This is a genomic window from Segatella copri (assembly GCF_019249765.2).
Classification (GTDB): domain Bacteria; phylum Bacteroidota; class Bacteroidia; order Bacteroidales; family Bacteroidaceae; genus Prevotella; species Prevotella copri_K.
Genome location: NZ_CP152484.1, coordinates 3,462,501 through 3,520,171, shown reverse-complemented (window position 1 = coordinate 3,520,171; position 57,671 = coordinate 3,462,501). Strand labels below are relative to the sequence as shown.

Below are 57,671 nucleotides of genomic sequence, written 5' to 3'. Positions count from 1 at the left end.
AGGTTATGGGCATTTGAAGAACCCTTAGACTTAGCGATGACATCCTTGATACCTACGCTCTCAAGTACTGCACGCATAGCACCACCGGCCTTCAAACCAGTACCGGCAGCAGCTGGCTTAATAAGAACCTTAGCACCACCAAATGAAGTTTCAACCTCATGAGGAACAGTACCCTTGAGTACAGGAACCTTTACCAAGTTCTTCTTAGCAGCTTCAGTACCCTTTGCGATAGCAGCAGTAACCTCACCTGCCTTACCAAGGCCGTAGCCGATTACGCCATTACCGTCACCTACAACGACGATAGCAGCGAATGTGAAAGTACGACCACCCTTTGTAACCTTAGTTACACGGTTGATAGCAACCAAGCGATCCTTAAGTACTTCTTCGTTATTTACTTTTACTTTATCCATTGCCATAATCGTTTAAAATTTAAGACCACCATTACGAGCACCTTCAGCCAACTGCTTTACACGACCATGGTAAAGGTAACCATTACGGTCGAAAACTACTGCCTCAACGCCAGCAGCCTTAGCCTTCTCAGCAATGAGCTCGCCAACCTTAGTTGCCTGCTCCTGCTTAGGCATCTTCTCCAAACCGAGTGAAGAAGCTGATGCAAGTGTAGTGCCTGTCAAATCGTTAATAACCTGAGCGTAAATCTGCTTGTTAGAGCGGAATACACTAAGACGTGGACGCTCAGCTGTACCGTTCACACTCTTACGAATGCGGAACTTTATCTTAATTCGTCTTTCTACTTTCTTTGTTGTCATAATCGTAAATAATTAAAATTACTTAGCTGAAGCACTCTTACCAGACTTTCTGCGAATAACTTCACCCTTAAAGAGAATACCCTTACCTTTATAAGGCTCAGGCTTGCGGAAAGAACGAATTTTTGCACAAACGAGTCCCAACAACTGCTTGTCGCAAGACTCCAATGTCAAGATTGGGTTCTGGTTTCTTTCAGACTTAGTCTCAACCTTAATCTCCTTAGGCAACTGGATGAAAATAGGGTGAGTGTAACCCAAAGCAAACTCAATGATATTACCCTGGTTAGAAACACGATAACCAACACCTACCAATTCCAAAACCTTTGTATAACCAGCGCTTACACCAACAACCATGTTGTTAACGAGAGAGCGATACAAACCGTGGAAAGCCTGCTTCTGCTTAATATTTACAGGACTATTTTCATCGATTTCAAAGCTAATATGACCATCTGCATTATTAAACTTGATAGATGGATCAATCCACTGAGAAAGTTCACCCTTAGGGCCCTTTACTGTGCAAACATGAGAAGCCTCATCATAATTTACAGTAACACCTGCAGGGATACTAATTGGCAATTTTCCTATTCTAGACATATAAAAGCCTCCAATTAATAAATATAGCAAAGAACCTCGCCACCGATCTTAAGATCAGAAGCTTCTTTGTCTGTCATTACACCTTTGGATGTAGATAAGATTGCAATACCTAATCCGTTAATAACTCTTGGCATGTCCTTGTAACCGGTATACTTACGCAAACCTGGAGTTGACACGCGCTTCAAACACTTGATAGCGTTTTGCTTTGTAGTTGGGTTGTACTTCAAGGCAACCTTAATTGAGCCCTGAGGACCATCCTCTACAAACTTGTAATTGAGGATGTAACCTTTCTCGAAGAGGATCTTAGTGATCTCTTTCTTCAAGTTAGACGCAGGAACTTCTACAACCCGGTGATGAGCCATGATTGCATTTCTGAGTCTTGTCAGATAATCTGCTATTGGATCTGTCATAAAATATAAATGTTTAATTAATCGGGACTACCCCGACAATATTAAATAAAAAAATATTCTTACCTTTGAAAGGATTACCAGCTAGCCTTCTTTACACCTGGAATCAAACCAGCAGAAGCCATCTCACGGAACTGGATACGAGAAATACCGAACTGACGGATATAACCCTTTGGACGACCAGTAATCTTGCAACGATTGTGAAGACGGATTGGGTTTGCATTCTTAGGGATAGCCTGAAGCTTACGAGCTGCCTCGTATGCTTCGGCTGGATCATTAGAAGTTGCAATAATCTTTTTCAGTGCTTCGCGCTTTTCAGCGTAACGAGCTACAAGCTTTGCACGCTTAACCTCGCGAGCTTTCATTGATTCTTTTGCCATATCTCTTAATCTTTATTTGCGTTCTTGAATGGAAGACCAAAGGCCTTCAAAAGAGCAAAACCTTCTTCATCAGTCTTAGCTGTTGTTACGAAGGTAATATTCATACCCTGAATACGATCGATCTCATCGATATTAATCTCAGGGAAGATAATCTGCTCTGTGATACCTAATGTATAGTTACCACGACCATCAAACTTGCTCTCAATACCCTTGAAGTCGCGAATACGAGGAAGAGAAACACGAACGAGCTTCTCCAAGAACTCGTACATACGCTCACGACGCAATGTTACCATAACACCGATAGGCATCTTCTTACGAAGCTTGAAGTTTGCAATATCCTTTTTAGAATATGTAGCAACAGCCTTCTGACCGGTGATAGCAGTAATCTCATTGATTGCTACATCAACAATTTTCTTGTCCTGAGTAGCATCACCAAGACCCTGATTGATGACAATCTTCTTCAATACTGGAATCTCCATAGCTGAAGAGTAGTTGAACTGCTTCTGAAGAGCAGGAGCGATTGTCTCCTTATATACTTTCTTTAACTGTGCTGTATCCATTACTTGATTTCCTCCCCTGACTTTTTAGCGATGCGAACAACGTTTTTACCCTCATGCTTGATAGCAACACGAGTAGCCTTGCCACTCTTAGGATCAATCAAACTCAAATTTGAGATATGAATAGGAGCCTCCTGCTTAACAATACCTCCCTGAGGATTCTTAGCAGATGGCTTAGTGCTCTTAGAAACCATGTGCACACCTTCTACGATAGCACGGTTCTCCTCAACGAGGACCTTAAGCACCTTACCAGTCTTGCCCTTATCTGCACCGGCAATAACGATAACGGTATCGTCTTTCTTAATATGTAACTTACTCATTACTTCTTACTTTTTAAATATTAAAGAACCTCAGGTGCCAAAGAAACGACTTTCATATTTACTGCACGAAGCTCACGAGCAACAGGACCGAAGATACGGCTACCACGAAGCTCACCTGCATTGTTAAGCAATACACAAGCGTTGTCATCGAAACGGATGTAAGAACCATCTGCACGACGAATTTCCTTCTTTGTGCGAACAATCAAAGCCTTTGATACTGCACCCTTCTTCAAATCACTTGATGGGATAACGTTCTTGACTGCAACAACAATAACGTCACCAACGCTAGCGTAACGACGGCCTGTACCACCGAGAACTCGAATGCAAAGAGCCTCACGAGCACCGCTGTTATCACATACTGTAAGTCTTGATTCAGTCTGTATCATAATTACTTAGCTTTTTCTACAATTTGTACTAATCTCCATCTCTTTGTCTTAGACAGAGGACGAGTCTCCATGATCATAACTGTATCACCTACGTTAGCCTCATTATTCTCGTCATGTGCATGGTACTTCTTTGTCTTCTGGACAAATTTACCATAAATAGGGTGCATCTCCTTGAACTTAGCTGCAATAACAATGGTTTTATCCATCTTGTTGCTAATAACAACACCCTGTCTTACTTTTCTTAAATTTCTTGTTTCCATCTGGACCATTATTATTTGTTAAGTTCTCTCTGACGAAGTTCAGTTTTCATACGTGCAATATCACGACGAGCAACCTTAATCTCTGATGGATTCTCAAGTGGAGTTACATTATGATTGATCTTCTTCTTGTTCAAAGCATCAACAGCTGCCTCCAACTTCTCAACCAATTCTTTGGTCTCGATATTTTTAATTTCTGCAATCTTCATAATTAAGCGTTTTTATCGTAATCACGTCTAACAATAAACTTAGTCTTAACAGGAAGTTTCTGAGCGCAAAGGCGAAGACCTTCTTTTGCAATATCGAAACTAACTCCTTCAACTTCGAAGAGAATTCTACCTGGTGTAACAGGTGCAACCCATCCTGCAGGATCACCCTTACCTTTACCCATACGGACATCAGCAGGCTTGCGAGTGATTGGCTTATCAGGGAAAATTCTAATCCAGACCTGACCTTGACGGTTCATATAGCGGTTCAATGCTACACGAGCTGCCTCAATCTGACGACTATCGATCCACTTTGATTCAAGAGTTTTGATACCAAAAGAACCGAAAGCCAATTGTGTACCTCTGTGAGCGTTGCCTTTGTTGCCACGACCATCTTGAGGTCTTCTATATTTAACTCTTTTTGGCTGTAACATGATAGCTTTCTAAAATTTAACGGTTATTGTTTCTTTTACGATTACCACCACGGTTGTTAGAGCGACCGTTACCACGGTTGTTGCTCTTATTGTCCTGTGAGAAGTTTGGAGTAAGATCAGCCTTACCATAAACCTCACCACGGCAAATCCAAACCTTAATACCAAGCAAACCTACCTTTGTAAGTGCCTCGCACTGGCAGTAGTCGATGTCTGCGCGGAATGTATGAAGAGGAGTACGGCCCTCTTTGTACATTTCTTTACGTGCCATTTCAGCACCATTCAGACGACCTGTAATCTGTACCTTGATACCCTCAGCGCCAGCACGCATGGTGTTAGCAACTGCCATCTTGATAGCGCGACGATAAGCAATCATGTGCTCAATCTGAGTCGCAATATTCTTACCAACGATAGTAGCATCAAGCTCAGGCTTTTTAACCTCGAAGATGTTGATCTGAATATCTTTCTTATAAAGCTTCTTCAACTCTTCCTTCAACTTATCTACATCCTGACCACCTTTACCAATGACAATACCTGGACGGGCTGTACAAATAGTAATGGTAACAAGTTTCAATGTACGTTCGATAATAATACGAGAAATGCTTGCTTTAGCAAGACGCTCGTTAAGATACTTACGGATTTTCTGATCCTCAACGAGGTTATCACCGAAGTTCTTACCACCGAACCAATTTGAATCCCAACCACGGATAACACCAAGTCGGTTACTAATCGGATTAACTTTCTGTCCCATTCTACTTAATTATTTTTCGTCATTAGTTTTTGCATCAACAAAAAGAGTTACATGGTTAGAACGCTTACGAATTCTATAACCACGACCCTGTGGTGCAGGTCTCATACGTTTCATTGTAACGCCTTCGTCAACGAAGACCTTACTGATATAAAGCTCACCGTCTTCAGCCTTGCGATTATTCTTAGCTTCCCAGTTAGCGATAGCTGAACGAAGTAATTTCTCTACATCAGCTGATGCCTGCTTCTTAGAGAAGCGAAGTACTCCGAGTGCACGGTTAACCTCCATACCACGAATCATGTCTACTACATAGCGCATCTTACGTGGAGAAGAAGGAACGCCTACCAACTTTGCGAAGTACAAGTTTTTACGGGCTTCTTTCAATTTCTCAGCCGCAATATGTTTTCTTGCTCCCATTATTTACTTAAATTTTAAATGGTTTAACCCTTAGCTTACTTTCTGTTACCAGAGTGACCGCCAAAGCGACGTGTTGGAGCAAACTCTCCAAGCTTGTGGCCAACCATATTCTCTGTAACATAAACAGGGATAAATTTGTTACCGTTATGAACTGCAACAGTATGTCCTACGAAATCAGGAGATATCATTGAAGCTCTAGCCCATGTCTTAACAACATTCTTCTTGCCACTCTCGTTCATAGCGAGAATCTTCTTCTCGAGAGAAACGTTGATGTATGGACCTTTTTTAAGTGAACGACTCATAATTTACTCTTTATTTTTTGTTAGCTCTTTCGATAATATACTTGTTAGAAAGCTTCTTAGGTGCGCGAGTCTTAAGACCCTTAGCGTACAAGCCCTTACGTGAACGTGGGTGACCACCACTCTGGCGACCTTCACCACCACCCATTGGGTGATCAACAGGGTTCATAACAACACCACGGTTGTGTGGACGACGACCCAACCAGCGAGAACGTCCAGCCTTACCAGACTGTTCAAGAGCGTGGTCAGAATTACCAACACTACCAACTGTAGCTTTACAAGCACTCAAAATCTGGCGTGTTTCACCAGAAGGGAGCTTAATTACACAATAACTGCCCTCACGAGAAGTCAACTGAGCAAAATTACCAGCCGAACGAACCAACAAAGCACCCTGACCAGGACGCAACTCGATGTTGTGGATCACTGTACCTACAGGAATGTTTGCCAAAGGAAGACAGTTACCGATCTCAGGAGCAGCTTCTGCACCTGACATCAAAGTAGCGCCTACCTCAAGTCCGTTAGGAGCAATAATGTAACGTTTTTCACCATCAGCGTAGTAAAGCAATGCGATACGAGCCGAACGGTTTGGATCGTACTCGATTGTCTTAACAACTGCTGGAACACCATCTTTCTCACGTTTGAAGTCGATTAAACGATACTTCTGCTTGTGACCACCGCCAATGTAGCGAACGGTCATCTTACCGGTGTTGTTTCGACCGCCGGTAGAACGTTTACCGTAAACGAGAGACTTCTCTGGCACGGATGCAGTAATATCCTCGAACGTGCCAATAACCTTGTGTCTTTGACCCGGAGTAACCGGTTTTAATTTACGTACTGCCATTTTTTATTTTAAATATTGCTGTAAAAATCAATTGTATCGCCCTCTTTAAGAGTAACGATTGCCTTCTTGAACGCATTCTTCTGACCCTTAACAAGACCTGCCTTAGTGTAACGGGCAGAGCGCTTGCCAGCGTAACGAATAGTGTTCACGTCAACTACTGTAACATTATACAGACTCTCAACTTCCTTCTTAATCTCGAGCTTATTAGCCTCAGGACGAACAACGAAGCCATAGCGGTTAGGCTGCTTGTCTGTAATCTTGGTCATCTTCTCAGTAACCAATGGTTTGATAATAAATGCCATATTCTAATATCTCCTTTTTACTTTGTTAAGATCTGGTCGATAGTCTCCAGCGACTTTTCTGTAATCACTACTACATCAGCGTTCAAAACTTTGTACGAATTGACGTTAGATGCGAGGATAACCTCAGCGCGCTGTAAGTTACGTGCAGACAAATATACGTTTTTATTTGATTCTGGCAAAACGAAGAGCACTTTTTTGCCCTCAATTTTGAGATTCTTAATAATACTTAAGAATTCTTTAGTCTTTGGAGCCTCAAATGTAAAGTCTTCCAACATTACAATTGCGCTTTCCTGTGCCTTATAAGACAGAGCTGACTTACGAGCAAGAATCTTTACTTTTTTGTTGAGCTTGAAGCGGTAATCACGTGGTTTAGGACCAAAAACGCGAGCACCACCTACGAGTACAGGTGAGTTAATATCACCACGGCGAGCACCGCCGCCGCCCTTCTGACGACCAAGCTTACGAGTAGAACCGCTCATCTCGCTTCTCTCCTTAGACTTAGCTGTACCCTGACGCTGGTTAGCGAGATACTGCTTTACGTCAAGATAGAGAACGTGATCGTTAGGCTCAATGCCGAAGACTGCATCATTAAGAGCTACCTTGCGGCCGGTCTCCTGACCTTTGATATCTAATACGCTAACTTCCATTATTTCTCAATTAAAACAGTTGAACCTTTGCATCCAGCGAAAGAACCCTTAACAATAAGAAGATTCTGCTCTGGAATTACCTTTAACACCTGAAGGTTCTGAGTTGTAACTCTGTCACCTCCCATTTGGCCGCCCATGCGCATACCCTTGAATACCTTTGCAGGGTAAGAACAAGCACCAATAGATCCCGGCTTACGAGCGCGGTCATCCTGACCGTGAGTAGACTGACCTACACCACCGAATCCGTGACGCTTAACAACGCCCTGGAAGCCTTTACCCTTTGATGTACCAATTACATCAACGAACTTGCAATCGTTGAAGATTTCAACTGTAATTGTGTCACCGAGGTTGTACTCCTCATCAAACTTGAACTCGGCCAAGTGCTTCTTAGGTGTTGTGCCTGCCTTCTTGAAGATTCCCATCATAGGCTGAGAAGTACGCTTCTCCTTTGCCTCTTCGAAACCTAACTGATAAGCCTTGTAACCATCCTTTTCTACAGTTTTCACCTGGGTTACAACACAAGGACCTACTTCGATAACAGTGCACGGAATATTCTTACCGTCGGCACTGAAAACGGATGTCATTCCGATTTTCTTTCCAATTAATCCTGGCATTTCAATTTAATTTAAATAATTAGACTTTGATTTCTACTTCTACACCACTTGGCAATTCAAGCTTCATCAAGGCATCAACTGTCTTAGCTGTTGAGCTGTAGATGTCAATGAGACGCTTGAAATCTGAGAGCTGGAACTGCTCGCGAGACTTCTTGTTAACGAAAGTACTGCGGTTTACAGTAAAAATACGCTTGTGTGTTGGCAATGGAATAGGACCACTAACGATAGCGCCTGTTGCCTTTACAGCCTTCACAATCTTCTCAGCTGACTTGTCAACCAACTGGTGGTCGTAAGACTTCAGCTTAATTCTGATTTTCTGACTCATTTTTAAAATTAAGTTATTATTATATGAATTATTTAGTCTAATGGAAGAAGAGGTACGCTGCTTAAGAGTCATTCGCTAAGCAGCGCCTCATCTTACCGTTATTCTTTGTTATTAAAGAAGATCTGCGTGACCCTTAACCTCCTCCAACACAGCCTTAGCAATTGTTGAAGAAAGAGGTGCATGATGATCGTACTCCATAGAACTTGTTGCACGACCAGAAGTGATAGTACGCAAAGCTGTTACATAACCGAACATCTCTGCCAATGGAACCATTGCCTTTACGATGCGAGCACCGCTACGACCTTCTTCCATACCCTGAACGAGACCACGGCGCTTGTTCAAGTCACCGATTACGTCACCCATGTTCTCTTCTGGAGTAACAACCTCTACCTTCATGATAGGCTCCATCAAAACTGGACCAGCCTTAGGGCAAAGTACCTTGAATGCCTGATGTGCTACCAACTCGAATGACAACTGGTCAGAGTCAACTGGGTGGAAGCTACCATCGGTCAAAGTCACCTTCAAACCTGTCATTGGGAAGCCACCGAGTACACCATTTGACAAGCAATCAGCGAAGCCCTTCTGTACAGATGGGATGAATTCCTTAGGAACGTTACCACCCTTAACCTCGTTGATGAACTGCAAGTCGCCTTCCTTGTAATCCTCGTCCTTAGGGCCGATAGTTACATCGATACAAGCGAACTTACCACGACCACCAGACTGCTTCTTATAAGTTTCACGGCTCTGAGCTGTCTTAGTGATAGCCTCCTTGTAGTTAACCTGAGGCTTACCCTGATTACACTCAACCTTGAACTCACGCTTCAAACGGTCGATGATGATATCCAAGTGAAGCTCACCCATACCAGAGATAATTGTCTGACCACTCTGCTCGTCTGTACGAACTGTGAAGGTTGGATCCTCCTCAGCCAACTTAGCGAGACCATTATCCATCTTAGCGATGTCTGCCTGGCTCTTTGGCTCTACTGCGATAGAAATCACAGTATCAGGGAATGTCATAGACTCCAATACGATTGGGTGTTCCTCATCACAGAGTGTATCACCTGTACGGATGTCCTTGAAACCTACACCTGCACCGATATCACCAGCATCGATAGACTCCATTGGGATTTCCTGCTTAGAGTTCATCTGGAACAGACGGCTGATACGCTCGCGCTTGCCAGAACGTGGGTTGTAAACATAAGAACCAGCAACAACCTTACCTGAGTAAACGCGGAAGAATACCAAGCGGCCCATGAATGGGTCAGTAGCAATCTTAAATGCGAGAGCAGATGTTGGTTCATCCTCAGATGGTTTACGATCCTCTTCCTCCTCTGTATCAGGGTTAGTACCGATGATATTTGGAGTATCCATTGGTGAAGGCAAGAATGCACATACATAGTCGAGCAATGGCTGAACACCCTTGTTCTTGTATGAAGAACCGAGCAACATTGGGCAGCACTCCATAGCACAGCAACCCTTACGGATAGCAGCAAGAAGCTTTTCTTCTGGAATATCCTTACCATCGAGATAAAGTTCCATAACCTCATCATCGAAGTTCGCAGCACCCTCAAGGAGCTTATCACGCCACTCAGCAGCCTCGTCAGCCAAGTCTGCAGGGATATCCTCTACATCATACTCAGCACCCATAGTCTCATCGTGCCAAAGGATAGCCTTCATCTTAATGAGGTCAACAACACCCTTGAAGTTCTCCTCTGCACCAATAGGAATCTGAATAGCAATTGGATTAGCGCCCAAGATATCCTTCATCTGCTGAACTGTCTCGAAGAAGTTAGCACCAGAACGGTCCATCTTGTTTACATAACCGATACGAGGTACATTATACTTATCAGCCTGACGCCATACAGTCTCAGACTGTGGCTGAACACCATCAGCTGCAGAATATGTAGCAACAGCACCATCAAGTACACGGAGAGAACGCTCAACCTCAGCAGTGAAGTCAACGTGTCCCGGAGTATCGATCAAGTTGATCTTATAAGACTTACCGAGATAGTTCCAGTTACAAGTTGTAGCTGCAGAAGTGATAGTAATACCACGCTCCTGCTCCTGGGCCATCCAGTCCATTGTAGCAGCACCATCGTGTACCTCACCAATCTTATGAGTCTTACCTGTATAGAACAAAATACGCTCAGAAGTTGTTGTCTTACCAGCATCGATATGCGCCATGATACCGATGTTACGAGTCAAATGTAAATCGCGATTTGCCATTTTCTTTTAACTATATTATATATTAAATTAGAATCTAAAGTGAGCGAACGCACGGTTAGCCTCAGCCATACGATGCATATCCTCCTTACGCTTAAATGCACCGCCCTGATTATTAAAAGCATCCATAATCTCTGCAGCAAGCTTATCAGCCATAGTCTTACCACCGCGCTTACGTGCAAAAAGAATAAGATTCTTCATAGAAATACTCTCCTTACGATCAGGACGAATCTCTGTAGGAACCTGGAAGGTTGCACCACCGATACGACGGCTCTTAACCTCTACCTGAGGAGTAATATTATCAAGTGCCTGCTTCCAGATTTCGAGAGCAGACTTTTCCTCATTAGACATCTTAGCCTTTACAATGTCAAGTGCATTGTAGAAAATCTCATAAGATGTATTCTTCTTTCCATCATACATCAAATGATTTACGAACTTTGAGACCTTCTGGTCATTGAAGACAGGATCTGGAAGGATCACTCTCTTCTTTGGTTTTGCTTTTCTCATTTTAAAATAAATTTTTTTTCAATTCTGCATGGGGCTGTATAATGTTCTTCAACGCTCGCACCCGAGCATTTACTCAACCTGATTACTTCTCCAGCAAAACTTTTATTAAATATTTTAACCCCAACTCCCGACCTTCTCCGACCGTGAGTCTGCGGTTTTGTCTAAAATTTAAGAAGCTATATTACTTCTTTGCCTTAGGACGCTTAGCTCCGTACTTAGAACGACGCTGTGTACGATTTGCAACACCTGCAGTATCAAGTGTACCACGGACAATGTGATAACGTACACCAGGAAGATCCTTTACACGACCACCGCGAACCAAAACAATTGAGTGCTCCTGCAAGTTGTGACCCTCTCCTGGAATATAAGAGTTTACTTCCTTTGAGTTTGTCAAACGTACACGTGCAACTTTACGCATTGCTGAATTAGGCTTCTTAGGAGTTGTTGTATAAACACGAACACAAACACCACGACGCTGAGGACAAGAATCCAAAGCTGGTGACTTGCTCTTGTCTACAAGAACTCGTCTGCCTTTTCTTACTAACTGTGAAATAGTAGGCATAATTTTACTTTTTAATTTATATATTTATTTTTATTTATTGTCTTATTTCGATGTAAGCCACTACTTTATAGAGCCTTTTCGGGGTGCAAAGGTACGATTTTTTCGGCAAACTACCTAAATATTAAGGAGACTTTTAAAAAACGAAGGCTAGTTTTAACTTTATATAACTATTAAAAACGAATATTATAAAGAAAAAGCGGAATTTAGCAGAGAATTTAGTCTTAGTATGTATGCTGTAGTACATTATGCCTCACCTTTTGGTGTGCCGAATGGAGCGATTGTACGTTCTTGCTCATCAGACAACTTAATTTTACCGAAGGACTGCTCGTAGTTATAAATATTGCTCTGCAATGCCTGGAGCAATCGCTTAGCATGTTCAGGCGCCATGATAACACGACTCTTGATCTGAGGTGCAGGCATGCCAGGAAGTGCACATGCGAAATCCAAAATGAAGTCTGAACTAGAATGAGTAATCAGTGCCAAGTTTGAGTATGTACCCTCTGCAACTTCAGGGCTGATGCCCATCTGGAACTGATTCTGCTGCTGTTGATTATTCTTATTTTCTTCCATAATTTTACTAAGTTAATAGGATTAAACTTTAAATGATAGTGCAAATTTACACATAATATCTGAAAAAAACGAATAATCTGCCACTTATTTTTAAAAAAACATCATAAGACAACAGAAGATGGAATCCTGATTCTTTGCTTTTTTCATCAGTTGCAGATAACAAAAGGGTGCGCCATAGACTTATGACGCACCCTCATTATACCTATTTATATATAGTACTCTATTCTACGATTATTCTCCTATTGGAGAATCAGCATAGTCGAGCACATTTTTCTTATTAGCCTGCATACGCTCATATTCTTCTTTAGAGCCTACGATGAGCTTATCCCACTGACGAAGACCAGTACCTGCAGGAATCAAGTGACCACAGATAACATTCTCCTTCATACCCTCAAGGTAATCAACCTTACCACGGATAGCAGCCTCATTCAAAACCTTAGTAGTTTCCTGGAATGATGCAGCACTCATAAAGCTCTTAGTACCAAGAGCAGCACGAGTAATACCCTGGAGGATCTGTGTAGAAGTTGCAGATACGGCATCACGAACCTGTACAAGTTTCAAGTCGCGACGCTTCAATGCAGAATTCTCATCACGCAATCTACGAGCCGTTATGATCTGACCTGGTTTGAGACTTTCACTATCACCACCGTCAGTAACAACCTTCTTACCCCAGATTCGATCATTCTCTTCTGCAAAGTCAAGTTTATCAACCAACTCTTGCTCCAAGAAGGTAGTATCACCTGGATCGTCAATACGAACCTTACGCATCATCTGACGTACCACAACCTCAAAATGCTTATCATTAATAGCCACACCCTGAAGACGGTAAACGTCCTGGATCTGGTTAACAATATACTCCTGAACAGCGGTAGGACCCATGATGGCGAGAATATCGCCAGGAGTTACACTACCATCAGAAAGAGGAGTACCAGCACGTACAGCATCATGTTCCTGTACCAAAATCTGCTTAGAAAGAGATACAAGATACTTCTTCTGATCGCCAGTCTTAGATGTTACGATGATCTCACGGTTACCACGCTTTACCTTACCCATAGTTACCTCACCATCGATTTCAGATACAACAGCAGGGTTAGAAGGGTTGCGAGCCTCAAGAAGCTCAGTTACACGAGGGAGACCACCGGTGATATCACCAGCACCACCTACCGCACGAGGAATCTTAACCAAAACCTCACCAGTAGTAATTGTCTGTCCATCCTCAACTGCCAAGTGACCACCTACAGGGAAGTTGTATGTACCAAGGATTTCACCATTAGCATCGATAACATCACAAGATGGAACCATTGCCTTATTCTTGGAATCGGTGATAATCTTCTCCTCCAAACCTGTAGTCTCATCGACCTCAGCACGATAAGTCTGATCCTTCTGAACGTCATTGAACTTCAATGTACCCGCATACTGGCTGACGATAACGGCGTTAAATGGATCCCAACGAGCGATAACAGTATCCTTTTCTACGATTTCACCCTCCTTGTGATACAATGAAGAACCATAAGGAACATTCAAAGTTGCAAGAACGATGTTTGTATTAGGATCCACGAAACGGATTTCAGCCAAGTGGCTTACTACCTTTTCGCACTTGATATCGTTGCCTTCCTCGTCTTCCTCTACAAATGGTACTGTGCTCAACTCGTCAAACTCGATACGAGACTTATTCTTCGCAGCAATTTTAGCATTGGCAGCAGCGTTAGATGCAATACCACCGGCGTGGAATGTACGGAGAGTCAACTGTGTACCAGGCTCACCAATAGCTTGAGCAGCGATGACACCAACGGCTTCACCCAACTGTACCATACGGGCTGTTGCCAAGTTACGGCCATAGCACTTCATGCAGACACCCTTTTTGCTCTCACAGGTGAGAACCGAACGAATTTCAACACTCTCGATAGGAGATTCATCAATAGCCTTTGCCTTAGCCTCGGTGATTTCTTCACCAGATTTGACAATCAGTTCACCAGTTGTTGGATGAATAACATCATGCACAGAAACACGACCCAAAATACGCTCATAAAGAGATGAAATAATCTCATCACCATTCTTTAAAGCTGTACAAACCAAGCCACGCAATGTACCACAATCCTCTTCGGTGATAATAACATCGTGAGAAACGTCTACAAGACGACGAGTCAAATAACCAGCATCGGCAGTCTTCATAGCGGTATCAGCAAGACCCTTACGGGCACCGTGAGAAGCGATAAAGTACTCCAATACAGACATACCCTCCTTAAAGTTAGAAAGGATAGGGTTCTCAATGATCTGCGCGCCCTCTGCACCAGCCTTCTGAGGTTTAGCCATCAAACCACGCATACCAGACAACTGCTTAATCTGATCCTTAGAACCACGGGCTCCGGAATCAAGCATCATGTATACGGCGTTGAATCCCTGGTCAGCTTCGGTCATCTCCTTCATCAAGATATTACCCAAATCTGTATTTACGTGAGTCCACGCATCAATAACCTGGTTGTATCGTTCCTTGTTGGTGATGAAACCCATATTATAGTTATTGGTAATTTCCTCAACCTCCTTGCGACCGCGCTCAACAATAGCTTCCTTCTCTGGTGGAATAATAATATCACCAAGGTTGAATGACAATCCTGCGACATAAGCCATACGATAACCTAAGTTCTTGATTCCATCAAGGAATTCACAAGCCTTAGCCATACCAACAGCCTTGATAACATTAGAAATCAAACCACGGAGGGTTTTCTTGGAAATCACATCATTGAAGAAGCCAACTTCATCAGGAATGATACCATTAACGATGACACGTCCAACAGAAGTTTCTACCATTCGTTTCTGGATTGTACCATCAACCAAGTCGTCAACTACAACCTTAATCAAAGCATGAAGATCACATCGGCCCTCGTTACGAGCAATCAATGCCTCTTCAGGACCATAGAATGTCAAGCCCTCACCCTTTGCACCTGGACGAATCTTAGTAATATAGTAAAGACCAAGCACCATATCCTGAGAAGGAACGGTGATAGGCGCACCATTAGCTGGGTTGAGAATGTTATGACTCTGAAGCATCAGGATTTGAGCCTCCAGAACAGCCTCATTACTCAATGGAAGGTGAACAGCCATCTGGTCACCATCGAAGTCGGCGTTGAACGCTGTACATGCCAATGGATGCAACTGAATAGCCTTACCTTCAATCATCTTAGGCTGGAATGCCTGGATACCGAGTCGGTGAAGCGTAGGGGCACGGTTCAACATAACCGGATGACCCTTCATTACATTCTCAAGAATATCCCAAATAACTGGCTCGCGACGATCAACAATCTTCTTGGCACTCTTAACAGTCTTAACGATACCACGCTCAATCAACTTACGGATGATAAATGGTTTGTAAAGCTCTGCAGCCATCAGTTTTGGAAGACCACACTCACCCATCTTCAACTCTGGACCTACAACGATTACAGAACGGGCAGAATAGTCAACACGCTTACCCAGCAAGTTCTGACGGAAACGACCCTGCTTACCCTTTAAAGAGTCAGAGAGTGACTTCAAAGGACGATTGCTCTCACTCTTTACAGCAGAACTCTTGCGTGAGTTGTCGAACAAGCTGTCAACAGCCTCCTGCAACATACGCTTCTCGTTACGGAGAATAACCTCAGGAGCCTTGATTTCAACCAATCTCTTCAAACGGTTGTTACGGATAATCACACGACGATAGAGGTCATTCAAGTCTGATGTTGCAAAACGACCACCATCCAATGGTACCAACGGACGAAGCTCAGGTGGAGTAACAGGAATAATCTTCATGATCATCCATTCTGGCTTGTTAATACCTTTACTAGCACGGAAACCTTCTACAACTTGCAGACGCTTCAGAGCCTCAGTTTTACGCTGCTGACTTGAATCGTTATTTGCACGATCGCGGAGTTCGTATGACAAAGAGTCAAGGTCTACATTCTGGAGCAACTGATAAATTGCTTCAGCACCCATTTTTGCGATAAACTTATTTGGGTCCGTATCGTCCAAAAGTTCATTGTCACCATTAGGATCATACTGGTCAAGAAGAGCCATATATTCATCTTCTGACAAGAGATCAAGTTTGTGAGAACCGTTCAATTCAAGACCATCAGCATCAGTCTTTCCCTCAAGAATACCAGGCTGGATAACTACATACTTCTCGTAGTAAATGACAGCATCAAGTTTCTTGGTCGGCATACCCAAAAGGTAACCAATCTTATTTGGAAGAGAACGGAAATACCAAATATGAGCAACAGGTACGACAAGCTCAATGTGACCAGAGCGTTCACGACGAACTTTCTTCTCTGTAACCTCTACACCGCATCGGTCGCAGACGATTCCCTTATAACGGATACGCTTGTACTTGCCGCAGGCGCATTCATAGTCCTTAGTAGGACCAAAAATACGCTCGCAGAACAAGCCATCACGCTCCGGCTTATATGTACGATAATTAATGGTTTCCGGTTTAGTAACCTCACCATACGAATTTTCCAAGATCTCCTCAGGCGAAGCGAGACCGATGGTAATCTTCGTAAAATTATTCTTTACCTTTGTATCTTTTTTGAAAGCCATGTTTCTATATATAAATTAGGGGTTCTCAAAATTAATCAAGTTTGATGCTCAAACCAAGGCCACGAAGCTCATGGAGCAATACGTTAAGTGACTCAGGAATACCAGGAGTTGGCATTGGATCACCCTTTACGATTGCTTCGTATGCCTTGCTACGTCCTACAACATCATCTGACTTAACAGTCAGAATCTCCTGCAAAACGTGGCTTGCACCGAATGCCTCGATAGCCCAGACCTCCATCTCTCCGAATCGCTGACCACCAAACTGTGCTTTACCACCAAGTGGCTGTTGTGTAATCAAAGAGTATGGACCGATAGAACGAGCGTGCATCTTATCCTCAACCATATGACCTAACTTCAAGAAGTAAGTCATACCAACAGTAGCTGGCTGGTCAAACTGCTCTCCAGTCTCACCATCATAAAGGTAAGTTGAGCAGAAACGTGGCAAGCCTGCCTTATCTGTCCATTCAGAGAGATCATCCAATTTAGCACCATCAAAGATAGGAGTAGCAAACTTTACACCCAACTTTTTACCTGCAGCACCCAAGATACACTCGAAAATCTGACCAAGGTTCATACGTGAAGGCACACCCAATGGATTCAATACCATATCAACAGGACGACCGTCAGCCATAAATGGCATATCCTCCAAACGAACTACCTTAGACACAATACCCTTATTACCATGACGACCGGCAAGTTTATCACCAACCTGGATCTTACGCTTCTTAGCAATATATACCTTAGCCATCTGAAGAATACCTGATGGAAGTTCATCACCAATAGTGATAGCAAACTTACGACGCTTTAATTCAGCATCAAGTTGCTTATACTTGCGGATATAGTTCATAATAAGTCTCTGAATCAAGCCATTGGTATGCTCATCCTTAGTCCACTTATTAGACTGAACACCATCATACTCCAAATTCTTCAAGGCTGTAGCAGTAAAGGTACTGCCCTTAGTGATAATCTCAGCACCTGTATAATCCTTAACACCCTCAGAAGTCATACCTTCTGTAAGTGTAAGCAACTTGTCTACGAGGATATCCTTCAGGTCATCACCCTTTGCCTCATACTCCTCATCAATCTTAGCAAGAATAATCTTATCCTGCTTCTTTGACTCACGGGTCTTGATAGCACGAGAGAACAACTTCTTATCAATAACAACACCACTCAATGATGGATTTGCCTTCAATGAAGAATCCTTCACATCACCAGCCTTATCACCAAAGATAGCGCGAAGCAACTTCTCTTCTGGTGAAGGATCACTTTCACCCTTAGGCGAAATCTTACCAATCATGATATCACCTGGTTCAATTCTTGCACCAACACGCACGATACCATTATCATCAAGATCCTTTGTAGCTTCCTCGCTGACATTAGGGATATCAGATGTGAATTCCTCTACTCCACGCTTAGTTTCACGGACATCAAGAGAGTATTCGTCAACATGTACAGATGTCAATACGTCATCACGAACCATACGTTCAGAAATAACAACAGCATCCTCATAGTTGTAACCCTTCCAAGGAATATAAGCTACAAGCAAGTTACGGCCCAAAGCCAGCTCACCGTTTTCTGTCGCATAACCCTCTGTCAGGATATCACCCTTCTTTACACGCTGTCCCTTATTACAGATAGGACGCAAGTCGATGGTCATATTCTGGTTGGTACGACGGAACTTAGGAATACGATATTCCTTCAAAGCTGGTTCGAAGCTTACAAACTCATCGTCTTCTGTGCGATCGTAAAGGATACGGATAGTTGTAGCATCAACATATTCGATAACACCCTCACCTTCTGCAGTAACCATAGTACGTGAATCCTCACAAACTTGCTTCTCAAGACCAGTACCAACTATTGGTGCATCATTATGAAGCAATGGTACAGCCTGACGCATCATGTTACATCCCATCAACGCACGGTGACCATCATCATGCTCCAAGAATGGAATCAAACCTGCGGATACAGAAGCAATCTGCTGTGGAGAGACGTCAACATAATCAACTTGATCCGGACCTACAACAGGATAATCAGCATCCTGACGACACTTTACTACATCACGAATGAAAGAACCATCAACAGTCAAAGGCGCATTACCCTGACCGATAATCTTAGACTCTTCATCCTCAGCAGTCAAGTATACAACATCCTCATTAGCCATATCGACCTTGCTATCATTCACCTTACGGTAAGGAGTAACAATAAAACCAAGATCATTAATCTTTGCATACATACAGAGAGAAGAAATCAAACCGATGTTTGGACCTTCAGGACTCTCAATAGGGCAAAGACGACCATAGTGTGTATAATGTACGTCACGAACCTCGAAACCGGCACGCTCACGAGACAAACCACCAGGACCTAAGGCAGAAAGACGACGCTTATGAGTTACCTCAGCCAGAGGGTTAGTCTGGTCCATGAACTGTGACAATGGATTAGTTCCAAAGAAAGAATTGATAACACTAGAGATTGTCTTAGCATTAATCAAATCTGTTGGAGTAAACACCTCATTGTCGCGAACATTCATACGTTCACGGATAGTACGGGTCATACGTGCCAAACCAATAGAGAACTGGTTAGCCAACTGCTCACCTACAGTACGAACACGACGATTAGACAAGTGGTCGATATCATCAACTGTTGCACTAGAGTTGATCAGCTGAATAAGATATTTAATGATCTCAATAATATCTTCCTTAGTCAAGACACGAACATCAATATCAGTATCAAGATTCAATTTCTTATTGATACGATAACGACCTACCTCACCCAGATCATAACGCTTATCAGAGAAGAACAGGTTTTGGAAAACCTCACGTGCACTTGCGTCATCTGCAGGATCAGCATTACGCAACTGACGATAGATATAGTTAACAGCTTCCTTCTCAGAGTTACTTGGATCCTTTGCCAAAGTATTGAAGATAATAGTAAACTTGTTGGCAGCTTCCTCATCCTTATGAAGCAGAACAGTCTGCGCTCCACTCTCAACAATCTCCTCAATATTATCAGCAGTAAGTTCAGTCTCACGCTCCATGATTACTTCATTACGCTCGATAGATACTACTTCACCAGTATCCTCATCAACGAAGTCCTCATTCCAACTCTTCAAAACACGAGCTGCAAGCTTACGACCAATAGCAGCCTTCATATTCTTCTTGTTAACCTTCACCTCCTCGGCGAGATCAAAAATCTGAAGAATATCCTTATCCTGTTCGTAACCAATAGCACGCAGCAATGTGGTTACAGGCAACTTCTTCTTACGATCGATATATGCATACATTACATTGTTAATGTCAGTTGCAAATTCAATCCAGCTTCCCTTGAAAGGAATGATACGAGCAGAATAAAGCATGGTACCATTTGCATGAACGCCCTGGCTAAAGAACACACCAGGAGAGCGATGAAGCTGAGAAACAACAACACGCTCAGCACCATTAATCACGAAAGTACCATTATCGGTCATATATGGGATAGTACCAAGGAACACATCCTGAATAAATGTACCGAAATCCTCATGATCAGGATCAGTACAATACAGTTTCATCTTAGCCTTCAAAGGTACACTATATGTAAGACCACGCTCCAAACACTCATCAATAGAATAGCGAGGAGGGTCGATATAGTAATCCAAGAACTCAAGAACGAAATTGTTACGTGTATCGGTAATAGGGAAGTTCTCAGAGAACACCTTATACAAACCGTCATTCTTGCGTTCCTCAGGCGGAGTATCCAACTGTAAGAAGTCCTTGAAAGACTTTAACTGCACATCGAGGAAATCCGGATATGGATACGGATTATGCACGCTGGCAAAATTTACTCTGTTATCAACAATTTTTGTAGCCATTAGAAGTTATTAAATGGGTTTTATTAATAATATAATAAAAGACACAAAAAGGTTAGGACTCACCTACTTGGAGAATCCTAACCATTTATATAAAAAATGTATTACTCTAATTACTTGAGCTCTACCTTAGCACCGGCCTCTTCGATAGCCTTCTTAAGGTTCTCAGCCTCGTCCTTAGCTACACCTTCCTTGATTGTAGAAGGAGCACCGTCTACGAGATCCTTAGCCTCTTTCAAACCGAGACCACAAGCCTCCTTAACAGCCTTTACAACCTGGAGCTTAGCGCCACCAACCTCAGCGAGGACTACGTCGAATGTAGACTTCTCCTCAGCTGCAGCTGCACCACCAGCAGCAGGACCAGCAGCTACAGCTACAGCTGCAGCAGCAGGCTCAATACCATACTCGTCCTTGAGGACTGTTGCCAACTCATTAACTTCCTTAACAGTAAGATTTACTAACTCTTCTGCAATAGCTTTGATATCTGCCATTTTATTCTAAATTTTATTTTTGTTTATACTATAATTAATGATAACATTGTGATTGATTACTCAGGACGCTCGCCCAATGTCTTAAGCACACCATGAATAGTGTTGCTTCCTGATTGAAGAGCTGAAACAACGTTCTTTGCAGGTGACTGGAGCAAAGCAACAATCTCTGCGATAACTTCGTTCTTGCTCTTGAGAGCTGAAAGCTCTGCAAGTTTGTCTGCGCCAACGTAGAAGCTTTCCTCTGCATAAGCAGCCTTCAATGTTGGAACATCTTCCTTGTCATATTCCTTCAACAACTTAGCTGGCACATTAGCTGTATTAGCAAACAACACAGCAGTAGTACCCTTCAAGTAGCCATAGAGCTCAGAGAAATCGATATCTGAAGCCTCGAACGCCTTGTGAAGCAAGGAATTCTTAACAACAACCATCTTAATCTCGCTCTGGAAGCACTTACGACGGAGTGCGCTTGTCTTCTCAGCATTCAATCCTGTAACATCTACAAGATAGAAATGAGGAAACTCCTGCAACTTCTGTCCAAGTTCAGCGATAATAGTATCTTTAACTTCTTTCTTCATTTTACAAAACTTTTAGAGTTATTCAACTGATTTAGGATCAATCTTGATACCCTTACTCATAGTGCTAGAAATAAAGATACTCTTGATATATGTACCTTTAGCAGCAGCAGGCTTCAGCTTGATAACTGTGTTGATGAACTCCTTAGCATTTCCATAGATCTGCTCAGAAGTCATGCCAACCTTACCGATTGAAGTATGGATAATACCAGCCTTATCAACCTTAAAGTCGATCTTACCTTGCTTAACTTCCTTTACTGCCTTAGCAACATCCATAGTTACAGTGCCACTCTTAGGGTTAGGCATCAAACCACGAGGACCGAGTACACGACCCAAAGGACCAATCTTACCCATACAAGAAGGCATTGTGATGATGACATCAATATCTGTCCAACCACCCTTAATCTTCTCAACGTATTCGTCAAGACCTACATAATCAGCGCCTGCTTCCTTAGCAGCAGCTTCCTGATCAGGAGTACAGAGTGCGAGCACGCGAGTAACCTTACCTGTTCCGTTTGGCAATGAAACAACGCCACGAACCATCTGGTTAGCCTTACGTGGATCAACACCTAAGCGTACATCAATATCAAGAGATGCATCAAACTTGGTAGTGGTAATTTCCTTTACCAACTCTGAAGCCTCCTTCAATGTGTATGCCTTCCCTGCTTCAACCTTATCAGCTACTGATTTTTGATTTTTTGTCAGTTTACTCATTTTTCTAATTGAAGTTTTAAATTATTTACCAGGGAAGTCCCCTTTTACAGTAATACCCATACTTCTTGCAGTACCAGCGATGAGCTTCATAGCTGATTCTACAGTAAAGCAGTTCAAGTCCTTCATCTTATCCTCAGCGATTACCTTTACCTGATCCCAAGTAAGAGAAGCAACCTTCTGACGATTAGGCTGAGCAGAACCTGACTTGATTTTGGCAGCCTCTTTCAATTGAACTGCAGCAGGTGGAGTCTTGATAATAAAATCAAAAGACTTGTCAGTATAATAAGTAATAACTACTGGCAACACTTTACCTGCTTTGTCCTGGGTACGGGCGTTGAATTCCTTGCAGAATCCCATAATATTAATACCCTTAGAACCCAATGCAGGTCCTACTGGAGGTGAAGGATTCGCAGCGCCACCTTTAATCTGTAATTTGATTAATCCAGCAACTTCTTTAGCCATTTCTTTGTTAATATTTAAAATTGAAACTTATAAGGAATAACAATCTCGTAACAGAATCCTATTCCTTTTCTACTTGCATAAAACCTAATTCCAACGGAGTTTTACGTCCGAAGATCTTAACCGTAACTTTCAGCTTATGCTTTTCAGCATTAACCTCTTCAACGATTCCGCTGAAACCACTGAATGGACCTTCCATAACCTTAACGGTATCATTAACCAAGTAAGGACAATCAAGATTCTCCTCAAACTCAGTCTCCTCAGCAGAACCCAGCATACGATTGATATCGCGCTGTGGAACTGGTGTTGGTTCATCCAAACCTCCAAGGAAACCCAAAACATTAGGGAGGAAACGCAACGTATGCGCTACATCACCCTTCAGTTTGGCCTCCACAAAAACATAACCTGGAAGAGAGACCTTTTCTTTAACAACTCTCTTTCCATTACGCACAGTTGCATGCTTCTCAACTGGAATCAACACCTGAGAAACATTTGCTGCTAGTAAGTCATTGTGCTTCATTTCAGCTTCGATGTATTCTTTCACCTTAGCTTCCTTACCGCTAACAGCTTTAAGCACATACCATTTATTTCCTGCGTCTGCCATTTCCTTAAAAAATTAACCTGGATAAACTACACCCATAAAGGCTTTGAAAATAGAATCCATCGCGAACACAACAAGTGCAATGACTAGGGAAGCAGATAATACAACCATTGCACTATGAGTAAGTTCGGCACGTGATGGCCAAGTAGTCTTATGCGCAAGTTCATCGTAACATGCCTTGCAATAATTTACTATTTTATTCATATTATCTTCTATTTAGCACGGGTTGAAGGGCTCGAACCCTCGACACCTGGTTTTGGAGACCAGTGCTCTACCAACTGAGCTAAACCCGTAGAAAGACTCCCACTCCCTTAGGAGGGGAGTCTGATATATATAGCAAATTAGATAAATCTAAATTACTTGATATCGTCGAGAATTGTTGTAATCTGACCAGAACCTACTGTACGACCACCCTCACGGATAGCGAAACGAAGACCCTCGTTCAAAGCAACCTTGTAGATCAACTCTACCTCAATCTCTACGTTATCACCAGGCATTACCATCTCAACTCCCTCTGGAAGCTTGATTTCACCTGTACAGTCCATAGTACGGAGATAGAACTGAGGACGATACTTGTTACCGAATGGAGTGTGACGACCACCCTCTTCCTTCTTCAATACATAGATAGAAGCCTTGAAGTGATCGTGAGGAGTAATAGCACCTGGGTGTACAACTACCATACCACGCTTAACCTCAGCCTTATCGATACCACGGAGAAGCAAACCTACGTTATCACCAGCTTCACCCTCAGCAAGGATCTTACGGAACATCTCAACACCAGTAATAACTGACTTCTTGTCCTCACCAAGACCGAGCAACTGAACTTCATCACCTACCTTGCAACGACCAGTCTCAATACGACCTGTAGCAACAGTACCACGACCTGTAATTGAGAATACATCCTCGATAGGCATCAAGAATGGCTTATCAATCTCGCGCTCTGGCTCCTGAATCCACTCATCAACTGTATCCATCAAAGTCTCAACAGACTTAACCCACTTCTCAACACCGTTCAAAGCACCGAGAGCAGAACCACGTACAATTGGAGTATCCTCCTCGTAACCATACTGCTCGAGGATCTCACGAAGCTCCATCTCAACGAGCTCAAGCATCTCCTCATCATCAACCATATCGCACTTGTTCAAGAAAACAACCAAACGAGGTACGTTTACCTGACGTGCAAGAAGTACGTGCTCACGTGTCTGTGGCATAGGACCATCAGTAGCAGCACAAACCAAGATTGCACCATCCATCTGAGCAGCACCAGTAACCATGTTCTTTACATAGTCAGCGTGTCCAGGACAGTCAACGTGTGCATAGTGACGCTTTGCTGTCTCATACTCGATGTGAGCAGAGTTGATAGTGATACCACGCTCTTTCTCCTCAGGAGCATTATCAATCTGATCGAATGACTTAACTGCCTCAGATGTACCGAGCTTCTCGTTCAATACCTTAGAGATAGCAGCGGTCAGAGTAGTCTTACCATGGTCAACATGACCAATTGTACCAATGTTAACATGCGGTTTGGTACGCACGAATTCTTCTTTAGCCATAGCTTTTCTTTTTATTTATATAAATGAATAATCTGTTCCTCTACCATCCTAAGCATCTAGAACGATAGAGCTGTAACTGAGAGTTGAACTCAGGACCTCTTCCTTACCAAGGAAGTGCTCTACCACTGAGCTATTACAGCAAGTTAATAAATTGAGCGGAAAACGGGGCTCAAACCCGCGACCCCCAGCTTGGAAGGCTAGTGCTCTATCAACTGAGCTATTTCCGCTTATCAAAGAAAGTGGGTAGTGATGGATTCGAACCACCGAAGGCATAGCCAGCAGATTTACAGTCTGCCCCATTTGGCCACTCTGGTAACTACCCAAACTATTCTTTTTCTGAGCCTCTTGTCGGATTCGAACCAACGACCCCGAGATTACAAATCACGTGCTCTGGCCAACTGAGCTAAAGAGGCAATCTTTACAGCCGCAATACGGCTAAATTTCCATCTATCGGAAAACGGCTGCAAAGATACAACTATTTTTTGAATCAACAAAATTTTTTCGAGTTTTTTTTATCGATTCCTTGATTTTTCTTTAAATTTGGTCAATTGAACCTTCATTGAGTCCACTGCCTGGTCAATTCCTTCCTCAAAAGTGTCACATGTCTTTTCTACGAACAACTTGGTTCCAGGGACAGCAACTTCCAGATGAACTTCCTTATTCAAGGCAGTAGCAGGCTTCACGACCTTTAATTGCACCTCTACTTTCTGTATATCTTCAAAAGTTTTTTCTAACTTGGCGACTTTCTTTTCGATAAACGCCTGTAACTTCTCGGTAGCGTCGAAGTGAATCGACTGAATCTTAATTTCCATAGTTACCTCCATTTTTTAAAAGGTTACGCCCGAGGATGGGCTTCAATATAAACTCGTTTCAACTGCTCAAACGTTGTATGCGTATAAATCTCGGTCGTCGAGAGTTTCGCATGTCCTAACAGTCTTTTTAAACTTTCAATTCCTGCACCATGATTCAACATTGCAGTAGCAAACGTATGCCTCAACACGTGCGGACTTTTCTTTTTCAACGAGCAAACCCTTGCGAGGTTCTCCTTCACGATTTCTCTGACTTGAACCGGACTCATCCGTCCGCCCTTATCCGCAAGCAAAAGAGCTCCAGACTTAGCCATCGCCCTTTGCACTCTTAGAGCCAAATATTCCGAAAGAGCATTTTTAAGCTCGTCACCAAAAGGAACTATACGTTGTTTGTTTCCCTTACCCGTAATCTTTATCTCTTTTTTGATAAAGTTCACATCGTCAACATCAAGTCCTATCAACTCTGACAATCGCATCCCCGTCTCATAGAACAATATTATAATAGTACGTGCGCGTACATTATTATAATCATCGCCCCACATTTTCCTGTCAAGCAACTCATCCATCTCATTTTCTTTCAAGAATTGAGGTAGCGGTCTACTTTCCTTAGGTCCTTTGAGGCTATGAGCGGGATCCGACTCCACATAATGTCTGACTAAAGCAAACCGATAGAACATTTTCAAAGCACTCAACCGGCGATTAACCGAGGTTGCCTTATTTCCTGCATCTATCATATGCTCCATCCAGTTGCGAATCATATCAGAATCAACAGATTCCCAAGTGAAGGATTCAGACAAGTTCCTAGCATACTGCTCAAAGAGTTTCAAATCTTCGCGATAGTTTTCTACCGTCCTCTGCGACCTGTTCAGTTCAGAGCGCAAATATTCCAAGAACTTATCTATACTCAACATAACGTCGTACCTTTTTCATTTCGGCAACGAAGTTACGAAAATTATTTTAAACTACCAAATTTTTTGAGGATTTTTTACTTTTATTCCTCGTTTGCACGCAACTGCTGTACGTAGATGGCGTGTTCCATCTTGAGACGCTTCAAAACAGAAGGCTTGTCATACTGCTGACGAGCACGAAGCTCCTTAACAACACCTGTCTTTTCGAATTTTCTCTTAAACTTCTTGAGAGCTCTCTCGATGTTCTCACCGTCTTTAACTGGTACAATAATCATTTTTTGCTTTTAATTTATTATGTTAAACTTATGTTATTCAATGCGAAATATGGCAATGCCACAATTTGCGGGTGCAAAATTACATCTATTTTATCAAACTACCAAGTTTTTCTTCAACTTTTTACTCTAAAATGTTCATTTTATGGGTTTTGTAGCATTTTCAAGCCATATTTTCTCCTCTTCATCAAGGAAAGGAGACAATTTTTCATAAACTGAATGATGATAAGCATTGAGCCAGTCAATCTCTTCAGGCAACAACATATCAACATCTATAGGAGTGGTATCTATAGGACAAAGAGTAAGAGGCTCTATCTGCAGGAATTTACCGAACTCAGTAGACATGTAGTCTGAAATCAGCACCGTATTTTCTATTCTTACGCCGAACTTACCTGCCAGATACAAACCAGGCTCATCCGTCAAGGTCATTCCAGCTCTCAAAGGTGTAGGCATCCACTCCATTCTTATTTGATGAGGGCCTTCGTGCACACAGAGATACGAACCTACTCCATGGCCTGTACCATGCAAGAAATTATATCCTTCACGCCACATACACTCTCTTCCTACAGCATCCAACTGTGTTCCTGATGCGCCATCGGGGAATTTAACCAATTCCAACTGAATATGCGCTTTCAGAACCAAGGTATAAACATGCTTCATCTCTTGAGATACAGGTCCCAAAGCAATGGTACGGGTAATATCAGTAGTACCATCCTGGTATTGAGCCCCAGAGTCTATCAGGATCAAGCCTTCCGGTTTCAGAACGACATCTGTTTCAGGAGTTGCCTCATAATGGACAATTGCTCCATGCTGCGCATAGCCGGCAATCGTATCAAAAGAAATATCTCTGAACAGTTTCTGTTCGGCACGTAGCGACGTTAATTTCTCATCAATGGAAATTTCTGTTTGTCCGCCAGCCTCAACAGCAGGTTTCAGCCACTTCAAGAACTTAACCATAGCAACACCATCTTTAAGCATCGCACTACGGTAGCCCTCTATTTCTGCTTTATTTTTCACAGCCTTCATAGCCGGAATAGGAGAACCAGCAGCAACAATTTCCTGGCATTTTACAGCTTTCCACAGATAATAGCTCGTTTCATCTCCATCTAACAGGATATTATATTCCGAATATGATTCAAGGCATTTTTCCACCTTATTATATTTATAGAGAGAAACCTGATTGTCTTGAAGATACTGTTTTACTTCAGGAGATAATTTATTATCATCCACGAAAAGAGAAACTTTATCGCTCTCAATCAACAAATAACTTACAAATACAGGATTGCAATGAACATCTGTACCACGAAGATTCAAAGTCCAAGCAATATCATCCAAAGCAGAAACGAGCATACCATCTGCATGAAGTTCTCTCAGAGCCTTACGGATACGGGCCACTTTAGAGGCTAGCGTCTCTCCAGCATATTCCAATGGTTGAATTTCTACAGGATTTGCAGGAAGTGTAGGACGATTCTCCCAAATCTGTGCCAAAGGGTCCAAATTAGTCCTAAGCGTAATTCCACCGAGTTTACGGAGAGAATAGCTTAAATCTTTAACATAATTATAAGAGTTGACCATGCCGTCAAGTCCAACCTCAGGAGATTGTACATCCTGCAATTCTTTTCCCAACCATTCTGCGATAGTAGGCGTGCCTTCCATTTTCAGCCTCATCAGCTGATATTCAGTACCTTCCAACTGTTCTTCTGCAGCCAGGAAGTAGCGGGAATCAGTCCATAAAGCAGCCGATTTCATTGTAACGACAGCAGTACCAGCCGACCCGTTAAAACCAGAGATCCACTCTCTTCCTCGCCAATGGTCGGCAACATACTCGCTCTGATGAGCATCTGTACTAGGGAAGATGAAAGCAGAAAGATGTTCACGCTTCATCAACTCCCTCAATCTAGCTAAACGTAATTCGATTTCATTCATAATTGTTATGCAATTTAATGTTTAACTTAACTCCAAATAATGCATTTTGCTAATTAGAGATTACAAAGATAACATTTTTAAGAATTAACAACAAATTTAAGCGCAAAAATATGCACGATTTACATTACTTTTTATTAATTTTGCGGTCGGAAAGTAAAAAGAAGGAGTTTTACAAACTTTATTCCAGATACATTCCGCTATTTTTCAGGAGAAAAAGATTATAAACATTTTAATAAGAATTGTAGTTATGAATTTTTTAACAAATGACAAACTCGTTATCGTCGGTGCAGGCGGTATGATCGGTTCTAACATGGTACAGAGCGCTTTGATGCTCGGTCTTACTCCAAACATCTGTCTTTATGATATCTTCGAGCCAGGTGTACATGGTGTATTCGATGAGATTCAGCAGTGCGCATTCCCAGGTGTTAACGTAACTTATACTGTTAACCCAGAGGAGGCTTTCACTGGTGCTAAATATATCATTTCTTCTGGTGGTGCTCCTCGTAAGGAGGGTATGACTCGTGAGGATCTTCTTAAGGGCAACTGCAAGATTGCTGCTGAATTTGGTGACAACATCAAGAAGTATTGCCCAGAGGTTGAGCACGTAGTTGTTATCTTCAACCCAGCTGACGTTACAGCTCTTACAGCACTTATCCACTCAGGTTTGAAGCCAAACCAGTTGACATCACTCGCAGCTCTCGATTCTACTCGTCTGCAGCAGGCTTTGGCCCTCGAGTTCGGTGTACAGCAGGATAAGGTTACTGGCGCTCACACTTATGGTGGTCACGGCGAGCAGATGGCTGTATTTGCTTCTCAGGTTAAGGTTGACGGCAAGCCATTGGCAGAGATGGGTCTTTCTGACGAGCGTTGGGAAGAGATCAAGCACCACACAGTACAGGGTGGTTCAAACATCATCAAGCTCCGCGGCCGTTCTTCATTCCAGAGCCCAGCTTACAACGCAGTTAAGATGATCGAGGCTGCTATGGGTGGCGAGAAGTTCACATTGCCAGCAGGTTGCTATGTAAACCACGACAAGCTCGGCTTCAAGAACGTAATGATGGCTATGCCTACTACTATCGACAAGACTGGTGTTCACTTCACAGAGCCTACAGGTACTGAGGAAGAGCTCGCTAGCCTCCAGAAGTCTTACGAGCACCTTTGCAAGATGCGTGATGAGATCGTAGAGCTTGGCATCGTTCCTCCAGTAGCTGAGTGGAAAGAGATGAACCCTAACTTGTAATTCTCCGCTTCGGATTTTTAGAAGTTAACTCGATAAGGGCTGAATCGTGAAAATGCTTCATGATTCAGCCTTTTTTCATTTATTTTTCCCCTATAGCGACCATTTATCCCCAAATACGCCATATCGTTACATTTTTCTGTAAATCAGGTTATACGAATTTGGCATTATTTTTGTAATTTTGCACACAGAAATAACAAATAAAAAAGGATAATAGAAAATTATGGAATTGATAAAGAACAAATCATTCGGGGGCGAGCGCCCTCTTTTCGGTGCTCACGATGTACGTTTAGAAGATATTACGATTACAGATGGCGAATCGGGCATCAAGTGCTGCCAAAACATAGAATGCCACCATTCCAAGTTTTATGGCAAATACCCTTGGTGGCATGTGGACGGTTCCCTTATCACAGACTGCTACTTCGCCCCAGAAAGCCGTTCGGCCATCTGGTATAGTGATAATATGGTGATGAAAGACTGCACCATCGATGGGCCTAAGTTCTTCCGCGAAATGAAGAATCTGGATTTGGAGAACGTAAACATCACAGATGCTGATGAGACTTTCTGGAAGGTAGATGGCCTGAAACTGAAGAACGTAAAACTCCACGATGGAACTTATCCATTCATGTTCTCCAAGAATATCTATGTAGACGGACTTGAGAGCGACTCTAAATATGTATTCCAATACTGCAGAAATGTGGAGATTCACAACGCAAAGATTACAACCAAGGACAGTTTCTGGGAATGCGAGAATGTAACCGTCTATGATTCGGAACTGAATGGTGAGTATCTGGCCTGGCACAGCAAGAACATCAAGTTCGTACGTTGCCACATCAGCGGCGAGCAGCCTCTCTGCTACATGGACCATGTAACTCTGGAGGATTGCACCTTTGATAAGGAATGCGACCGTGCCTTCGAGGATTGCACCAACATCGATGCACAGATCAAGGGAAGTATCACCAATATCAAAAACCCTATCTCCGGAAGAATCGAGGCAGACGAAGTGGGAAGCGTAACATATACTGAGTTTGCCAAAGCGCCAAAGGGTGCATGTGAAATCACAGATAAATCGAAATAGTTTAAGAGGTAATTACAGAAATGACAACAATCAAGTAAATTACTTATTGTTCCCATAACTAATTATTCTTACACTTAACTGAAATCTCCGTTCATAGACACTGAACGGCCGTTCAAAAGCTTTGAATGTACGTTCAATGTCTTTGAACGGAGATTCAAAGTCTATGAACGAAGATTTCAATTAGGAGGAAAAGAGAATCATCCTATATAAATAAGAGATTTATCCTATATAGATAGAAGAAACAACATAGATAGAAAACAAATATGAAATACAATTTTGATGAAATCATCGAACGTCGTGGAACCAACTCATACAAATGGGATTTGGTAAAGGAAGACGGCGTTATTCCGATGTGGGTAGCAGATATGGACTTCCAGACTGCTCCCTGCATCATCGAAGCTCTGCAGAAGCGCGTAGCTCATGGCATCTTCGGCTATACCCTCGTACCTGATTCTTATTACGAGGCTATCATCAGCTGGTTCTCCCGCCGCCACCAGTGGAAGATAGAGAAAGACTGGATTCTCTATACTTCAGGCGTTGTACCAGCCATTTCTTGCTGTCTGAAAGCCATCTGCATGCCTGGCGAAAGGGTATTGGTACAGACACCTGTCTACAACTGCTTCTTCTCCTGCATTACAAACAGCGGCTGCGAAGTAGTAGAAAACGAACTGAAACGTGTGGGCAACTGCACTTATGAGATAGATTTCGAAGACTTCGAGCGTAAATGTGCCGATGAGAAGACCACAGCCTTCATCCTCTGCAATCCTCACAACCCAGCCGGAAGAGTGTGGAAGAAAGAGGAACTTGAGCGAATGAACGACATCTGTCTCAAGCACGGGGTAAAGGTCATCGCAGATGAAATTCATTGCGAGCTCATCATGCCAGGCTATCAGTATACTCCATTTGCCAGCATCAGCGAAGCTTGCCGTGACAACTGCGTAGTATTGAATTCTCCATCAAAGTCATTCAATATTGCAGGACTTCAGATAGCCAACATTATCTGTCCGGATGCAACATTGCGCCGCCGCATCAACCGTGCCATCAACATCAACGAGGTTTGTGACGTAAACCCATTCGGCGTTATCGCTCTCCAGGCAGCTTACAATGAGGGAGAAGAATGGTTGGATGAATTGAACCAATATCTCTACGAGAACTATCAGGCAGTAAAGGAATTCTTCAATACCGAATTGCCACAAGTTCGCGTTACCCGCCTTGAAGGCACCTACCTGGTATGGCTCGATATCCTGCCATTCGAACTGTCAAGCGACGAGGCTTATGAAAAGCTGATGAACGATGGTAAGGTATTCGTCAACAGTGGTACGATGTATGGCAGAAAGGCTGGTCAGGGCTACCTGCGCCTCAACATCGCCTGTCCTCGCAAGACCCTGATGCAGGGTCTGATCCGCATTGCTCGGGTTCTCAGCCAGTATATGGATGAAGAGGATTTAAGCGGATGCCCTGCATAAAAGAGCGAAGAAAGAGAAAATATTTCTAAATAAAATGTTTAAAACAAGATAAGATGGAAAATGAAGTTTTAAAAGCCATTAAGGAGAGAAGAAGCATTCGTCGCTTCAAGGCAGATCAGATTACCGACGAAGAGTTGAAGACGGTATTGGAAGCCGGCACATGGGCAGCAACAGGTCATGGAACCCAGGAGCCTTTCATCATTGCCGTTCAGAATCCAGAGATTTGCGCCCAGCTTCGCAAGATGAACGCAGAAATCATGGGTGTAGAAAGCGATCCTTACTATGGAGCGCCAACCATCGTTATCGTTCTGGCACCAGAAAGCAACGTTAACGGTGTGAAAGATGGCAGCCTTATCTTAGGCAATATGATGCTTGCAGCCCACTCTATCGGCCTTGCATCTTGCTGGATTAACCGTGAAGACGGCATGTTTGCATCAGAAGAAGGCAAGAAGCTGATGAAAGACTGGAATCTTCCAGAAGGTTTGATGGGAGTAGGAGCCTTAGCCTTGGGTTATGCTTCTGCGCATCCTCATACCGTAAAACCAAGAAAAGAGGATTACTACCGCATTATCAAATAAAGGCAGGATGCCTGGTTTACGGCACATACATTTACAAGAAAAGGTCTCATGAAGAAAAACATTCATGAGACCTTTTTATATATGTATATAATGAAGCTATTACAACTTTACACTTGCCAAGACCTTATCTGTAGCGCCAGCCAAATGAGCCACGAAGGCGCCAGCCTTATCGCCAGCCTGATTCAGGAAGGCCTCATCATTCATCAGAGAACTCATCAAGCCTGAGAAATCCTCATAGGTATTGATTTCAAAACCTCCACCCGATTTCAGCAAGCCCTGAGCCTCCTGAAACTTTTTATTGTTCGGACCAAAGATAACCGGCATATTCCATACGGCAGCCTCCAAGGTATTATGAATGCCAACACCAAAGCCGCCACCGATATAAGCCACATCACCATAGTTGTACATACTGCTCAACAATCCGAAACAATCGATGATCAAGACATCAGCCTCTGCAGCTTCTTCAGGAGTAGTTTGCGTATAGCGCACCACCTTCTTGCCCTTTATCAGAGAAAGAATCAACTTCAGATGCTCTTCAGCGATGACATGAGGAGCAATCAGCAGGCGCCAATCCTTATGCTCATTAAAGAAAGGTATAAAGATATTCTCATCTGGTGGCCAAGAGCTACCGGCAACAAATACCTTGAAATCATGATGAGGTACATCCGCAGACTGAGATGAAGCTACTCCTGTTCTGAAAGCCTCGCAAATCGGCAATTGCTTGGCAGCCTCCTTTATCTGGAGAACACGGTCGAAACGGGTATCTCCTACCACATCCACAGCCGTGATGCCGATACCTTCGAGCAATCGCTTACTCTCTTCGTTCTGTACGAAGAAACGGGTAAAGCACTTCAGCACTCCAGCATAGCTTCTGCCGTACCATTTGAAGAACACCTGATCCTCGCGGAAGATACTGCTCACGCTATAAGTAGGAATATTGCGATGCTTCAGGATATGAAGGAAATTAGACCAGAACTCATACTTGATGAAGAAAGCCATCACAGGACGTACCAATCTAAGGAAACGGATGGCGTTCAACCGAGTATCCACCGGCATATAACAGATGATGTCAGCTCCCTCATAGTTCTTGCGCACCTCATAACCTGAAGGAGAATAGAAGGTAAGCAGAATCTTATACTGAGGATAGTCCTTGCGGATACGTTCCATCAAAGGTCGTCCCTGTTCAAACTCACCGAGCGATGCAGCATGAAACCAAATGTACTTAGCGTTAGGATCCACCTTCTGCTTCAATATTTTGAAAGCCTCACGCTCACCACGCCACATCTTGCGCACCTTTTCATTGAACAGACTTGCAATGGCTATGCCCCAAAGGACGAAATATATTACGATATTATAGATCATGATATTTCTTTATATTGGTTACTATCTATAAATACGTGAACTCTCTGAATAGCCTTCAGCAATATGCTGCAGAAAGCCATTCAGAGAGAAATTATTGTGAATTAACCCAAAACTTCGATTGCCTTGCGAAGACGGCGCAGAGTTTCCTCCTTGCCAAGGAAGGCTGAGATATCGAACATACCCGGGCCCTTACCCTCACCTACGAGAGTCAGACGGAATGCGTTCATCACATCACCCAGCTTATAGCCCTTATCCTCTACCCATTTCATCACGACTGGTTCCTGACCTTCGATAGAGAAATCCTCAATACCTTCAAGCACATCAGCAAGTTCTGTCATCTGCTGTGCAGAATATTCCTTCCAGCGCTTCTTGGCTGTCTTAGCATCATACTCTGTAGGAGCAATGAAGAAGAAAGAACACAATGGCCACAATTCATAGACGAAGTTCACACGATCCTTCATCATGTGTACCACCTGCTTTACGCGGTCCAGAGTTTCCTCTACACCATTGTTGGCAACAATAGGGGCAAAGAGGTTAGCTATGTCATCATCGCTCTTCATCAGAATGTATTCGTGGTTGAACCAGATTCCCTTCTTGAAGTCGAACTTGGCACCAGCCTTAGAGCAACGTGAAATATCAAAAGCCTTCACCAGTTCATCAAGAGAGAAGATTTCCTGTTCTGTACCAGGATTCCAGCCGAGGAGCGCCAGGAAGTTGACTACAGCCTCTGGGAAGTAGCCACTCTCACGATAACCGGAAGAAACCTCGCCAGTCTTAGGATCATGCCATTCCAACGGGAATACAGGGAAACCGAGGCGGTCGCCATCACGCTTACTCAGTTTACCTTTACCTTCAGGCTTAAGAAGCAAAGGAAGATGCGCAAAACGAGGCATGGTATCTTCCCAACCGAAAGCCTTATAAAGAAGTACGTGCAAAGGCGCACTAGGCAACCACTCCTCACCGCGGATTACATGAGAGATTTCCATCAGGTGGTCGTCTACGATATTTGCCAGATGATAAGTTGGCAATTCATCAGCACTCTTATAAAGCACCTTATCATCCAGGATATCGCTCATTACCTTCACGTCACCACGAATCATATCGTTCACGTGAATTTCCTGTCCCGGTTCAATCTTGAAACGTACAGTATACTGCTTTCCGTCAGCAATCAGCTTATCAACCTCTTCCTTAGAAAGAGTCAGAGAGTTGCGCATCTGCATACGAGTATGAGCATCATACTGGAAATTCTGGATTTCGGCACGTTTCGCTTCCAACTCCTCAGGAGTATCAAAAGCAATATACGCCTTATCATTATCCAAGAGCTGCTGAACATACTGCTTATAGATATCACGACGTTCACTCTGGCGATAAGGTCCATGCTCTCCACCGAAACTTACACCCTCGTCAAACTGGATACCCAGCCACTTGAAAGATTCCAGGATATATTCTTCGGCTCCAGGCACGAAACGATGAGAATCTGTATCCTCAATACGGAACACCAGCTCACCTCCATGTTGGCGAGCAAACAAATAATTATACAGAGCGGTACGAACACCGCCAATGTGCAATGCACCCGTTGGACTAGGGGCAAAACGCACCCTTACTTTTCTATCTGCCATGTCTTTTTATAGCTATTTTCAAATTTTTCTGCAAATTTACATCTTTTTTTGCGATTTTAGCCGTTTTTTTTCGTATTTTCGCACTGTAAAACGAAATAAGTAAGAAAAAAGTAGGAAAATGAGCATATTTAACAACCCAGAAGAGAACTATTGGCGCAATTTCGCCACAAAAACGGTTTTGATATTAATTACCGTTGCTATCATTGTTTGGTTCCTTCCTCGCAACGAAGGAAGGATGTTCCGGTACGATGTTGGAAAGCCATGGATGTATGGTTCCGTCATCGCAAAATTTGACTTTCCGATCTATAAGACCGATGAAGCCATCAAACGTGAACAGGATTCGCTGATGAAGCAATTCCAACCTTATTATTCTGTCAATGAATCCATCGGCAGCGAACAGGTGAGCCGTTTCCTGCACGACTTCAGCCAAGGTGTACCAGGTTTGCCAAAAGAATATGTGGGACTCATAGCCCACCAGCTTCAACGCCTTTACCAGACCGGCATCATCAATACCACGGAATATAATCGTATCTACAAAGATTCTACCAGTATGATACGAATTATCAACGGAAAGAATGTGAAGAGCGTACCTATCGGTTCGTTCTACTCTACTATTGCCGCTTACGAACGCATCTTCTACGATGAGAAGCTGGCAACCCAGCGTCAGCTTTTATCCCGTTGCAACCTTAACAATTATGTTGAAGCTAACGTCATATATGATAAGGAAAGAAGCGAGGCAGAGAAAGCCGACATGATGAGCAGCATTCCACTGGCAAGCGGAATGGTGATGAGCGGACAGAAGATTGTGGATCGTGGCGAAGTGATTACAAACAATACCTATCGGGTGCTCAATTCATTCGATAAGGAGATGAAACGCCGCAGTTCTACCCAGGAAGAACTGACAACCACTATCATCGGACAGGTACTGTTTATCTTCATTCTTGTCATGCTGTTTACCTCTTATCTCTCACTTTTCAGAAAAGACTATTTTGATAAGCCGCGCAGCATTACCATGCTTTATGCGATGATTACGCTGTTCCCTATCTTTGTGTCACTCATGATGAAACACAATTTCTTCAGTGTCTATATCATCCCATTTGCCATGGCACCTATCTTCGTACGTGTGTTTATGGACTCGCGTACAGCCTTTATCAGCCACGTTACGATGATCCTCATTTGTGCAGCAGCAGTAAAGTACCAGTACGAGTTTATCATCGTACAGCTGGTAGCTGGTCTTGTTGCTATTTACAGTTTGCGTGAACTCAGCAAGCGCTCGCAGATATTCATCACAGCCCTGTTGGTAACTATAGCCAGCAGTGTAGTATATCTTGCCCTTCAGCTGATGCAAGACAACCAGGTGTTCAACGTAGATACCAGCATGTATACCTACTTTACCGTAAACGGCATCTTCCTGCTACTCTCTTATCCGCTCATGTACATTATAGAAAAGATGTTTGGATTTACATCTAATGTTACACTCTTCGAGCTGTCAAATACCAACAAGGGATTACTTCGCAACCTGAGTGAGATTGCTCCAGGCACCTTCCAGCATTCTATCACCGTAGGTAACCTGGCAGCAGAGATTGCCAACCGCATCAGAGCCAACAGTCTCCTGGTGCGTACCGGAGCACTCTATCATGATATCGGTAAGATGACTAACCCTGTTTTCTTCACAGAGAATCAGGCGGGCGTTAATCCTCACGACCAGTTAAGCGACCTTGAGAGCGCACAGATTATCATAAGCCATGTTTCAGAAGGTCTGAAGATGGCAGAGAAGGTTGGTCTGCCAGGCATCATAAAGGATTTCATCACTACTCATCACGGAACGGGCATCACCAAGTATTTCTATATTAATTACTGTAATGCCCACCCTACAGAGGTGATTGACAAGTCACAGTTCCAATATCCTGGTCCGAACCCATTTACCCGCGAACAGGCCATCCTGATGATGGCAGATACGGTTGAAGCGGCTTCGCGCTCTCTGAACGAATATACTGAAGAAAGCATCAGTAACCTCGTCAATAAACTCATCGACGGACAGGTGGCAGATGGTTTCTTCAAGGAGTGCCCTATCACGTTCCGAGACATCGCTCTCGCTAAACAGGTACTCATCGAACGACTCAAGGCTATTTACCATACCCGTATTTCGTATCCTCACTTAAACGTAAAACAGAATGCCGGTAAAAAGACGAGTCAGGAGTCTAAAGAACAAGAGTAAAGATACAATTCGTGAAGTTCTTATGCCGTAAAGCGTATAAACGGATATACAAAAAGGTAAAACATAACCAATAAAAGCCCTTTTTCTTGCACAGTTTTTAAAATCTGTGCAAGAGAAAGGGCTTTTTGCGTTAATATGCTTTAAATATTTAATAAAATCAATAGTGAAATAGAACATTATAATTACCTTTGCGGACGTTTTTATTTAATATTATTAAGATGAAGAAACTAAAATTAGTTAGTTTAGCCATTGCGATGGCTTGTGCAACCCCATCTTTTGCAGGCGGTTTGCTCACCAACACCAATCAACATGTAGCATTCAACAGAATGATGAGCCGTGAGGCTTCAATTGGTATCGACGGTGTTTATTATAATCCAGCCGGAGTTGTATTCATGGGTGAAGGTCACCATCTCGCCATCAACTGGCAGTTGGCTTACCAGACACGTAGCATAGAAAATGATTATGCTCTGTTCAAAAACAATGTGAACAATCCTATTACTCCTCGTACTTTCAAGGGTGAGGCTTTTGCGCCTGTCATCCCTTCATTCCAGTATGCTTATAATAAAGGTAGCTGGTCACTTCAGGCTAGCTTCGCCCTCACAGGTGGCGGCGGCAAGTGTACCTTCGATAATGGTCTGGGCTCTTTCGAGAAGATCGTAGCTGAGACAGCAATGGCTGCTTGCGGTTTGGCAAGAACTGTTGACAACGTATTGGGCAATACACTTGGACAGCCAGGAATGCAAATGTTTACAACCGACCAAGCTTTCGGTCAGAGAGGCGAATATAGTTACAATAGCTATATGCATGGACGTCAGTACTATTATGGTCTCTCTGTAGGCGCTGCATACAAATTCAGCGACAATTTCAGCGCATTTGCAGGCGTACGTGGTGTCTATGCTTCAACAAACTACTATGGATATGTTGAAAACATCAAGGTAGGCAACATGCCTCTTTACAAGGTACTCGACCCTAACAAGGAAAATGCAGCCAACATTGAATTGAGCTGTGACCAGAGCGGCATCGGCTTTACTCCTATCATCGGTGTGGACTTCAAGACTGGCAAGTGGAACTTCTCTGCAAAATATGAGTTCAAGACTCGTATACGTTTGAAGAACAAGTCTGTAAATCAGGCTCCTAGTATCAGTGCTCTCCCAGACAACTTGTCCAGACAGATGGTTGGAACATTGACTCAGGTGTTCACAAATAAGGGTATGACTCCAGAGAAAGCTCTAGCCACTGCAACAAATACTACTCAAGCAGTTTTGACTAACGGTGATGTAGTAAAGACAATGGCTGGCTTGAAGACTCAGTTCGACACAGAGCTCGAAGAGGCTATCGGTGAATATGAGGATGGCAAGAAGATTGCGGGTGATATTCCTGCTTATCTGGCACTCGGTGTAGGTTACAGCCCTGTAAATGCAGTACGCGTAAACGTAGGTTTCCATTGGTTCGATGACAAGCACGCTACATCTTACAACAACCGACAGGAGAAGTTAAAGCGTGGTACATTGGAGTACAACGCAGGTGTCGAGGTAGACGTAAACAAGAAGATTACCTTGAGTACAGGCTGGCAGAACACCAACTATGGTTTGCCTGATGAGAACCTTGACACACCAGCTTCAAAAAGATACATGGACGACAAATCATTCGTTGTCAGTTCAAACTCTGTAGCAGTTGGTGGTGTATACCACATCAATAAGAAGATGCACTTGAACGTGGCTTATTTCCACACCTTCTATCAGCACAAGAAGACCTCTGAGAAGGTAGAACAAATAGGAAAGACCTACAGTTCAGACTACACACGTAACAACAACGTATTCGCAGTAGGTCTTGACATCAACTTCTAAACATAACTACAATTATCATAATTAAAAGGCTACCCGTTCTTGCAACAAGTAACGGATAGCCTTTTTCATTTTATTTACCAATCTTATTTTCTACCATTCTGCCAGAGAAAAGGAGGGGCAAGAGACTACAATGGGTCTACATCATAATAAATCTGCAGAGCTCCATATCTCGGATCCTTTCCCATCTGTTGCTGAGCAAACTTCAGATATTCTCTTACCTTCTGCTGGTCAATACCATTTTCCAGTTTGATAACAATCTTTCGGATGTTCATCGTCTTAACCCTTGCCACAGCAGGTTTATCGGGTCCCAACACACGCTCGCCAAACCAGCTTCTCAGCGTTTTGCTGAGCTCATGGCTAGCCTGTTCGCATACCTTATCATATTTATGTTTTACATACACATTAATCAGGTGGAAGAAAGGTGGATAATGAAAAGTTCTTCTCTCCTCCAGAATACCCTGATACAAGCCTTCATAATCATTATTCACCACCTGTCCGATTACAGGCAAGGTAGGATTCTTGGTCTGTAGAATCACCAAGCCACGCTTACCTTTTCTTCCTGCTCTACCACTCACCTGTGCCATCATCATGAAAGCATGCTCGTAGGCGCGGAAATCGGGATAGTTGAGCATTGAATCAGCATTCAGGATGCCAACTACACTCACCTTATCGAAATCAAGACCCTTAGAAACCATTTGCGTGCCTATGAGAAGATTCGTCCTGCCTTCAGAGAAGTCTGCGATAAGACGTTCGTAGGCATTTCGTGTACGTGTTGTATCCAAATCCATTCTGGCAATCTTGGCTTCCGGAAAGATTTCCGCTATCTGGTCTTCTATCTTCTCGGTACCAAAACCACGTCCCATGATTTCCGTACTGCCACAGTTAGGACATTCCGTAGGAACCGGATAAGTGTAACCACAATAATGGCAAGTCAGCAGGTTGATACTCTTATGCAACGTAAGCGAGACATCACAGTTCTTACATTTCGGCACCCAACCACATACCTTACATTCAACCATCGGCGCAAAACCACGACGATTCTGAAAGAGGATTGCCTGTTGCCCATTCTTCAAAGCCTCTCTTACTGCAGCCAAAAGCTGTGGAGAGAAAGGACCGCTCATCATCTTACGGCGGCGCAAGTCTTTTACATCTACCACCTGAATTTCCGGCAACTGAATACCTTTGTATCTTGTCTTCAGCTCTACCAGTCCATACTTGCCTTGCTGCGCATTATAATAACTCTCCATCGAAGGCGTAGCCGTACCCAATAAAGTCTTAGCCCCATACATCTTGGCAAGCACAATGGCAGCACTTCTGGCATGGTAGCGCGGAGCGGGATCCTGTTGTTTGAAGGAAGTCTCGTGCTCTTCGTCTATGATGACGAGTCCCAAATTCTTAAAAGGCAGGAAGACGGCACTTCTTGCACCCAGGATTACATCATAGGGCTGATCAGAGAGTTGTTTCTGCCAGATTTCTACACGCTCAGCATCACTATATTTAGAATGGTAGATGCCCAGCCGGTCGCCGAAAACTCTATGAAGGCGCTCCATGATTTGTACGGTCAGAGCGATTTCCGGCAGAAGATAGAGCACCTGCTTATGTTCCTCTATGGCTTTTCTGATAAGATGAATGTAGATTTCCGTCTTTCCGCTGGATGTCACACCATGAAGCAATACAACATCCTTTTTCATCATTTGCATCAGGATACCATTATAGGCATCTTGCTGAGCCAAGGAGAGAGGTTTAATCAGGTCTAGATGAGATTCTCCATTCGTATTCAATCGTCCTATTTCCAATTTATACGTAACAAGGATTCCTCTATTGATAAGTGCCTTGACAACAGCATCCGTACAATGGCTCTCATTCATCAGTTCTTCCTTGGTCACTTTTTTTATGCCTTCCCTAGGCGTATCGCCATCAAGACTGTCCCAATGCGAGAGACTCAGAAAGGTGGTTAAAGTTTTGGCTTGCTTCAAGGCTCTCTGCACCAGGTTGAGCGCTACATGAAGTGCCTGCTCACTACGGTACGTACTGGCAAGTTCTACATAGAGTTCCATCTTGGGCTTGAATTTCTCTGTAGACTTCAGACCACCAGGCATAGCAGCATTAAAGACATCGCCTAACGGAGCCATATAATAATAGCCAATCCATTGCCACAATCTCATCTGCTGAGGCAACAGCGAAGGCGTATTGTCAAGTACCGCCTCGACAGGTTTGCAGGAGAATGCAGGCTTATCATCATGCAGCCGGGTAGCCATTGCGATATATTTCTTACTTTTACCAAGAGGAACCAGCAAGCGTACCCCAGGCACAACTTTCCCTTCCATCCCATCAGGGACAGAATAAGTAAAGGTTCCGTCGAGCGGAAGGGGTAATATCACATCTACATATTTCATATCTAATCTTCTTTAACCTTGAAATATCCACCATTCAGACTTTCGACTTGCAAAGTTAGCAAAAAAAAAGCAGATACCCATCATCGGATACCTGCTTTTATATATTTTAAGATGTACTAGGCGAGACTATACGATGTTCTCACCCATAATCTGCCCTGTTCTTTTGCAAGATTAGAACCAATAACCCAAAGCAATCTGCCAACTGTTATTCTTACTGTTACCCTTCTCAGTAACATTGCTGCTTACATCCTTCCAGGTTGCATCTGCAGTCTTACCGCAAGCGATGTTGTAGTTTGCAGAGAGCTGGAGATGGCTCAGCAGGGTAACACCCAGACCTACGTTTACGCTGAAGTTAGATTTCTTCAAAGAATAAGAACTATTATCATTCCACTTGAAGTTCTTGTCACCAACATTGATGCCCCACTGTGGACCAGCGAAAACGAAAACATTAGCCAAGCTGCTCAAGCCGAAACCATAACGTACGTTTACAGGAATATTAAGAGATTTCTGAGTCATTGTTGTCTCTGCATCATTTACAGACACCTTAGCTTCCTTCTGATCGTACAAGGCAGCAGCATCAAAACTCAAGCCAACAATAGGGATAGTAACCTTTACCATTGGACCAACAAAGAAACCTGTCTTGTTAGATGCATCGAATACATCGTTACTCAAAGACATGTTAGTAACATCCAAACCGCCCTTCAAACCAAACTTAATCTGGGCATTAGCATTTGTAGCAAACATCATGGCTGCTACAACCATTAATACTGATAAAACTTTCTTCATTCTATATTTACTTTAATTCTTATATAAATTAATGACGCTCTCTACGAACCGTTACTCTAGCTGAGCCACCAGAAGAAATATTGCTTCCTCCTGATCTGCGTTTTTTAACAGTAGAAGTCTTAGCCGATTTAGATGCAGAACCACTTCTTCTGTTACGGCTTTTCTTCAGAGTCTTGGCATCCATATTCTTTTCTGCCTTGGCAATACTGTCAAGCGAATCCTTCCGAGCCTGATTACCCCAGATATTCTTCTCAAAGGCAGCCAACTCAGCTTCTATGCGTTTCTGTTCCTTCGCCATGGCCGTATCCGAAGGACAGTATTGTGCCAGGGTATTTCCCTGCATATTGTTGGTTTTGTAGATTTTACCCCGATACAGATTCTTGGTAAAATAATCTTCTGCACTCATCACAGCAGCATTGTTCACATTACTGGTCATCAGCTGCTGCTTAGCCAGGAAAGGAGCTAAGTCATCATACTTCACCCAGAAGAGCGGATACTTGTTTCCTACATCTCCAAAGTCATCATTACGGGTCATAATAGGGCACAAAGCCAATACCTTGGTATGGAAAGAAGCAGTTTTCTGGTCATAATAAGAAGTCTCCTTCACATAGTACGCCTTCACTTCTGCAGATGGAATATCGCTGTCATCAATATGCACCTTTCCATTATCAGTCTTCTCGTAGTAGATATGATAATTATCTACGAATGCTTTCGGAGTAAGACGGTTGGCAGCAGAAAAATCTTCATTACCATCCATACGATACTGATAAACAGGCACTCTACCCGTAAACATCAGTTTAAAGATATAGGTAAAGAGATTCATCTTACCATCTGTTGGCTCTACAGGATAATACAAGGCTGCATTGGCATCATCTGTGAGATTGAGTTCACGATAGATGTCTCTTCTCCAAACCACGTCCTCATCCATCGGGATGGCTGTAGGGAAATAAAGTTTGGCACGCAAGGTCATATTGTCAGCATTCGACTGTTGTGCCTTTTGCTGAGCCTGCTTTCTGCGAGCCGCTGGCTGTGCCATGATGCTCTGCACCATTCCCAAAAGCATGAATATGAATAATATCTTTTTCATTACATTGAACTTTGAACATTGAACTTTGAACTTTATGATAAGTAAAGCCGTTGAACTCTTCACTTACCTGACGATAACTTCCATTGCTGCCGGCAGATTTCGGGTAATTCCATCAGGACCTACAGCCTTGATATGCGAGATATAGAAGCGTCGGTTTCTTGACAGTTTTCTGAACTCTTCGCGCTGTCGTTCTGAGAAATTGGAACCCGCCGAAGCCAAAGGTATGGCATTTCCCATATTATCGAAGAATACGGTTTCGAAGCCCAGCACCTTAAACGGAATATCAAGGAGTCCGTCATCTATGGCTGCATGAATGCCTGGAGCACCCATCAGAGCACCTTTCGATAGAGCACCACCTCTAAATCTATCTGTACCCATCGCAATATAAGCTGTTGGGTCAGGAAGTTTTCTTACATGGAATACGAATGGAGGCAGACTTCTCACCTGTCCCTTATCGCGGGCTGTCACATGGATAGTAACATCCTTACCCACCGCTGAAGGTTTAGCCACGAAATGACCATTGCCCTTAGCTACGAAAGAACCACCTGTCATGGTTGCAGAGATAGCATTTGCCGGAACACCAGGAACGCTGATGCTGATAGGATTGGCATAGCCTGCATAGAGCACATTCATCAGGTCGGCAGCAACGGTAGCTGTATTAGGAACAGGCAATACGGTGTATTTCTGAACGAAATTGCGTCGCATCATCTCGCCATTCTTGCCTCTCATCAGAATGTAACCGCCAAACTGATGCTCACCTACGCCACCTGCCACAAAACTGTATCTGCCATTCTCGGCATTCAGCCTGCTACCATTCACATAGATTTCCGGGCGCTGTGTACTGTCTATTGCAGCCATCACCACATGCGAATTGAAACGTTCACCGGCATAGAGGGTTGTTTTCTCCGGAATAACGAATGCATCGAGTTCATTCACATTCAGTTCTACCAGATCTATATTTTTCTTCTCCTCATCCGATTTCTTCCCATCATCGGCAAGACTTTTCTTGATTTTCTCGACAACAGACTTGCCTTTGACACCGAATTCCTCATCTGTAGGAGTATTCAGCGCCAACATAGCCATCAGGATGACATACATCAGGTTAATCATCTTCTGGCGAGGCGAAACCGGTCTTTTCTTGATTGCCATGGATATAAATTTGCTTGATTCTATTTATTTTCTTCGTCTTTACTCTTCACTTGTTACATGAGGAGCCGCCACACGCATATTGATGGTCATGGCATCAATCATACGGGTATAAATCTTGTTCAACTGTTCTATCTGCTTTGCCATCATCTTGGTCTGCTCATTGATCTGGTCAATGGTACCAATCTGCTGGCTGGCACTCTTCAGCTGCATCTCGTATACTCTGCTGATACCTGTCAAGGTACGGTTCAGATTCTCCATCTCCTCGCTGTCACGAGTCAGTCGGCTACTCTGTTCGTTTACCTTACTCAAGGTTTCTACCAGGCTCTTCAACTGTTCTACGTAGCTGTTCTGAACTTCCACCACCTCAGGATTAAGTGGAGTCAGTTCTGGCGCAGCAGTCATTACAGGAGAGACAGGAGAAGCAACCTGAGGTTGAATGGTTTCAGAACGATTCTTGGCAGTCATCATTTCTTCAGCCGACACCTTTCCTTCCAGATACTCCTCTGTAGCATGGGTAGGCAAGTCTCTACCTTCGGCAGTCTTGTCGAAAGGACGGTCAAAAGCAGAAAGGAAGAACACGAGAATCTCGGTTCCCATACCTAAGAAAAGCATGAAATTGGCACCAGGAAGATGGGTCAACTTAAAGAGGGTACCAGCGATTACGATAGAGGCACCCCAACTGTAAGCATAGTTAAGGAATGTCTGACCCGGCACACTATCCATCCACTTCTGCAAGCGGTATACGATATTGAATTTGCTATAATAGCTCATATTATTTATCTCCTATTCTTATTCTTCAATGGTTTCTGTTTTCCGCTTGCCGTAGTAGCAAGACTTCTCACGCAACGGAATCCGATGTATGAGCGAGGCTGATTCTGGTACTCGAAAGTGCGCCATGCCGAACGGATAAACGACTCAGGGTCTTTCCAGGAACCACCTCTTACACTCTTCTTCTTCAAACGGTAAGGATCTTCTATGGCAGCATTATACTGTAAAGTTGGGTTAAAATCGCTCATTGCGTCAACACCCGCCTCTGTATAAACGGTACTTGTCCACTCTGCCACATTACCAGCCATATCGTAAAGTCCATTAGAATTTGGCGAATAGATAGCCACCTTGCTGGTTATCAGGTTGCCGTCTTTGGTATAGTTGCCCCTGTCTGGTTTGAAATTAGCATAAAAACAACCATCCCCGTTCTTTACATCCGCATTGTCCCAAGGAAATTCATTCTGGTTCTTGCCTCTTGCAGCATATTCCCATTCTGCCTCGGTTGGCAGACGGTAACGCTGCACATATCTTGCTTCAGGACCTAAGCCCTTCAACAGATAGTCTGTTCTCCAGGCACAGAAGGCATTTGCCTGTTCCCAGGTAACACCGACTACCGGATAGTCATTATACGCAGGATTGCTGAAATAACTTCTCAGATAGGTTTCATTCTCTGCATTTCTGAAGTCGTTTACCCAACAGGTAGTGTCAGGATAAACATTCACGATATAGGTATTCAGGAAATCCCATGGTCCTGAAAGCGGACGGTTGATAGTCTCACGCACCACTCTACCCTCATCATCGTAATAAGCGGTATCTTTCGAAATCATCACCACCTCGTCCGGATTTATCTTCACATCGGTGTTAAGGGTACGTTCCTGTGGATTCAGGCGGAACTTACGCTGAGCCGCAGCTGTATAATCATAGATTTCGTATTTATAGTTGAGCTGGCGCCAGTCGATGAGTTTTTCTCCTGTAACCGGATTGGTTTCATACAAACTTTCAAAAGCTCTCTGCTCATCCTCATTAGGCTTCTTAGGAAGCGCTTTCTTCCAGTTTACATGAGGCGTAACCGGATCGCCATTCTTATCTTCAGTAATCATGTAAGTCTCGTCGCCTCCATAAGCAGGATCAGCCAGACGGGTACGAAGAATAGAATCACGCACATAAGCCACAAACTGCTTATATTCTGAATTGGTGATTTCGGTATCATCCATCCAGAATCCATCCACCGACACATCCTTGCGTGGTGTTTTCATTCCCCAGAGTGAGTCTTGGGTCTCCATTCCCATTTTCAGGAAGCCACGGTTTATCTTTACCATACCATAAGGGGCTGGCTCTACAAAGCTTCTACCGCTCACGCCAACCACCTCGCCACCTCTGCCTGCAACAGAAGCTTGCTTGGCACCGAAGCAGCCGCTCAAGGTGAGCAATATAGCGAATGCACTAAGGAGCAATATACTTTTCTTCATTGTTTTATGATTCTACTATGTTCTTATTTCTATTTACATTATAATATTCTGACGCTCTGATGGCGGTTTCTGCCTTTCTTGGTCAGGTTGATATCGGTCTGATACCCTACAAAGAGTTCATGACTGCCATTTCCGGCACTGAGTTTGGAGGTGTATGCCTCGTAACTGTAACCAAGCACTACCCCATGAAAACTACCGCCTACCAGCATGGTTACCGATCTGTCCGGACTGTAGGTTACTCCACCATACAACATCCGTTTCTCATATTGGTAAACTAACCTTCCTGTCAGGTCGCCTCGCCATGTGGTACCATCTGTTGTAACAAGAACAGACGGCTTTATTGTTAAGAACGGATTTCTCAGTCGAATATTGTATCCACCAGTCAAATAATATGTGGCATCTATTTTCAATTCGTTGGTCTCACCTAGATTAATCGTAGGCGATGTAAGATGCTGGGCAGAAAGTCCTACATACCAAGCCTTATGCTGGTAATACAGACCCAGACTCAAATCCATTCCGCTTCCATTTACGTCTGAAGTAGAAAAGGCTGGGTCACCACTTTCTCCCAAATCCACCTTGCTACCATCAAACTTCTCACTCAGCATACCTCCTTGTACACCCACGCTCAGCGTTCCACCCAGGAGTTTATTCTGCAAAGCATACTGTAAAGCCAGCCGCTGATGAGTAAAAAGACCAATCTGGTCATTCTGTAGCGACAAGCCTACTCCATGCCTGTGATTGAACAGGAAGAAAGGCATGTCAGCCGCCACCTGAAAGGTACGGGGGTTATGTTCGAATCCAGCCATATCAAGTGCGTAGGCCGCCGTAACATTGAGTTTCGACTGCTTACCCACAGCAGCAGGATTGAATGATGGTTCCAGGTCAAAATAATGACTGAAGGAAGGATCATACTGTGCCCTCATTTCGAGCACCCCCACTAGCAGAATCCATATAATGATAAATCTTTTCAACACAATAAGATAACGGAATTTCTTACACATTATTATATATAAGCAAGAAACATCAAGCACTTATAGTCTTCCAACTTTTATATTGAACATTTTATTAAGGAGTAAAAGTCGCTAAAAGGCTTTTCTAAACCTATCTTGCAACTCCTTGATTCGCTCTAAAAGTTTTTCGAAAGATAAAGTCTGACCATAGATAAAGTGGTTACACATCTCTGCATAATCACCTTCCCAATCCTTCATCAACTCTTGCCTAGGAACGAAATCAATCTCACTAGGCATCAACTTAGAATAATCTACATACCCAACAGCATAGTATATGGAACGATGCTTAACTATACGCTCATACAAATCAATATCCTGCAGGGCTTGTTTGCCAAATCCTGTATCCATCAAGCGTTCGAGATCATAAAGATGTCTAGACATTCGGACATGACGAGGAGTCTGTTTCTGAAACTCCTCGCATAGCAGGAATGCCTTCTCCAGGAATGTTCGTGTAGGTACAACTGTCCTGATAGTAGCTGTAGCCGCCGCATCTTCTCCAGGGAAAGTCTGCTCAATATATGATGAAATCAAACGGTCTTCCGTAGGCTCGTTCATAGACAAGCAACTAATCTCTATCTTTACTCTTGGCGGAATATACTCTATCGTATGACCAAGCATAGACTCATAATGAACGAGAATGACAGATGGATCCTTATCACTTGCAACAGGACTTGCCTTACCATCCTCATCAAATTCCTCTACTACATTTTCTATATAGTATCCTTCCACACCAAGTTTCTTTAGATTTTCATCCAACTCTGCAGAAACTGTATCAAGAAAATACCTACGTGCCTTCTTGCGAAGTTTTTCACGCTGATTCTTTGTCGTCTTCTCTATACCGAAGAATTCATGGTTTACAGATAAATCTATATCCTCACTGAATCTTTCTATCAAATTCCATCCTTTACTGAGACTTGTACCTCCCTTAAAGATGAGTTGATCTGCACATGAACATTTGAAAAGAGCGTTGAGCACCACAGTTACCCACCAGTCCTTTTCAATTGCAACCTGATTAATACGAAACTTCTCTTCCGCACGTTGCAACATTGCTATTCGTTCATCTATTGTGTGATTTAACCAAAGTGTCATAATACTCGTTTTTATCTATAATATCAGTTATCAGCTTTCTCATCCATACTGGCATGAGAGTAAGATCTTGTACAAACAAGTCTTTATGTTCCTCTTCATTGACCAATTTTCTAATGGTAGAGAGTTCTTGATTACCTACATTCTTTTGTCCTAATGTTCTAAGAGCTTGTACAAGAAGCGCTGCCAACACTGTCTGAAAAGCAAAGTTCTTAGGAACACTTCTCTTCAACTCTATAGTCCGATTACCTAGAGTCAAGACTCTTCCACTTCCCGATGTCAGATAAGTATATTTTGTAGGCACCTGTGTTGAGAGTCCAAGTTTGTTGAGCGCTGTAACTCCTGAAGGTTGTATTTGTACCTTATCTCGCTGGGCTATAGCCATCACCATTTCATCTATTGATGGATAGACTATCCCAAATCGGGTATTCTTAGGGCGAAGATAAACCCCATTAGCTAATCGAACTATATTTCCCTTTTTTTCTTCTACAGAAAGTGCACGACTTACCACCTTCTCATTATCATTGATGTCAGAGAAGTCTGAGATGAAGAGAATCTGCCCTTCACTTGTCTCGTATATACGGTTTGCTATTTCTGCCATATCGTTTTCTTTCTTTAATGGTGCAAAAATACAAAAAATCAGCGATATGTGTAACACCCCGCCGATTTAATTAACTTTTTTTATGTAGAAAACTTTGCAAATATTTTCCACAATCACTTATTTTTATTCACTCTTAGCTGTCTGTGGTACTCACGGCTCTTGCGTTGTAGTTCTTCCTTATGACTGGCATAATATCGACGTTGATACTCTTTTTTCGTGGCAGTTTTTCACTCTTTAAGAGACATACAGGCAAATTCTCCGAATGAATCTGGATACTGCTTGATTATTGCAGTAAAGACTGCGGACAAGACCTGCACGACAATGGAGTTTCCGGCTCGCCAATATAGAGAATAGTCAGAAGTCTTACGATGACGACCATTTATAAACATAAGTTTCGCTATTTGTTCTTTTGTGTAACCTTCTTTACCTCAAATCCGCAACCTATAGGGTTTAGTGGGATTTTGCTTGCAAAGCGACAAAATTCATTTTATTGTACATATTTCTTGCACAACAGAAATGTCGCAGACACAAAATCCCCTTACCCCATAAAGCGACTTGAGGTAATACGCTGGTTTAACCAGAAAAGCATGGTCTTTAACCAAAGTCTGTCTTGAACAGGTTGGCATAAGCATTGTTGTCTGAGTAAATGTTCAATACATGCCTACGTGATGTCTTAATCCATTTCGCAGGAACAGAGATGAACTTGAAAACAAAGGTCTTGATTCTGCTGGTGGCACGCAATCCAAATTCATGGGTTTTCAATCTCTGCATAATAGCTTTGTAGAAGTTTCTGATGAGAGCTGTCATAAGCAGGAATAAAGTATTCTGTGCCATGAACGATTTTGGCAATCGGTTCCAGCCAAAGCCATTGTTCATGTCATCGAAGATGCGTTCCTTGCCACCACGAAGATTGTAGAATTCCACGATGTCTCTTGCACTCGACTTGTAATCGTTAGCCAGTATACATCTGTAGGTATATTCGCCTTCCCAAATGTCAAGGTCTCCATCTATTCGCCTTTGTCTCTGTATGACAAGACGATACGGTTTTCCTTTCCATTTCTCAACAAGGATAGAATTCAACTCAAACTCAATACCGTTGATTTCAACAGTTTTCCATCCAGTTAAGGCAAACATGGAATCGTAGAAAGAAGAGCATCTGTTGGCACGAATATAAAAATGCCTGCAATGAGCCTCTACCATATCTACGATTTCCTCCGAACATGAGCCGCAATCCATGCGGGCACGAGAAATATATATTTCCGAAGCCTCCAATCGCTTGAAGATTCTTTCCAAAGTTTCTTTTTGGTTGAAGCGCACGTTTGTGTTGCCGTCTCTATTTTCAATACCAACAATCATGTCGTTAATGACAGCTACGCCTGGACTATAGCCCAAGAACTTCTTGTAGGTTGGTTTTGCATCATACTTCTCTGTTTCAATGAACTGATGGTCAAAGTCAAAATCATACTCTTGACCGGATTTCAATTGACCAGTAGCAAGCAGGGCATTGACCAGTAAGCAGTTCATCTTGTCTGCAGTATTGAAATCATAGGATTTGCCAGAAGCAGACTTATAGGTGATGCTCTTAAAAGTCAGTTCTTCGATAGCACGTAATATGGTGTCTGCGCTGCAAGTGCGAAGAGTTGGATGAAGAGACAAATGTTTCATCAGGTGAGTTGTAACATCCTCAATACATGAGCCACCACAAAGATATACGCACATCAGAGAGCGTAGAATCTCGCTATATTGATAACCAAACATAGTGCATCTCAATCCCAAGGTGGAATCTATGGTTTGAGCTAAAAGAGCATCAAATTGCTCCATAATCGAAAAAATTCCCCCAAAAGGAGTGAGTTTCTCAGATTTTATTTGTATCTTTGCCATGTCATATTAGAGTTTTGCTTGTCTTCTTTTCGCAACACTAAGGTAAGTGAAAATTCTGACGTGGCAAAATCCTGGGTAACTTTTTGTTGCTCAGGCACTTATAAATAATGTTAAATATAGTGTTGCGGAATTAAGGAACATGAAAAAAAACAGAAAAAAGCAAATCGTAGTTTTGTGTATAGCTTTAGTTTGCATCTTCATCTTGGTGTTCTCATTGTCCCATAAATCAGCTACAAAAGGTAGCGCGAATCCTCCATTAACAGATGTTTTGACTGATAGCATTTCTCAGATTGTCTCGGCTTGTCCTGGTGAAATTGGTGTGGCGGTTATTATTAATAACACAGATACGGTTAGTGTTAATAATAAAAGCATTTATCCTATGATGAGTGTATTTAAGGTTCATCAGGCATTAGCTCTTTGCAATGATTTTGACAAAAAAGGCCTTTCCCTTGATACCTTGGTAAAGATAAATAGGGAAAAACTTGATCCAAAGACATGGAGCCCTATGATGAAAGATTATTCAGCACCAGTTATATCGTTGACAGTAAGAGATCTGTTGCGCTATACTCTTTCCCAGAGCGACAATAATGCAAGCAATATCATGTTTAAGAATATGCTCAATACTGCACAAACAGACAGTTTTATAGCGAAACTCATACCACATTCGAGTTTTCAGATAGCTTATACAGAAGAGGAAATGTCCGCTGACCATGACAAAGCTTACTCTAATTACACATCTCCTCTTGGTGCTGCAATGTTGATGAATCGTTTGTTTACAGAAAGTCTTATCAGTAATGAGAAACAAGATTTCATTAAGAATGCATTGAAAGAATGTAAAACAGGTATAGATAGGATAGTAGCTCCACTTCTTGATAAAGAAGGGGTTGTAATAGCACATAAGACAGGTTCTGGTGATGTCAATGAAAATGGTATTCTTGCAGCTCAGAATGATGTAGCCTATATATGTCTGCCTAATAAGGTCTGCTATACCTTAGCTGTATTTGTTAAGGATTTCAAGGGAAATGAATCACAAGCGTCACAATTTGTTGCGCATATATCAGCGGTAGTATATTCTTTATTAATCAATACTGCGTTAAATTAATATTTAATCGTCTGTAAATCAATAACTTATATTAAGAAGTGCTTATGAAAACTTAACTGTAAAAAGTTGGTCAAGTCGCTGATTTTCAGTAACTTTGTAGATCACGACAAATACAATATTACATGAATACAGGACTTGACCAATATATGGATATCTTTAAAGATGCAGTTGAAGATTCAGCTGCAAAGATAACAAAAAGTTTCGAGAAAATACTCATCGAGGTGATAATTTTGTTCATGGTAATACCAAGAAAGATAAATTTCACCCAAATGGGGAGGTATGGCTTGCATGTTGAGCAAACCTATCGCAACGCATTCGGCTTGAAAAAGTCGAAGTGCATTGATTGGCTCAAACTTAATGTCTCACTTGCCAAGCGCTTCTTGGGTAAACAGGGAAGATGGGCTATTGCCATTGATCCCAGCTACATCAGTAAAGCTGGCAAGAAAACACCACATATCGGTCGTTTTTGGTCAGGATGTGCTCAGTCTGTTAAACATGGTCTCGAAATCATGGGTATTGGACTCATTGATATTGATACCAAAGACTGCATGATGTTAAGAGCCCACCAGTCGCTAAATAATAAAGAACTGAGTCTTAGAAACAAGACTATGGTAGATTTCTATATCAGCGTCATTAAGCGTTACCGCAAGGAACTTCTTAAACTCTCAACCCTCATAGTTGCAGATGCTTACTTCTCTACAAGTACATTTGTTAATGGGATAAAGAAAGAAGGTTTCTCTTTGATAAGCCGCTTTCGTGACAATGCTTGTCTCTTTTATGTCTATACTGGTCCACGTACAGGAAAACGTGATCGCCCCAAGACCAAGGATGGCAAGATTGATATGAAGAATCTTGACCTCACTCGAATGGAGAAGATGGAGATGAAAGATATAGAAGGAACAGCTTATACTTTGATTGCCTATTCCAAGGCACTCAAGTGTAAAGTTAGACTTGTCATCTGGCAGATGCCGAATGGCAAGAAGAAACTATTCTTCTCTACAGACACCTCACTTTCGGGTGAAGAGGTACTTCTTTATTATAGAACCAGGTTTCAGATCGAATTTTGCTTTCGTGACGCCAAGGCTATACTGGTCTTATGGACTGCCAGGCTCGCGATAAGTGGAAACTCGATTTTGCTTTCAATGCTTCGTTCACATCACTAAATGTTGCCAAGGTAACTATGAAGGAGATGGGAATGGAATATTCTATGTCTTCATTCAAGTCACTGATGACCAACATTTATCTGGTGAAACGAATTTTTAAAGCAAGCGGGTACACCCCGAACCGAACTTTAATTAGCAAGATTTTCAAAGATCTCTCGTGCTTACAGCGTATAGCTGCTTAGCACATTATTGAATTATTAACGAACTATTGTACAAAATCAAGTCCGTTTCATTGCAAAATACTGCATAAAAGACTATAATTCAACTGTTTCAAAGATCGAATTGCCCTTTTTTATTGGACAGTAGTGAAATCGATTGACAAGACATGGAATCAGATTTAGCTATCTTTGCATCCCAAATGCATAATATAAAAGTACGCTACCACATTGTGGGAAAACAAGAAGAGTTGCAAGAGATATATGACCTCTATCAGACTTTCATACAGAAAGAACGCCCTGCTATGGAAGAAGACGAGGCCGATGATTGGGAAGGAAACATCATCTTAGCTCTTGGTGTGGACTATGGGACTTGCAATCTCTGTGGTAATATCAAGAAATGCGAACTTTCAGAAGGCTTTCTCTATATAGAAGCGGAAGAACTCGCATTGATTACTGACTTCCGCGTTCTTCTCAAAAATCGTTTCAAGGATTTGGAAATCTATTTCGCTACAGAAGATCCAGAAAACGAAACATATGTGACCAATGATGCAGATGGCAAGCATTTTCACGACCTGCCTGATGATCATTTCATAGCTCCATTAGATTATTGACGTATGGGACCAAAAACATTTCTAGCAGCTCTAATGTGCCTAATCATCGTAGCCCTCATGTGCTCACCCATTTTCCTCGTATGGCACGGTTTTACTATGGGCGGTTCAGTAATAGTCAGAATAGCATTTATCGTGATAGGGCTCATTCTATTGCGTTTATTCAAGCCAATTTCTAATCTTACTGGCAAGGACTACAAGATATTCTGATAGTTTCGACTATAAAGGCTACAAATTTGATCGAAGGTGGTATCACTCTGTTTAGCGTGATACCACCTTCTTTTGTTTGGCATTCATATCAGGAATGAAGCAGAAGCCAAGTTTGCTTACTACAGTCGCAAGGTTGTCTGGCAAGAATTCTGCATAAACTCGCTCTGTGACGCCTGTTGAAGCGTGACCTAACAATCTGCTTATCTCACTGATTTCAGCTCCGTGTGCAAGCGCTAAAACTGCCCAAGTGTGTCTTGATACATGGAAAGTCAAGTCTTGATTCCATTTTAAATCATGAGATATACAGCGAAGCGAAGTATTGATGGTATTATTCCAGGAATTTCTACGACGGTATATCGCCTCATGGTCATTTATATCGAAGTTCTCTGGCAATAGATCAAAAACAAAGACTTTGTTTCTACCCTTCCATTTTTCAAGAATACGAATGAGTGGTTCACTCAAAGGTATGGTATTTCGGTTTCTCGTCTTGACTTGTATTTTACTGATGAAATTCTTGTTGAAATCAATGTCTTTCCATCGGAGCGTCATCACATCAACCATTCGCATACCGCAAGCATGGAAGGCAAACAGCCACATCTCCAAAAACTCTTTTCGTCGAGGCTGTTCGATGGTATTATAAACGGAAACTAACTCAGCAAGTCTCTCTTCAGTGAGATACTTGATATTCCTCTCTTCTTCATCAAGCCGGTCCTCTTCTTTCATATACAAGTCCTGGAGAGATGCATTAAGCTGATGAGAGATATAACCTAACTGACAAGCATATTCACACGCCTGAAGAATCGGACATAGAGTCTTGTTGACTGTTGTTGCTTTCTTTTTTGCCAAGAGTCGATACTTACGGAAGTCAAGCAATAAGTCTTCACTAATATCTGAGACATAAATGAATTCCTTATGCTCACCATGTGTACCTTTGTGTTCAAGCAACAGGTATTCCTCAAACTGATTGAGATATGAAATACCATTCTTGCAAGTACTGAAACCTATCTTACCTTTTTCATAACGTCTTTCCATCAACTCTTTAGCAAACTCTATGAAGTCTTTTCCTTCATCAGGTCGCAAAGCATTGTCATTGTCTTCGAGAAAAGATCGAATCACATCACAAGTAATATGTTGATGCATTTCATAATACTTATGTATCTTCACATCTATGTCTTCGATACGCTTATGAAGAGCATGATTATAATACTTATAGTCAATATCAGTCGTGGCACGTATTTCACCAATACCGCAATAGCCTTTCTCATTCCATTCCTTTACTGACACACTTATACCAGTTGATTTACGAATAGAATCAGCATGCCAATTGTATTCTATATACAATGGATACTTTTTACCAGACTGCACCATCTTTGGTATACGCAGTCTCAATCGTCCTTTCGGATAAAGTCTTGAAATTCTTCCCATATTAAAATACCTTTTTATTAATTATGGCACTATGTACGCGAAGATAGTAGAAAAGTTTATCATATCACTCCTTTTTTATAAACTTCAGATGATTTTAGTATGAAGTAAGGAGAATAATAAGAGAAGAAAAGATGAAATTAACCGATCAGAAAAGAAAGAATTTCAGGATATACCGATTATTGATCATTTAATTATGTAAAATAAGGCCATTAGAACGGTAAAATTGGCGGTAAAAGACGGCAAAAAGCCATATAGGAATTTCATGAGAAATCACCTATATGGCTCATTTCCATTATCT

The 57,671-nt window shown here is 42.6% G+C and carries 57 protein-coding genes, 5 tRNA genes and 1 pseudogene (1 of these 63 only partly in view); 9 read left to right on the top strand and 54 right to left on the bottom strand.

Annotated features, from left to right (window positions below; all coding sequences use genetic code 11):
- The 41 genes from rpsE to KUA46_RS14715 all read right to left on the bottom strand — a co-directional run.
- On the bottom strand, positions 1-416 hold the 5' portion of the coding sequence (gene rpsE / locus KUA46_RS14915) for a 30S ribosomal protein S5 (RefSeq protein ID WP_006848819.1). Its footprint begins 97 nt before the window's first position; 416 of the gene's 513 nt are visible here — the first part of the coding sequence; the start codon lies at positions 414-416; its stop codon lies off the left edge, out of view.
- Between the two features lie 6 nt (positions 417-422).
- The gene (rplR, locus tag KUA46_RS14910) at positions 423-767 is read right to left on the bottom strand and encodes a 50S ribosomal protein L18 (RefSeq protein ID WP_022122151.1); all 345 of its coding nucleotides are present in this window, start codon (positions 765-767) and stop codon (positions 423-425) included.
- An 18-nt stretch (positions 768-785) separates the two neighbouring features.
- Entirely contained in the window at positions 786-1,358 is a 573-nt protein-coding gene (gene rplF / locus KUA46_RS14905; protein WP_022122150.1) for a 50S ribosomal protein L6, read from the bottom strand.
- Between the two features lie 14 nt (positions 1,359-1,372).
- Positions 1,373-1,768 carry a 30S ribosomal protein S8 gene (gene rpsH, locus KUA46_RS14900; RefSeq protein ID WP_006848822.1) on the bottom strand — a complete coding sequence of 132 codons (396 nt, stop codon included), beginning with the start codon at positions 1,766-1,768 and terminating at the stop codon, positions 1,373-1,375.
- A 74-nt stretch (positions 1,769-1,842) separates the two neighbouring features.
- Positions 1,843-2,145 carry a 30S ribosomal protein S14 gene (gene rpsN / locus KUA46_RS14895; RefSeq protein WP_006848823.1) on the bottom strand — a complete coding sequence of 101 codons (303 nt, stop codon included), beginning with the start codon at positions 2,143-2,145 and terminating at the stop codon, positions 1,843-1,845.
- Between the two features lie 5 nt (positions 2,146-2,150).
- A complete protein-coding gene (gene rplE / locus KUA46_RS14890; protein ID WP_022122149.1) occupies positions 2,151-2,705 on the bottom strand; it encodes a 50S ribosomal protein L5 in 555 nt (184 codons plus the stop codon).
- Complete coding sequence (gene rplX / locus KUA46_RS14885; protein WP_006848825.1) at positions 2,705-3,022, bottom strand: 50S ribosomal protein L24; 318 nt, start codon at positions 3,020-3,022, stop codon at positions 2,705-2,707. Before rplX ends, rplE begins: the two co-directional genes overlap by 1 nt.
- A 20-nt stretch (positions 3,023-3,042) precedes the next feature.
- The gene (rplN, locus tag KUA46_RS14880) at positions 3,043-3,408 is read right to left on the bottom strand and encodes a 50S ribosomal protein L14 (RefSeq protein WP_006848826.1); all 366 of its coding nucleotides are present in this window, start codon (positions 3,406-3,408) and stop codon (positions 3,043-3,045) included.
- A gap of 2 nt (positions 3,409-3,410) precedes the next feature.
- Positions 3,411-3,677, bottom strand: a complete 267-nt coding sequence (gene rpsQ, locus KUA46_RS14875; protein WP_006848827.1) for a 30S ribosomal protein S17 — start codon at positions 3,675-3,677, stop codon at positions 3,411-3,413.
- Between the two features lie 2 nt (positions 3,678-3,679).
- On the bottom strand, positions 3,680-3,874 hold the full coding sequence (gene rpmC, locus KUA46_RS14870; protein WP_006848828.1) for a 50S ribosomal protein L29: 195 nt from the start codon (positions 3,872-3,874) through the stop codon (positions 3,680-3,682).
- A gap of 2 nt (positions 3,875-3,876) precedes the next feature.
- A complete protein-coding gene (rplP, locus tag KUA46_RS14865) occupies positions 3,877-4,305 on the bottom strand; it encodes a 50S ribosomal protein L16 (protein ID WP_006848829.1) in 429 nt (142 codons plus the stop codon).
- Positions 4,306-4,321: 16 nt separating this feature from the next.
- On the bottom strand, positions 4,322-5,053 hold the full coding sequence (gene rpsC / locus KUA46_RS14860; protein WP_006848830.1) for a 30S ribosomal protein S3: 732 nt from the start codon (positions 5,051-5,053) through the stop codon (positions 4,322-4,324).
- Positions 5,054-5,062: 9 nt separating this feature from the next.
- Positions 5,063-5,467: a 50S ribosomal protein L22 gene (gene rplV, locus KUA46_RS14855; RefSeq protein WP_006848831.1), complete on the bottom strand. Its 405-nt coding sequence runs from the start codon at positions 5,465-5,467 to the stop codon at positions 5,063-5,065.
- A gap of 35 nt (positions 5,468-5,502) precedes the next feature.
- Positions 5,503-5,769, bottom strand: a complete 267-nt coding sequence (rpsS, locus tag KUA46_RS14850; RefSeq protein WP_006848832.1) for a 30S ribosomal protein S19 — start codon at positions 5,767-5,769, stop codon at positions 5,503-5,505.
- A 10-nt stretch (positions 5,770-5,779) separates the two neighbouring features.
- Positions 5,780-6,607 carry a 50S ribosomal protein L2 gene (gene rplB / locus KUA46_RS14845; protein ID WP_022122147.1) on the bottom strand — a complete coding sequence of 276 codons (828 nt, stop codon included), beginning with the start codon at positions 6,605-6,607 and terminating at the stop codon, positions 5,780-5,782.
- An 8-nt stretch (positions 6,608-6,615) separates the two neighbouring features.
- Positions 6,616-6,909 (bottom strand): 50S ribosomal protein L23, encoded by a 294-nt coding sequence (gene rplW / locus KUA46_RS14840; RefSeq protein ID WP_006848834.1) that lies wholly within the window; start codon positions 6,907-6,909, stop codon positions 6,616-6,618.
- A 17-nt stretch (positions 6,910-6,926) separates the two neighbouring features.
- On the bottom strand, positions 6,927-7,556 hold the full coding sequence (gene rplD, locus KUA46_RS14835; protein WP_022122146.1) for a 50S ribosomal protein L4: 630 nt from the start codon (positions 7,554-7,556) through the stop codon (positions 6,927-6,929).
- Positions 7,556-8,170, bottom strand: a complete 615-nt coding sequence (gene rplC, locus KUA46_RS14830; protein ID WP_022122145.1) for a 50S ribosomal protein L3 — start codon at positions 8,168-8,170, stop codon at positions 7,556-7,558. The genes rplD and rplC overlap by 1 nt, the downstream gene beginning before the upstream one ends.
- Before the next feature lie 19 nt (positions 8,171-8,189).
- The gene (gene rpsJ, locus KUA46_RS14825; RefSeq protein WP_006283658.1) at positions 8,190-8,495 is read right to left on the bottom strand and encodes a 30S ribosomal protein S10; all 306 of its coding nucleotides are present in this window, start codon (positions 8,493-8,495) and stop codon (positions 8,190-8,192) included.
- A gap of 111 nt (positions 8,496-8,606) precedes the next feature.
- Positions 8,607-10,721, bottom strand: a complete 2,115-nt coding sequence (fusA, locus tag KUA46_RS14820) for an elongation factor G (protein WP_022122144.1) — start codon at positions 10,719-10,721, stop codon at positions 8,607-8,609.
- A gap of 27 nt (positions 10,722-10,748) precedes the next feature.
- Positions 10,749-11,225: a 30S ribosomal protein S7 gene (rpsG, locus tag KUA46_RS14815; RefSeq protein ID WP_006848838.1), complete on the bottom strand. Its 477-nt coding sequence runs from the start codon at positions 11,223-11,225 to the stop codon at positions 10,749-10,751.
- Between the two features lie 181 nt (positions 11,226-11,406).
- Complete coding sequence (gene rpsL, locus KUA46_RS14810; protein WP_006848839.1) at positions 11,407-11,787, bottom strand: 30S ribosomal protein S12; 381 nt, start codon at positions 11,785-11,787, stop codon at positions 11,407-11,409.
- A gap of 243 nt (positions 11,788-12,030) precedes the next feature.
- Positions 12,031-12,357, bottom strand: coding sequence for a DUF3467 domain-containing protein (locus KUA46_RS14805; protein ID WP_006848840.1), 327 nt, complete (start codon positions 12,355-12,357; stop codon positions 12,031-12,033).
- 231 nt (positions 12,358-12,588) lie between these two features.
- Complete coding sequence (gene rpoC, locus KUA46_RS14800; protein WP_022122143.1) at positions 12,589-16,923, bottom strand: DNA-directed RNA polymerase subunit beta'; 4,335 nt, start codon at positions 16,921-16,923, stop codon at positions 12,589-12,591.
- A gap of 31 nt (positions 16,924-16,954) precedes the next feature.
- On the bottom strand, positions 16,955-20,767 hold the full coding sequence (gene rpoB, locus KUA46_RS14795; RefSeq protein WP_022122142.1) for a DNA-directed RNA polymerase subunit beta: 3,813 nt from the start codon (positions 20,765-20,767) through the stop codon (positions 16,955-16,957).
- A gap of 110 nt (positions 20,768-20,877) precedes the next feature.
- Positions 20,878-21,255 (bottom strand): 50S ribosomal protein L7/L12, encoded by a 378-nt coding sequence (gene rplL, locus KUA46_RS14790; RefSeq protein WP_006848843.1) that lies wholly within the window; start codon positions 21,253-21,255, stop codon positions 20,878-20,880.
- 56 nt (positions 21,256-21,311) lie between these two features.
- Positions 21,312-21,830: a 50S ribosomal protein L10 gene (gene rplJ, locus KUA46_RS14785; RefSeq protein WP_022122141.1), complete on the bottom strand. Its 519-nt coding sequence runs from the start codon at positions 21,828-21,830 to the stop codon at positions 21,312-21,314.
- 18 nt (positions 21,831-21,848) lie between these two features.
- Positions 21,849-22,541 carry a 50S ribosomal protein L1 gene (gene rplA / locus KUA46_RS14780; RefSeq protein WP_022122140.1) on the bottom strand — a complete coding sequence of 231 codons (693 nt, stop codon included), beginning with the start codon at positions 22,539-22,541 and terminating at the stop codon, positions 21,849-21,851.
- A 21-nt stretch (positions 22,542-22,562) separates the two neighbouring features.
- Positions 22,563-23,003 carry a 50S ribosomal protein L11 gene (rplK, locus tag KUA46_RS14775; RefSeq protein WP_006848846.1) on the bottom strand — a complete coding sequence of 147 codons (441 nt, stop codon included), beginning with the start codon at positions 23,001-23,003 and terminating at the stop codon, positions 22,563-22,565.
- Positions 23,004-23,061: 58 nt separating this feature from the next.
- Positions 23,062-23,604, bottom strand: a complete 543-nt coding sequence (gene nusG, locus KUA46_RS14770; RefSeq protein ID WP_006848847.1) for a transcription termination/antitermination protein NusG — start codon at positions 23,602-23,604, stop codon at positions 23,062-23,064.
- Positions 23,605-23,616: 12 nt separating this feature from the next.
- Complete coding sequence (secE, locus tag KUA46_RS14765; protein ID WP_006848848.1) at positions 23,617-23,805, bottom strand: preprotein translocase subunit SecE; 189 nt, start codon at positions 23,803-23,805, stop codon at positions 23,617-23,619.
- A 16-nt stretch (positions 23,806-23,821) separates the two neighbouring features.
- Positions 23,822-23,894: transfer RNA gene (locus KUA46_RS14760), tRNA-Trp, on the bottom strand.
- Between the two features lie 63 nt (positions 23,895-23,957).
- Positions 23,958-25,154 (bottom strand): elongation factor Tu, encoded by a 1,197-nt coding sequence (gene tuf / locus KUA46_RS14755; RefSeq protein WP_022122139.1) that lies wholly within the window; start codon positions 25,152-25,154, stop codon positions 23,958-23,960.
- A gap of 68 nt (positions 25,155-25,222) precedes the next feature.
- Positions 25,223-25,294: transfer RNA gene (locus KUA46_RS14750), tRNA-Thr, on the bottom strand.
- A 14-nt stretch (positions 25,295-25,308) separates the two neighbouring features.
- A tRNA-Gly gene (locus tag KUA46_RS14745) sits at positions 25,309-25,381 on the bottom strand.
- A gap of 13 nt (positions 25,382-25,394) precedes the next feature.
- Positions 25,395-25,476: transfer RNA gene (locus KUA46_RS14740), tRNA-Tyr, on the bottom strand.
- Between the two features lie 17 nt (positions 25,477-25,493).
- Positions 25,494-25,567, bottom strand: a tRNA-Thr gene (locus KUA46_RS14735).
- Between the two features lie 99 nt (positions 25,568-25,666).
- Positions 25,667-25,966: a ribosome hibernation-promoting factor, HPF/YfiA family gene (gene hpf / locus KUA46_RS14730; protein ID WP_022122138.1), complete on the bottom strand. Its 300-nt coding sequence runs from the start codon at positions 25,964-25,966 to the stop codon at positions 25,667-25,669.
- Positions 25,967-25,989: 23 nt separating this feature from the next.
- Positions 25,990-26,871: a site-specific tyrosine recombinase/integron integrase gene (gene xerA / locus KUA46_RS14725; protein WP_217326421.1), complete on the bottom strand. Its 882-nt coding sequence runs from the start codon at positions 26,869-26,871 to the stop codon at positions 25,990-25,992.
- Positions 26,872-26,954: 83 nt separating this feature from the next.
- Positions 26,955-27,146, bottom strand: a complete 192-nt coding sequence (rpsU, locus tag KUA46_RS14720; protein ID WP_006848852.1) for a 30S ribosomal protein S21 — start codon at positions 27,144-27,146, stop codon at positions 26,955-26,957.
- Positions 27,147-27,281: 135 nt separating this feature from the next.
- Positions 27,282-29,069 carry an aminopeptidase P family protein gene (locus tag KUA46_RS14715; protein WP_218487292.1) on the bottom strand — a complete coding sequence of 596 codons (1,788 nt, stop codon included), beginning with the start codon at positions 29,067-29,069 and terminating at the stop codon, positions 27,282-27,284.
- 247 nt (positions 29,070-29,316) lie between these two features.
- On the opposite strand from KUA46_RS14715, the gene KUA46_RS14710 reads away from it, so the two are divergent.
- From KUA46_RS14710 to KUA46_RS14695, 4 genes are all read left to right on the top strand, one after another.
- Complete coding sequence (locus tag KUA46_RS14710; protein ID WP_118140326.1) at positions 29,317-30,309, top strand: malate dehydrogenase; 993 nt, start codon at positions 29,317-29,319, stop codon at positions 30,307-30,309.
- A 220-nt stretch (positions 30,310-30,529) separates the two neighbouring features.
- On the top strand, positions 30,530-31,384 hold the full coding sequence (locus KUA46_RS14705; protein WP_118152775.1) for a DUF3737 family protein: 855 nt from the start codon (positions 30,530-30,532) through the stop codon (positions 31,382-31,384).
- A 263-nt stretch (positions 31,385-31,647) separates the two neighbouring features.
- Entirely contained in the window at positions 31,648-32,850 is a 1,203-nt protein-coding gene (locus tag KUA46_RS14700) for a MalY/PatB family protein (protein ID WP_218487291.1), read from the top strand.
- A 53-nt stretch (positions 32,851-32,903) separates the two neighbouring features.
- The gene (locus KUA46_RS14695; protein WP_117586702.1) at positions 32,904-33,428 is read left to right on the top strand and encodes a nitroreductase family protein; all 525 of its coding nucleotides are present in this window, start codon (positions 32,904-32,906) and stop codon (positions 33,426-33,428) included.
- A 99-nt stretch (positions 33,429-33,527) separates the two neighbouring features.
- Here KUA46_RS14695 and KUA46_RS14690 read toward each other — a convergent pair whose 3' ends face one another.
- Complete coding sequence (locus tag KUA46_RS14690; RefSeq protein ID WP_218487300.1) at positions 33,528-34,787, bottom strand: 3-deoxy-D-manno-octulosonic acid transferase; 1,260 nt, start codon at positions 34,785-34,787, stop codon at positions 33,528-33,530.
- A gap of 104 nt (positions 34,788-34,891) precedes the next feature.
- Positions 34,892-36,409 carry a glutamate--tRNA ligase gene (gene gltX / locus KUA46_RS14685; protein ID WP_218487290.1) on the bottom strand — a complete coding sequence of 506 codons (1,518 nt, stop codon included), beginning with the start codon at positions 36,407-36,409 and terminating at the stop codon, positions 34,892-34,894.
- A gap of 118 nt (positions 36,410-36,527) precedes the next feature.
- Here gltX and KUA46_RS14680 point away from each other — a divergent pair, with 118 nt between their 5' ends.
- Positions 36,528-38,627 carry an HD family phosphohydrolase gene (locus KUA46_RS14680; RefSeq protein ID WP_217745858.1) on the top strand — a complete coding sequence of 700 codons (2,100 nt, stop codon included), beginning with the start codon at positions 36,528-36,530 and terminating at the stop codon, positions 38,625-38,627.
- A 218-nt stretch (positions 38,628-38,845) separates the two neighbouring features.
- Positions 38,846-40,474, top strand: a complete 1,629-nt coding sequence (locus KUA46_RS14675; protein WP_217745859.1) for an OmpP1/FadL family transporter — start codon at positions 38,846-38,848, stop codon at positions 40,472-40,474.
- Positions 40,475-40,599: 125 nt separating this feature from the next.
- On the opposite strand, the gene priA is transcribed toward KUA46_RS14675, so the two are convergent.
- From priA to KUA46_RS14625, 10 genes and pseudogenes are all read right to left on the bottom strand, one after another.
- Entirely contained in the window at positions 40,600-42,870 is a 2,271-nt protein-coding gene (priA, locus tag KUA46_RS14670; RefSeq protein ID WP_218487289.1) for a replication restart helicase PriA, read from the bottom strand.
- 171 nt (positions 42,871-43,041) lie between these two features.
- Positions 43,042-43,656 carry an outer membrane beta-barrel protein gene (locus KUA46_RS14665; RefSeq protein WP_153093116.1) on the bottom strand — a complete coding sequence of 205 codons (615 nt, stop codon included), beginning with the start codon at positions 43,654-43,656 and terminating at the stop codon, positions 43,042-43,044.
- A gap of 28 nt (positions 43,657-43,684) precedes the next feature.
- Positions 43,685-44,743: a gliding motility protein GldN gene (gldN, locus tag KUA46_RS14660; RefSeq protein WP_153093115.1), complete on the bottom strand. Its 1,059-nt coding sequence runs from the start codon at positions 44,741-44,743 to the stop codon at positions 43,685-43,687.
- A gap of 63 nt (positions 44,744-44,806) precedes the next feature.
- Positions 44,807-45,703 (bottom strand): annotated as a pseudogene (gldM, locus tag KUA46_RS14655) (gliding motility protein GldM); the annotation flags it as partial.
- Positions 45,704-45,931: 228 nt separating this feature from the next.
- Complete coding sequence (gldL, locus tag KUA46_RS14650; RefSeq protein ID WP_218487288.1) at positions 45,932-46,663, bottom strand: gliding motility protein GldL; 732 nt, start codon at positions 46,661-46,663, stop codon at positions 45,932-45,934.
- A 5-nt stretch (positions 46,664-46,668) separates the two neighbouring features.
- Entirely contained in the window at positions 46,669-48,129 is a 1,461-nt protein-coding gene (locus tag KUA46_RS14645) for an SUMF1/EgtB/PvdO family nonheme iron enzyme (protein WP_218434859.1), read from the bottom strand.
- A 38-nt stretch (positions 48,130-48,167) separates the two neighbouring features.
- On the bottom strand, positions 48,168-49,130 hold the full coding sequence (locus KUA46_RS14640) for a PorP/SprF family type IX secretion system membrane protein (protein ID WP_218487287.1): 963 nt from the start codon (positions 49,128-49,130) through the stop codon (positions 48,168-48,170).
- 81 nt (positions 49,131-49,211) lie between these two features.
- Positions 49,212-50,228, bottom strand: a complete 1,017-nt coding sequence (locus tag KUA46_RS14635) for a nucleotidyl transferase AbiEii/AbiGii toxin family protein (protein WP_218487286.1) — start codon at positions 50,226-50,228, stop codon at positions 49,212-49,214.
- Positions 50,197-50,826, bottom strand: coding sequence for a DUF6088 family protein (locus KUA46_RS14630; RefSeq protein WP_153092397.1), 630 nt, complete (start codon positions 50,824-50,826; stop codon positions 50,197-50,199). Before KUA46_RS14630 ends, KUA46_RS14635 begins: the two co-directional genes overlap by 32 nt.
- A 594-nt stretch (positions 50,827-51,420) precedes the next feature.
- Positions 51,421-52,707 (bottom strand): IS1380 family transposase, encoded by a 1,287-nt coding sequence (locus KUA46_RS14625; protein ID WP_153139710.1) that lies wholly within the window; start codon positions 52,705-52,707, stop codon positions 51,421-51,423.
- A 139-nt stretch (positions 52,708-52,846) separates the two neighbouring features.
- Here KUA46_RS14625 and KUA46_RS14620 point away from each other — a divergent pair, with 139 nt between their 5' ends.
- The 3 genes from KUA46_RS14620 (at position 52,847) to KUA46_RS14610 (ending at position 55,741) form a co-directional block, all read left to right on the top strand.
- Entirely contained in the window at positions 52,847-53,809 is a 963-nt protein-coding gene (locus KUA46_RS14620; protein ID WP_118117378.1) for a CfxA family broad-spectrum class A beta-lactamase, read from the top strand.
- 122 nt (positions 53,810-53,931) lie between these two features.
- On the top strand, positions 53,932-54,972 hold the full coding sequence (locus KUA46_RS14615; RefSeq protein WP_004307676.1) for a transposase: 1,041 nt from the start codon (positions 53,932-53,934) through the stop codon (positions 54,970-54,972).
- A gap of 325 nt (positions 54,973-55,297) precedes the next feature.
- The gene (locus tag KUA46_RS14610; protein ID WP_147347302.1) at positions 55,298-55,741 is read left to right on the top strand and encodes a hypothetical protein; all 444 of its coding nucleotides are present in this window, start codon (positions 55,298-55,300) and stop codon (positions 55,739-55,741) included.
- A gap of 258 nt (positions 55,742-55,999) precedes the next feature.
- On the opposite strand, the gene KUA46_RS14605 is transcribed toward KUA46_RS14610, so the two are convergent.
- Positions 56,000-57,373 carry a tyrosine-type recombinase/integrase gene (locus KUA46_RS14605; protein ID WP_153092656.1) on the bottom strand — a complete coding sequence of 458 codons (1,374 nt, stop codon included), beginning with the start codon at positions 57,371-57,373 and terminating at the stop codon, positions 56,000-56,002.
- Positions 57,374-57,671: the final 298 nt, after the last annotated feature.

Excerpts from the sequence above, each read along its gene's own strand:
- rplX (WP_006848825.1), bottom strand. The coding sequence starts at position 3,022 with ATGAGTAAGTTACATATTAAGAAAGACGATACCGTTATCGTTATTGCC.
- KUA46_RS14665 (WP_153093116.1), bottom strand. The coding sequence starts at position 43,656 with ATGAAGAAAGTTTTATCAGTATTAATGGTTGTAGCAGCCATGATGTTT.
- KUA46_RS14680 (WP_217745858.1), top strand. The coding sequence starts at position 36,528 with ATGAGCATATTTAACAACCCAGAAGAGAACTATTGGCGCAATTTCGCC.
- rpsG (WP_006848838.1), bottom strand. The coding sequence starts at position 11,225 with ATGAGAAAAGCAAAACCAAAGAAGAGAGTGATCCTTCCAGATCCTGTC.
- hpf (WP_022122138.1), bottom strand. The coding sequence starts at position 25,966 with ATGGAAATTAAGATTCAGTCGATTCACTTCGACGCTACCGAGAAGTTA.
- rplV (WP_006848831.1), bottom strand. The coding sequence starts at position 5,467 with ATGGGAGCAAGAAAACATATTGCGGCTGAGAAATTGAAAGAAGCCCGT.
- KUA46_RS14715 (WP_218487292.1), bottom strand. The coding sequence starts at position 29,069 with ATGAATGAAATCGAATTACGTTTAGCTAGATTGAGGGAGTTGATGAAG.
- rplJ (WP_022122141.1), bottom strand. The coding sequence starts at position 21,830 with ATGAAGAAAGAAGTTAAAGATACTATTATCGCTGAACTTGGACAGAAG.
- rpsU (WP_006848852.1), bottom strand. The coding sequence starts at position 27,146 with ATGATTATTGTACCAGTTAAAGACGGTGAGAACATCGAGAGAGCTCTC.
- rpsH (WP_006848822.1), bottom strand. The coding sequence starts at position 1,768 with ATGACAGATCCAATAGCAGATTATCTGACAAGACTCAGAAATGCAATC.
- secE (WP_006848848.1), bottom strand. The coding sequence starts at position 23,805 with ATGAATAAAATAGTAAATTATTGCAAGGCATGTTACGATGAACTTGCG.
- rplK (WP_006848846.1), bottom strand. The coding sequence starts at position 23,003 with ATGGCTAAAGAAGTTGCTGGATTAATCAAATTACAGATTAAAGGTGGC.
- rpsN (WP_006848823.1), bottom strand. The coding sequence starts at position 2,145 with ATGGCAAAAGAATCAATGAAAGCTCGCGAGGTTAAGCGTGCAAAGCTT.
- rpsC (WP_006848830.1), bottom strand. The coding sequence starts at position 5,053 with ATGGGACAGAAAGTTAATCCGATTAGTAACCGACTTGGTGTTATCCGT.
- KUA46_RS14635 (WP_218487286.1), bottom strand. The coding sequence starts at position 50,228 with ATGACACTTTGGTTAAATCACACAATAGATGAACGAATAGCAATGTTG.
- gldN (WP_153093115.1), bottom strand. The coding sequence starts at position 44,743 with ATGAAAAAGATATTATTCATATTCATGCTTTTGGGAATGGTGCAGAGC.
- rpsL (WP_006848839.1), bottom strand. The coding sequence starts at position 11,787 with ATGCCTACTATTTCACAGTTAGTAAGAAAAGGCAGACGAGTTCTTGTA.
- KUA46_RS14620 (WP_118117378.1), top strand. The coding sequence starts at position 52,847 with ATGAAAAAAAACAGAAAAAAGCAAATCGTAGTTTTGTGTATAGCTTTA.
- priA (WP_218487289.1), bottom strand. The coding sequence starts at position 42,870 with ATGAAATATGTAGATGTGATATTACCCCTTCCGCTCGACGGAACCTTT.
- rpoB (WP_022122142.1), bottom strand. The coding sequence starts at position 20,767 with ATGGCTACAAAAATTGTTGATAACAGAGTAAATTTTGCCAGCGTGCAT.
- gltX (WP_218487290.1), bottom strand. The coding sequence starts at position 36,409 with ATGGCAGATAGAAAAGTAAGGGTGCGTTTTGCCCCTAGTCCAACGGGT.
- rpsQ (WP_006848827.1), bottom strand. The coding sequence starts at position 3,677 with ATGGTCCAGATGGAAACAAGAAATTTAAGAAAAGTAAGACAGGGTGTT.
- KUA46_RS14625 (WP_153139710.1), bottom strand. The coding sequence starts at position 52,707 with ATGGCAAAGATACAAATAAAATCTGAGAAACTCACTCCTTTTGGGGGA.
- rplW (WP_006848834.1), bottom strand. The coding sequence starts at position 6,909 with ATGGCATTTATTATCAAACCATTGGTTACTGAGAAGATGACCAAGATT.
- KUA46_RS14605 (WP_153092656.1), bottom strand. The coding sequence starts at position 57,373 with ATGGGAAGAATTTCAAGACTTTATCCGAAAGGACGATTGAGACTGCGT.
- KUA46_RS14675 (WP_217745859.1), top strand. The coding sequence starts at position 38,846 with ATGAAGAAACTAAAATTAGTTAGTTTAGCCATTGCGATGGCTTGTGCA.
- nusG (WP_006848847.1), bottom strand. The coding sequence starts at position 23,604 with ATGGCAGACGCAGGAAATAAATGGTATGTGCTTAAAGCTGTTAGCGGT.
- KUA46_RS14610 (WP_147347302.1), top strand. The coding sequence starts at position 55,298 with ATGGAATCAGATTTAGCTATCTTTGCATCCCAAATGCATAATATAAAA.
- KUA46_RS14705 (WP_118152775.1), top strand. The coding sequence starts at position 30,530 with ATGGAATTGATAAAGAACAAATCATTCGGGGGCGAGCGCCCTCTTTTC.
- rplP (WP_006848829.1), bottom strand. The coding sequence starts at position 4,305 with ATGTTACAGCCAAAAAGAGTTAAATATAGAAGACCTCAAGATGGTCGT.
- rpmC (WP_006848828.1), bottom strand. The coding sequence starts at position 3,874 with ATGAAGATTGCAGAAATTAAAAATATCGAGACCAAAGAATTGGTTGAG.
- rplD (WP_022122146.1), bottom strand. The coding sequence starts at position 7,556 with ATGGAAGTTAGCGTATTAGATATCAAAGGTCAGGAGACCGGCCGCAAG.
- rplN (WP_006848826.1), bottom strand. The coding sequence starts at position 3,408 with ATGATACAGACTGAATCAAGACTTACAGTATGTGATAACAGCGGTGCT.
- KUA46_RS14645 (WP_218434859.1), bottom strand. The coding sequence starts at position 48,129 with ATGAAGAAAAGTATATTGCTCCTTAGTGCATTCGCTATATTGCTCACC.
- KUA46_RS14805 (WP_006848840.1), bottom strand. The coding sequence starts at position 12,357 with ATGGAAGAAAATAAGAATAATCAACAGCAGCAGAATCAGTTCCAGATG.
- tuf (WP_022122139.1), bottom strand. The coding sequence starts at position 25,154 with ATGGCTAAAGAAGAATTCGTGCGTACCAAACCGCATGTTAACATTGGT.
- fusA (WP_022122144.1), bottom strand. The coding sequence starts at position 10,721 with ATGGCAAATCGCGATTTACATTTGACTCGTAACATCGGTATCATGGCG.
- KUA46_RS14700 (WP_218487291.1), top strand. The coding sequence starts at position 31,648 with ATGAAATACAATTTTGATGAAATCATCGAACGTCGTGGAACCAACTCA.
- rplB (WP_022122147.1), bottom strand. The coding sequence starts at position 6,607 with ATGGCAGTACGTAAATTAAAACCGGTTACTCCGGGTCAAAGACACAAG.
- rpoC (WP_022122143.1), bottom strand. The coding sequence starts at position 16,923 with ATGGCTTTCAAAAAAGATACAAAGGTAAAGAATAATTTTACGAAGATT.
- KUA46_RS14640 (WP_218487287.1), bottom strand. The coding sequence starts at position 49,130 with ATGTGTAAGAAATTCCGTTATCTTATTGTGTTGAAAAGATTTATCATT.
- KUA46_RS14695 (WP_117586702.1), top strand. The coding sequence starts at position 32,904 with ATGGAAAATGAAGTTTTAAAAGCCATTAAGGAGAGAAGAAGCATTCGT.
- gldL (WP_218487288.1), bottom strand. The coding sequence starts at position 46,663 with ATGAGCTATTATAGCAAATTCAATATCGTATACCGCTTGCAGAAGTGG.
- rplF (WP_022122150.1), bottom strand. The coding sequence starts at position 1,358 with ATGTCTAGAATAGGAAAATTGCCAATTAGTATCCCTGCAGGTGTTACT.
- rplE (WP_022122149.1), bottom strand. The coding sequence starts at position 2,705 with ATGGATACAGCACAGTTAAAGAAAGTATATAAGGAGACAATCGCTCCT.
- rplR (WP_022122151.1), bottom strand. The coding sequence starts at position 767 with ATGACAACAAAGAAAGTAGAAAGACGAATTAAGATAAAGTTCCGCATT.
- rplA (WP_022122140.1), bottom strand. The coding sequence starts at position 22,541 with ATGAGTAAACTGACAAAAAATCAAAAATCAGTAGCTGATAAGGTTGAA.
- rpsS (WP_006848832.1), bottom strand. The coding sequence starts at position 5,769 with ATGAGTCGTTCACTTAAAAAAGGTCCATACATCAACGTTTCTCTCGAG.
- KUA46_RS14630 (WP_153092397.1), bottom strand. The coding sequence starts at position 50,826 with ATGGCAGAAATAGCAAACCGTATATACGAGACAAGTGAAGGGCAGATT.
- KUA46_RS14615 (WP_004307676.1), top strand. The coding sequence starts at position 53,932 with ATGAATACAGGACTTGACCAATATATGGATATCTTTAAAGATGCAGTT.
- rplL (WP_006848843.1), bottom strand. The coding sequence starts at position 21,255 with ATGGCAGATATCAAAGCTATTGCAGAAGAGTTAGTAAATCTTACTGTT.
- rplC (WP_022122145.1), bottom strand. The coding sequence starts at position 8,170 with ATGCCAGGATTAATTGGAAAGAAAATCGGAATGACATCCGTTTTCAGT.
- rpsJ (WP_006283658.1), bottom strand. The coding sequence starts at position 8,495 with ATGAGTCAGAAAATCAGAATTAAGCTGAAGTCTTACGACCACCAGTTG.
- KUA46_RS14710 (WP_118140326.1), top strand. The coding sequence starts at position 29,317 with ATGAATTTTTTAACAAATGACAAACTCGTTATCGTCGGTGCAGGCGGT.